Annotated in this window: 45 protein-coding genes and 2 pseudogenes; 14 read left to right on the top strand and 33 right to left on the bottom strand. The window is 64.6% G+C overall.

Going from position 1 to position 53,354, the window contains the following annotated elements; translation table 11 throughout:
* Positions 1–486 (bottom strand): annotated as a pseudogene (locus A9W95_RS12935) (hypothetical protein); the annotation flags it as partial.
* 191 nt (positions 487–677) lie between these two features.
* On the opposite strand from A9W95_RS12935, the gene A9W95_RS12940 reads away from it, so the two are divergent.
* Together A9W95_RS12940 and A9W95_RS12945 are read left to right on the top strand one after the other, a co-directional pair.
* Positions 678–1,805 (top strand): acyl-CoA dehydrogenase family protein, encoded by a 1,128-nt coding sequence (locus A9W95_RS12940; RefSeq protein WP_082983074.1) that lies wholly within the window; start codon positions 678–680, stop codon positions 1,803–1,805.
* Complete coding sequence (locus A9W95_RS12945) at positions 1,802–3,031, top strand: acyl-CoA dehydrogenase family protein (RefSeq protein ID WP_067413001.1); 1,230 nt, start codon at positions 1,802–1,804, stop codon at positions 3,029–3,031. Before A9W95_RS12940 ends, A9W95_RS12945 begins: the two co-directional genes overlap by 4 nt.
* 3 nt (positions 3,032–3,034) lie before the next feature.
* On the opposite strand, the gene A9W95_RS12950 is transcribed toward A9W95_RS12945, so the two are convergent.
* The 6 genes from A9W95_RS12950 to A9W95_RS12975 all read right to left on the bottom strand — a co-directional run bounded on the left by A9W95_RS12950 (position 3,035) and on the right by A9W95_RS12975 (position 9,723).
* Positions 3,035–4,999 carry a SpoIIE family protein phosphatase gene (locus A9W95_RS12950; RefSeq protein ID WP_067413003.1) on the bottom strand — a complete coding sequence of 655 codons (1,965 nt, stop codon included), beginning with the start codon at positions 4,997–4,999 and terminating at the stop codon, positions 3,035–3,037.
* Positions 5,000–5,142: 143 nt separating this feature from the next.
* Positions 5,143–5,568: an anti-sigma factor antagonist gene (locus tag A9W95_RS12955; RefSeq protein WP_067413005.1), complete on the bottom strand. Its 426-nt coding sequence runs from the start codon at positions 5,566–5,568 to the stop codon at positions 5,143–5,145.
* A 148-nt stretch (positions 5,569–5,716) separates the two neighbouring features.
* The gene (locus A9W95_RS12960) at positions 5,717–6,613 is read right to left on the bottom strand and encodes a hypothetical protein (RefSeq protein WP_067413007.1); all 897 of its coding nucleotides are present in this window, start codon (positions 6,611–6,613) and stop codon (positions 5,717–5,719) included.
* Positions 6,614–6,766: 153 nt separating this feature from the next.
* Entirely contained in the window at positions 6,767–7,975 is a 1,209-nt protein-coding gene (locus A9W95_RS12965; RefSeq protein ID WP_067413009.1) for an amidohydrolase family protein, read from the bottom strand.
* Positions 7,976–8,059: 84 nt separating this feature from the next.
* Complete coding sequence (locus A9W95_RS12970) at positions 8,060–9,091, bottom strand: hotdog fold thioesterase (protein ID WP_067413012.1); 1,032 nt, start codon at positions 9,089–9,091, stop codon at positions 8,060–8,062.
* 74 nt (positions 9,092–9,165) lie between these two features.
* Complete coding sequence (locus A9W95_RS12975; RefSeq protein WP_067413015.1) at positions 9,166–9,723, bottom strand: hypothetical protein; 558 nt, start codon at positions 9,721–9,723, stop codon at positions 9,166–9,168.
* Positions 9,724–9,827: 104 nt separating this feature from the next.
* On the opposite strand from A9W95_RS12975, the gene A9W95_RS12980 reads away from it, so the two are divergent.
* The 3 genes from A9W95_RS12980 to A9W95_RS12990 are packed head-to-tail and all read left to right on the top strand — an operon-like array spanning position 9,828 to position 12,628.
* Positions 9,828–10,625: a hypothetical protein gene (locus A9W95_RS12980; protein ID WP_067413017.1), complete on the top strand. Its 798-nt coding sequence runs from the start codon at positions 9,828–9,830 to the stop codon at positions 10,623–10,625.
* Positions 10,612–11,088 carry a hypothetical protein gene (locus A9W95_RS12985; protein WP_156746179.1) on the top strand — a complete coding sequence of 159 codons (477 nt, stop codon included), beginning with the start codon at positions 10,612–10,614 and terminating at the stop codon, positions 11,086–11,088. The genes A9W95_RS12980 and A9W95_RS12985 overlap by 14 nt, the downstream gene beginning before the upstream one ends.
* Positions 11,089–11,128: 40 nt before the next feature.
* A complete protein-coding gene (locus tag A9W95_RS12990) occupies positions 11,129–12,628 on the top strand; it encodes a hypothetical protein (RefSeq protein ID WP_067413021.1) in 1,500 nt (499 codons plus the stop codon).
* A gap of 14 nt (positions 12,629–12,642) precedes the next feature.
* Here A9W95_RS12990 and A9W95_RS12995 read toward each other — a convergent pair whose 3' ends face one another.
* From A9W95_RS12995 to A9W95_RS28400, 9 genes and pseudogenes are all read right to left on the bottom strand, one after another.
* On the bottom strand, positions 12,643–13,410 hold the full coding sequence (locus tag A9W95_RS12995; protein ID WP_067413023.1) for a hypothetical protein: 768 nt from the start codon (positions 13,408–13,410) through the stop codon (positions 12,643–12,645).
* Between the two features lie 17 nt (positions 13,411–13,427).
* Positions 13,428–14,822, bottom strand: a complete 1,395-nt coding sequence (locus tag A9W95_RS13000) for a hypothetical protein (RefSeq protein ID WP_067413026.1) — start codon at positions 14,820–14,822, stop codon at positions 13,428–13,430.
* Between the two features lie 35 nt (positions 14,823–14,857).
* A complete protein-coding gene (locus A9W95_RS13005) occupies positions 14,858–15,217 on the bottom strand; it encodes a hypothetical protein (protein ID WP_067413028.1) in 360 nt (119 codons plus the stop codon).
* A 128-nt stretch (positions 15,218–15,345) separates the two neighbouring features.
* Entirely contained in the window at positions 15,346–15,687 is a 342-nt protein-coding gene (locus tag A9W95_RS13010; protein WP_067413031.1) for a hypothetical protein, read from the bottom strand.
* Positions 15,684–17,207, bottom strand: a complete 1,524-nt coding sequence (locus A9W95_RS27940; RefSeq protein ID WP_067413033.1) for a hypothetical protein — start codon at positions 17,205–17,207, stop codon at positions 15,684–15,686. The genes A9W95_RS13010 and A9W95_RS27940 overlap by 4 nt, the downstream gene beginning before the upstream one ends.
* A gap of 48 nt (positions 17,208–17,255) precedes the next feature.
* Complete coding sequence (locus tag A9W95_RS13020; protein WP_082983069.1) at positions 17,256–17,738, bottom strand: hypothetical protein; 483 nt, start codon at positions 17,736–17,738, stop codon at positions 17,256–17,258.
* Positions 17,735–20,158, bottom strand: a complete 2,424-nt coding sequence (locus tag A9W95_RS27945; protein WP_253851644.1) for a glycohydrolase toxin TNT-related protein — start codon at positions 20,156–20,158, stop codon at positions 17,735–17,737. The genes A9W95_RS13020 and A9W95_RS27945 overlap by 4 nt, the downstream gene beginning before the upstream one ends.
* Positions 20,128–20,655, bottom strand: a complete 528-nt coding sequence (locus A9W95_RS27950; RefSeq protein ID WP_067413039.1) for a hypothetical protein — start codon at positions 20,653–20,655, stop codon at positions 20,128–20,130. The genes A9W95_RS27945 and A9W95_RS27950 overlap by 31 nt, the downstream gene beginning before the upstream one ends.
* A 127-nt stretch (positions 20,656–20,782) precedes the next feature.
* A pseudogene (locus A9W95_RS28400) lies at positions 20,783–22,570 on the bottom strand (toxin glutamine deamidase domain-containing protein); the annotation flags it as partial.
* Here A9W95_RS28400 and A9W95_RS27955 point away from each other — a divergent pair.
* Positions 22,487–23,062 carry a hypothetical protein gene (locus tag A9W95_RS27955; protein WP_253851645.1) on the top strand — a complete coding sequence of 192 codons (576 nt, stop codon included), beginning with the start codon at positions 22,487–22,489 and terminating at the stop codon, positions 23,060–23,062. The pseudogene A9W95_RS28400 and the gene A9W95_RS27955 overlap by 84 nt on opposite strands.
* A 284-nt stretch (positions 23,063–23,346) precedes the next feature.
* Here the strand turns inward: A9W95_RS27955 and A9W95_RS13050 are convergent, their stop codons facing one another.
* The 3 genes from A9W95_RS13050 to A9W95_RS26275 form a co-directional block, all read right to left on the bottom strand.
* Positions 23,347–23,640: a hypothetical protein gene (locus tag A9W95_RS13050; RefSeq protein WP_067413050.1), complete on the bottom strand. Its 294-nt coding sequence runs from the start codon at positions 23,638–23,640 to the stop codon at positions 23,347–23,349.
* A 40-nt stretch (positions 23,641–23,680) separates the two neighbouring features.
* Positions 23,681–24,193, bottom strand: coding sequence for a YbaB/EbfC family nucleoid-associated protein (locus A9W95_RS26270; protein WP_216638167.1), 513 nt, complete (start codon positions 24,191–24,193; stop codon positions 23,681–23,683).
* A 70-nt stretch (positions 24,194–24,263) separates the two neighbouring features.
* Positions 24,264–24,581 carry a WhiB family transcriptional regulator gene (locus A9W95_RS26275; RefSeq protein ID WP_082983072.1) on the bottom strand — a complete coding sequence of 106 codons (318 nt, stop codon included), beginning with the start codon at positions 24,579–24,581 and terminating at the stop codon, positions 24,264–24,266.
* A gap of 368 nt (positions 24,582–24,949) precedes the next feature.
* Between A9W95_RS26275 and A9W95_RS13060 the strand changes: the two genes are divergently transcribed.
* The gene (locus A9W95_RS13060) at positions 24,950–26,086 is read left to right on the top strand and encodes an FHA domain-containing protein (protein WP_082983073.1); all 1,137 of its coding nucleotides are present in this window, start codon (positions 24,950–24,952) and stop codon (positions 26,084–26,086) included.
* Here the strand turns inward: A9W95_RS13060 and A9W95_RS13065 are convergent.
* Together A9W95_RS13065 and eccE are read right to left on the bottom strand one after the other, a co-directional pair.
* The gene (locus tag A9W95_RS13065; protein ID WP_067413056.1) at positions 26,079–26,867 is read right to left on the bottom strand and encodes a DUF5336 domain-containing protein; all 789 of its coding nucleotides are present in this window, start codon (positions 26,865–26,867) and stop codon (positions 26,079–26,081) included. The genes A9W95_RS13060 and A9W95_RS13065 overlap by 8 nt on opposite strands.
* An 84-nt stretch (positions 26,868–26,951) precedes the next feature.
* A complete protein-coding gene (eccE, locus tag A9W95_RS13070; protein ID WP_067413059.1) occupies positions 26,952–28,619 on the bottom strand; it encodes a type VII secretion protein EccE in 1,668 nt (555 codons plus the stop codon).
* A 153-nt stretch (positions 28,620–28,772) separates the two neighbouring features.
* Between eccE and eccB the strand changes: the two genes are divergently transcribed.
* Positions 28,773–30,290, top strand: a complete 1,518-nt coding sequence (gene eccB, locus A9W95_RS13075) for a type VII secretion protein EccB (RefSeq protein WP_253851646.1) — start codon at positions 28,773–28,775, stop codon at positions 30,288–30,290.
* 11 nt (positions 30,291–30,301) lie between these two features.
* On the opposite strand, the gene eccD (A9W95_RS13080) is transcribed toward eccB, so the two are convergent.
* A complete protein-coding gene (gene eccD, locus A9W95_RS13080) occupies positions 30,302–31,807 on the bottom strand; it encodes a type VII secretion integral membrane protein EccD (RefSeq protein ID WP_067413065.1) in 1,506 nt (501 codons plus the stop codon).
* A 99-nt stretch (positions 31,808–31,906) separates the two neighbouring features.
* Between eccD (A9W95_RS13080) and eccCa the strand changes: the two genes are divergently transcribed.
* Genes eccCa through A9W95_RS13100 form a run of 4 tightly spaced genes read left to right on the top strand, consistent with a single transcriptional unit; the run spans position 31,907 to position 42,226 of the window.
* The gene (gene eccCa, locus A9W95_RS13085) at positions 31,907–35,923 is read left to right on the top strand and encodes a type VII secretion protein EccCa (protein WP_067413068.1); all 4,017 of its coding nucleotides are present in this window, start codon (positions 31,907–31,909) and stop codon (positions 35,921–35,923) included.
* On the top strand, positions 35,920–37,407 hold the full coding sequence (gene eccD / locus A9W95_RS13090) for a type VII secretion integral membrane protein EccD (RefSeq protein ID WP_253851647.1): 1,488 nt from the start codon (positions 35,920–35,922) through the stop codon (positions 37,405–37,407). Before eccCa ends, eccD (A9W95_RS13090) begins: the two co-directional genes overlap by 4 nt.
* Positions 37,404–38,837: a type VII secretion-associated serine protease mycosin gene (mycP, locus tag A9W95_RS13095; RefSeq protein WP_067413070.1), complete on the top strand. Its 1,434-nt coding sequence runs from the start codon at positions 37,404–37,406 to the stop codon at positions 38,835–38,837. The genes eccD (A9W95_RS13090) and mycP overlap by 4 nt, the downstream gene beginning before the upstream one ends.
* 47 nt (positions 38,838–38,884) lie before the next feature.
* Positions 38,885–42,226 (top strand): AAA family ATPase, encoded by a 3,342-nt coding sequence (locus tag A9W95_RS13100; RefSeq protein ID WP_067413073.1) that lies wholly within the window; start codon positions 38,885–38,887, stop codon positions 42,224–42,226.
* 81 nt (positions 42,227–42,307) lie between these two features.
* Here the strand turns inward: A9W95_RS13100 and A9W95_RS13105 are convergent, their stop codons facing one another.
* The 9 genes from A9W95_RS13105 to A9W95_RS13145 form a co-directional block, all read right to left on the bottom strand.
* The gene (locus tag A9W95_RS13105; protein ID WP_067413075.1) at positions 42,308–42,601 is read right to left on the bottom strand and encodes a WXG100 family type VII secretion target; all 294 of its coding nucleotides are present in this window, start codon (positions 42,599–42,601) and stop codon (positions 42,308–42,310) included.
* 15 nt (positions 42,602–42,616) lie between these two features.
* Positions 42,617–42,886, bottom strand: coding sequence for a WXG100 family type VII secretion target (locus tag A9W95_RS13110; protein ID WP_172826613.1), 270 nt, complete (start codon positions 42,884–42,886; stop codon positions 42,617–42,619).
* A gap of 82 nt (positions 42,887–42,968) precedes the next feature.
* Positions 42,969–43,781: an ESX secretion-associated protein EspG gene (locus tag A9W95_RS13115; protein WP_067413082.1), complete on the bottom strand. Its 813-nt coding sequence runs from the start codon at positions 43,779–43,781 to the stop codon at positions 42,969–42,971.
* Positions 43,778–44,854: a PPE domain-containing protein gene (locus A9W95_RS13120; RefSeq protein ID WP_067413085.1), complete on the bottom strand. Its 1,077-nt coding sequence runs from the start codon at positions 44,852–44,854 to the stop codon at positions 43,778–43,780. The genes A9W95_RS13115 and A9W95_RS13120 overlap by 4 nt, the downstream gene beginning before the upstream one ends.
* A 67-nt stretch (positions 44,855–44,921) precedes the next feature.
* Positions 44,922–45,212, bottom strand: coding sequence for a PE family protein (locus A9W95_RS13125; protein ID WP_067413088.1), 291 nt, complete (start codon positions 45,210–45,212; stop codon positions 44,922–44,924).
* A gap of 14 nt (positions 45,213–45,226) precedes the next feature.
* Positions 45,227–46,624 (bottom strand): hypothetical protein, encoded by a 1,398-nt coding sequence (locus tag A9W95_RS13130; RefSeq protein ID WP_067413092.1) that lies wholly within the window; start codon positions 46,622–46,624, stop codon positions 45,227–45,229.
* A gap of 9 nt (positions 46,625–46,633) precedes the next feature.
* Positions 46,634–46,924: a hypothetical protein gene (locus A9W95_RS13135; RefSeq protein ID WP_067413094.1), complete on the bottom strand. Its 291-nt coding sequence runs from the start codon at positions 46,922–46,924 to the stop codon at positions 46,634–46,636.
* Between the two features lie 164 nt (positions 46,925–47,088).
* Positions 47,089–47,439: a YbaB/EbfC family nucleoid-associated protein gene (locus A9W95_RS13140; protein ID WP_067413098.1), complete on the bottom strand. Its 351-nt coding sequence runs from the start codon at positions 47,437–47,439 to the stop codon at positions 47,089–47,091.
* Positions 47,436–47,765, bottom strand: coding sequence for a hypothetical protein (locus A9W95_RS13145; RefSeq protein ID WP_067413101.1), 330 nt, complete (start codon positions 47,763–47,765; stop codon positions 47,436–47,438). Before A9W95_RS13145 ends, A9W95_RS13140 begins: the two co-directional genes overlap by 4 nt.
* 239 nt (positions 47,766–48,004) lie before the next feature.
* Here A9W95_RS13145 and eccA point away from each other — a divergent pair, with 239 nt between their 5' ends.
* Both eccA and A9W95_RS13155 read left to right on the top strand, forming a co-directional pair.
* Entirely contained in the window at positions 48,005–49,840 is a 1,836-nt protein-coding gene (gene eccA, locus A9W95_RS13150; RefSeq protein WP_067413104.1) for a type VII secretion AAA-ATPase EccA, read from the top strand.
* On the top strand, positions 49,840–51,324 hold the full coding sequence (locus A9W95_RS13155; protein WP_067413107.1) for a MinD/ParA family protein: 1,485 nt from the start codon (positions 49,840–49,842) through the stop codon (positions 51,322–51,324). The genes eccA and A9W95_RS13155 overlap by 1 nt, the downstream gene beginning before the upstream one ends.
* Before the next feature lie 41 nt (positions 51,325–51,365).
* Here A9W95_RS13155 and A9W95_RS13160 read toward each other — a convergent pair whose 3' ends face one another.
* Complete coding sequence (locus tag A9W95_RS13160) at positions 51,366–52,859, bottom strand: class I adenylate-forming enzyme family protein (RefSeq protein WP_067413109.1); 1,494 nt, start codon at positions 52,857–52,859, stop codon at positions 51,366–51,368.
* Positions 52,856–53,354, bottom strand: a 499-nt coding sequence (locus A9W95_RS13165; RefSeq protein ID WP_216638168.1) for an acyl-CoA dehydrogenase family protein, incomplete at its 5' end; no start/stop codon positions are given. The genes A9W95_RS13165 and A9W95_RS13160, both read right to left, overlap by 4 nt.

Consider the following 53,354-nt stretch of genomic DNA (forward strand, 5'->3'; position numbering starts at 1 on the left):
GAACGCCGCGGCTCGATGTTGGCGGTCATTGGCGTCATCGTGCTTCCAGACGAAGAAACCACTGAGACCGGCGAATCCGAGGATCAGGAACACCGCAGTCACTTGGGCGATGATGGACCAGGGAACGTTGCGCGCTGCGCGGCGAACCCGGCCACCCGATGCGGCATCTTCTGATTCGCCGGCTTCGAAGGCTTCCTGATCCGCGGCGTCTTCGGGATAGTCCTCAGCGTATTCGTCGTAGTAGTCGTCGTACTCGTCGTCGATATCGGCGTCGTCGTAGTAACTCTCGTCGTCGTCGTACGCGTCAATCTCGTCGGAGGCCTCTTCGGACCCTGCAAGCGCTTCCCGTCGCAACCGAGCCGCCCGCGCTTTGGCGCGCGCGGCCGCAGCCAGCGCTTCGGCCTCGGCGGCTTCCGCCTCGGCTTCTTCGGCCAACGCCATCGCGTCGGCTTTCGATTTCACCGAGTCGTCGTTTATCTCAGTCATCGCGCCTTCAGCCCGTCACCATCATTATCGACTGAACTCCGGTATCTCTTACGGTATTGCCCATTGCTAACATCAGAGTCGCCAGCGAACTCCGACGAGGGACCGATCAGGCGGATGATCAGCCAACCACACTTTGCCCCCGACTTCCTTCGCGGCCGCGAAGGATGGCCACGGGACGTCCGGCCGGCATCATGACCGCTGTCGACTCTCCCGAAAAGATACTCTTTACCTCCACTACCCAAGCGTTTCTCCACAAAGAAGCGTCGCTGCGTCACGTCCGGGAGCTGCATGCCGCGGGGGTGTCCTTCGACCCGTCGTGGTGGCGCCGGGCGGCAGAGCTCGGCTGGACAGGTTTGCTCGTGCCAGAAGGGCTGGGTGGCGGCAGCGTGTCGGACAATGGCTTGGCCGACTTGGCCATGGTCGCCGAACAGCTTGGCAGGACGGTTGCGCCGGGACCGTTGTACCCGGTGAGCGCCGTGCTTACGGCGTTGGTGGGCTGTGCCGATCGCGAAGCGCACGGTGCGCTGATCGATGCGCTGATGGCCGGCGAAACGGTGGCATCCTGGGCCGTTTCCGAGCCCGGCCGCGGGTGGGCACCGCTGCAGCCGGAGGTCACCGCGACGGTGACCGATACCGGTTATGTCATCGACGGCACCAAGGACTTCGTCGAGGCGGGTGCCCAGAGTGCGGTGCTGTTGGTCGTGGCACGGTGCGGTGCGGGCGTGCGTCAATTCTTGGTGCCGACCGACGCTCCCGGCGTCTCGGTGGTGCCTCGGCAATCCATCGACTTGGTCAAGCAGTACGCGCGGGTGCAGTTCGACGGTGTGGTGGTGCCGCAATCGGCGGCGGTCGGCACAGAGAGCGAGACGGTCGCCCTCATCGAGCGGCAGAGCCAGATCGCTCAAGTCCTGCAGTGCGCCGAAGTGGTCGGGATCTTGCAGACCGTGTTCGACTTCACCGCGCAATGGGCGCTGGACCGGCACTCCTTCGGCCGGCCGTTGGCGTCCTACCAAGCCCTCAAACACGGGTTCGCCGACATGAAATTGTGGGTTGAGGCGTGCCGCGCCACCACCACCGCGGCGGTCGCCGATATCGCCGCCGGCGCGCCCGACGCCAGCCTGTCAGCCAGCATCGCCAAGTCCTATACCGGTGAACTGGCGGGTCCCATCGTGCAGCGATGTATTCAGATGCACGGCGGCATCGGTGTCACGTGGGAACACGACCTACATCTCTACCTCAGGCGAGTCACCCTGTACCGCGCCATGTTCGGGACTCCGGAGGAACACAACGTGCGGGTATATCAGGCGGTGGCCCGATGACCGAATCCGTCGCTGAATTCGTCGCTCGCGCGCGCGCATGGTTGGCCGACAATATGCCCGGCATCGACCCGGACGCCCCGCCGGCCGCGCCGCGCGACGACGAACGCTCCTGGCAGCGCGCCCGCGAACTGCAAAAGCGTCTGTACGAGGGCGGGTTCGCAGGTATCTGTTTTCCCCGCGAATATGGGGGACTGGGGCTGGACTACGAGTATCAGCGGGCCTTCGACGTCGAGACGATCAACTACGAAATGCCGTTGATCCTCAACACCCCGACCTTCACCATCTGCTGTGCCACGCTGCTGGACACCGGCAGCGAAGAACAGAAAAGGCAACACATCGCCGCAGCGTTGCGCGGTGACGAAGTGCTGGTGCAGCTCTTGAGCGAACCCAGCGGAGGGTCGGATTTAGCGGGCGTCATCAGCCGCGCCGAACGTCGCGGCGATCGCTGGGTGATCAACGGCGCCAAGACATGGAGCACCAGTGCGTTCGCCGCCGACTATGGTCTGTGCCTGGCTCGCACCGATTGGGAGGTGCCCAAACACGACGGGCTGACGATGTTCCTGGTGCCCATCAACCATCCCGGGATCACGTTGCGCCGTATCAGACAAGTCAACGGTTCCAGCGAGTTCTGCGAGGAATTCCTCGACGAGGTGGACGTCGGTGACGACGCCGTGGTCGGTGAGGTGAACAACGGGTGGGCGGTGGCCTCGCGGCAGCTGTATCACGAACGGCGCGCGGTCGGTCAAGGGTCGGAGTTCGCCAGCGGTTCTGGCAGCGAGGGCGGCCACACCATCCCCGTCGACTACGCCGATCTTGCGCTAAAGACCGGTCAGGCGGATAGCGCCCGAGTCAAAGAGATGGCGGGCCGGGCGCTGGTGCACCGTGCGGTCGCCGAGCAGTTGATCGACCACGTGTCGCGCAGCGTTCGCGACGGCGCACTGCCACCGGCCGCCGGAACGCTCATCCGGCTGTTTCACGCCGAGACCGTGATGCTCGAGGTCGACACCGCTCTGGCCATCGCCGGACCGGCCGGCGTCGTGGGTGACTACGGCGAGGGCTTGCAGACCGGCTTCCGCTATCTGTCTCGACAGTCGGTGGCGATCGGCGGCGGCACAACGGAGATGGCCCGCAACGTAATTGGCGAGCGGGTATTGAACTTCCCCAGGGAATACGCCGCCGATCGCGGGGTGCCGTTCAACCAGGTGCGGCACGGCCAGAGACGTTAGTCGTCAGTCCTGGACGAGAATGTCCTGCGCGTCGCCGCCGACCACCGGTATCTGTACCAGCGATAAGACGTGGTGGGCGGCGCTGCCCGGCGGTGCGATCAGGATGCATTCGCCGCCCTGTTTGCGTGCTCGCTCCCGAGCGGCGGCCAATGCGCTGACCCCTGCCGAGCCGAGGTGCGTGACTGCGCTGAGGTCAACAGTCAAAGATGCTATGCCGGAGCGGCTTTCGACGGCGATCTGACGATCCAAGGTGGAGGCGGTGTTGGAATCGACCTCACCACGCACGACGATGTGACCGGGTTCGGTGATCAGAGAGACGAATTGGTTGTCCACCGTTCGCGGATGAATGGTCCGGCTTACCGCTGCGTCGGTGATGAATCGAGCCGGTCGGGAAAGCCGATGCGTGAGGGTGGCGGTTGTCCCGCCGGCGTCGGGGCTGACGTGCGATTCGGTGACCAGGGCTTCGGCCATCGCCAGCCCACGCCCGCGCCCGCGCTCACCTTCTCGATGGTCCTTCCACTGCCCGCGGTCAGTGACCGACGCCCGCAGTTTGCCCTCCCCGGTCAGCGTCGCCTCGACCACGATGCCGTCGGGCACCTCGGTGCGATAACCGTGTTCGACGGCGTTCTCGACGAATTCGGAGATGGCATGAACGATGTCGGAGATGTCTTCATCGTCGGCACCGATCTCGGCCAGCCAGCCGCGGAATTGAGCGCGGACCGTGCGGGCGGCATGAACAGTCGCGTCCACCGTAATGTTCAAAGCCGGTGTCGGTGTGCGTCGCTGCGCGGCGAGCAGCGTGACGTCATCGTTGTATCCGGTGGCCCGCAACAACAATTCGAGCGTCTCCGAACAGAGCCGGTCGATCGGCCGGGCCGGTGCATCGATGACGAATCCGCCGGTGCCCGCAGCGATATTCGCGGTGAGATCAGCGAATTCGGCGGTGCTGGCTCCCAGTGGTCGGCCCGGGCGTTCGATCAGGCCATCGCTGTAGAGCAATACTGCGTCGCCGATGTTCAGCATCTCCAGACCCACCGGAAAACCGGTTCCGCTTCCCAGGGGGCCAGCCCCGGAAGGCGCTACATATCGCGAGCCCGCATCGGCGGTTACCAGCAACGGCGGCGGATGCCCTGCGGTGCAGTACTGGAACTCGCCCGTCGCCAGCTCGAGGGAACCGACACAGATGGTGGCCGACTTGGATCCAGGCACCTGTTCGTGGAAGCGATCCACTGCCTCAAGCGCTTCGCCGATGGTATGACCGGCCGAGATGTGCATCCGAAGAGCAGTGCGCAGCTGGGACATCACCGCGGCGGCTTCCACCCCGTGACCGACCACGTCACCGACGATGAGCACCAAGCGTTCCCCGAGTGCCAGCGCGTCGAACCAATCACCGCCTGCGGCGGTGTCTTCAGCTGCGACAAGGTATTGGGCGGCGATGTCGGCTCCTGGCACGACGGGGACCGATGACGCCAACAGTGCCTGCTGCATGACGGTGGCCGAGTCCCGAACGTTGCGGTAGCGCTCGGAGAGCTCTTTCACCCGGGCTTCGGCGGTCAAACGGGCTTGTACCCGAGTAGTCACGTCATCGAAGATGAGCTGTACACCTTCGATCGACCCGTCGGCGCGGCGGCGGGGGGTGACCAAGAAGTCGAAATAGCGCTCCTGCATGCCGGTGCCGTCATAGTCGGCCTGGATCCGCCACTCGTTTCCCGATTGGGGTTCGCCAGTGTTGTACACCCGGTCGAACATGTCGTATATCTGTTGGCTTTCCAGTTCGGGATAGACCTCCCGGGCGGGTTGTCCGACGTTCTTGAACGTCGCGCTGAAAGCCCGATACGCGGCGTTGGCCGCGATGAAGTGGTGATCGGGTCCCTCCAAGCCGACGACCATGGCAGGGATGTTCTCGAAGATGCGCCGCACGTCTTCGGCCGCACCCACCTCGCTGTCCCAGTCCATCTCGGCCGCCATCTGGCCGCACCTCCTGCGGACCGATGAACAATCTGGCCGGGTGCGCCAACGCGCACGCAACGACGGCCAGATAGTCAACGCGCAGTATTAGCGTGCCCCACGGGACTGCGTTTAGAAAAGAGCGCGTCTTACCCGGGTGCGAGTTAAGCCGCTGAGAGCGCCGACTCGGTGGTGGAATGAACGGGCAGGATGTCGTCGAGCGCACATGCTTCGATGATCCGGGTGACGCCGGGGTTCCGGCTGACCAGTCGCAACTGGATGCCGCGCTGCTGGCACCGTTCGGCCTCGTCGGCCAGGGCGGCCAGCGCGCAGCACCCCATGAAGTCGACACCATTGACGTCAATGACCAAGGGTCCGGGCGCACTCGCGACCGCGGCGGTCTCGGTAAGCAGGCTCTGCCAAATGATTTCGTTAGCAGCGTCGATCTCGCCGTCCGCGCGAATGACCACTGCCGACCCGCTGCGTTCGGTCCTTGCCCGCAGGGCGCCGCGAGGTTCGTCGAGTTCCGATGTGAGCTGGCTGCTCAACGAGAGCGAGGCGGCAAAGGCTTCTGCTGGACCAAGGTTCATGGTGCAACCCCCAACTGACTGCGGTGGAGATCCATGGATGGTTGATCTCAGCGCGCCGGTAGACAAATCGTCGCCCTCTGTATAGCAGATCAAGGTCGGCAATTATGGGAAATCTACAAATCGGCGCGACGTTTCCAAGAGCCGCGAATCAGTCTCTGATGCGGGTGAAGACCTGGTCGTAGGGGCCGCCCTTGCACACGCTGCCCGAAGCGTCCTCCATCCCGTGGCCAGACAGTGACGTTATGGGATCCTGCGCGGGTTTGGGTAGGGGGAACACGCCGGTCATGCGAACGTGGCTGGTTCCACCGGCTGGACACGGGACGTCTTCTTCGGAATTTTCGGTCCATGCGCCGTTGGAGAATATGAACAATTGATGGTCGGTGAAATCGGTGAGGACGAAACGGCTTAAGCAGCGGTCGCCGGCCCGCAGGCAGAACGTGTCCACGCTGAAGTCTTGGTCGCCGAGCTTTGGCTGGCCGGCCGCCGTGGTGACTCTTGATCGATAGAACCCTCGTAGGGCCAGGGCCGGGGAAGCGACCCGAGCCGGCAGGCTGGCCGGGTCAGGAACGCTCGCAATGTCAGCGTCACCGGTGCGGGTGAACGTCACACTGCGTTTGCTGTAGCACTCGACGGAATCATAGATCCACTCGCCGGCCAGGCTGCCGTCGGGGCGAGGAAGCAAGTAAACCCAATGCCATTCCTCGATTTCGCGGCCGTTGCATTTCTCGGTGTCCAAAGCGACCGCGATCCAGCGACCGCTGATGTCGTCGAAGATCAAATTGGTTGAGTGAGCATAAGTCCCGGTACTTCGTGCCGCGGAAGCCACACACCCTCTCGGGCCGCACATCGACCGCAGCTTCCACGTCTCTTTTCCGGCCGGCTCGGTGCCAGGTTGCTGCCTGCCCGAGATGTCGATGCTGGGCCCGAAGGCGGCGGTATAGGTGCCGGTGATGGGACCGGTGTTTGCCAGCGTGGCGGCCGTACGGTTGGTCGGTTCGGTCTTGTTCAACGCGAACGCCGCGACCAGACCGGCCACCAAGATCACCGCTGCGATGCTGCTGGCCAGAATGACGCGGCGGCGCTTGGGATTTCGACCCGTTGCCGTATGTGGTGGAGGGCCAGCGGCAGGCGGTTGAGCCGGGCCGCGCGGTACGGGAGGTGATGGGTCCGGACCGGTCGGCGGGCCGTCCGAGTCGGTTCAGGCAGATACCGGCTTCTTCGACGCGGGTGCCTCGACTTTCATGAGCTTCATCAGGTTGCCGCCCATGATCTTTGCGACGTCCTCCTGCTCGAAGTCGGAGAGCTCGTCGACGAAGGAGATCGGGTCCTTTAGGCCCTCGGGGTGCGGCCAGTCGGAGCCGAAGACGACGCGATCGGTGCCGACCATCTTGACGATGTCGGTGAATTGGTCTTCCCAGAATGGGCTGACGTAGATGCACCGTTTGAACGTCTCGATGGGGTCTTCGCTGAACGCCTGCGGCATCTTCTTATAGACGCCCTTGAGTCCCTTGAACAGATGCGGCACCCAGTCGGCGCCGTTCTCGATCGACAGGATCCGCAGATCGGGGTTGCGCGACAGTGCCCCGTGGCAGATCAACGCGCCGAAGGCGTCTTCGATGGGCCGGTGGCCCATCGCCAGGCTGCGGAACGCCGTCGGCTTGAACGGGAGAAATTCGTCACCGGGTTCCCACACGTTGATCAGCTCGGAGTAGCCGCTGTCGGAGGCGTGCATCGACACCGGTATTTCGGCGCGAACGCAGGCCTGCCAGAACGGATCGAATTCCTCGAGACCGAACGACCTGCTGCCGCGGTAACCGGGTACTGGGGCCGGGCGCACCAGCACCGTGCGGGCGCCGCGCTCCAGGCACCATTCGAGTTCTTCGAGAGCGCGCTCGACGATCGGCAAGGTGATCACCGGCGTGGCGAAGATGCGCCCTTCGTAGTTGAACGACCATTGCTCATGCATCCACTCGTTGAGCGCGTGGATGACGTCATGCGTCATCTCCGGGTCGTCTTTCATGCGCTCCTCGACCAGGCTGGCCAGCGTGGGGAACATCAACGCGTAGTCGATGCCGAGTTCGTCCATCACCTCGAGGCGGGCGGCCGGTTCACGGAAGGCGGGGATGGCTTTCATCGGCTCGCCCAATATTTCGCGGTAGCTTTTACCCTGCGAACCGTGGCGGAAGTAGTCCTCTTGAGCACCGGGGCGGGCCACCACTTCGAACGTCGGGTTGGGGATGTATTCGCTGATGTGGCCGCGCACGACGATCTTGGTGCGACCGCGCACCTGTACGTAGTCGATCACGTTCTTGCGCTTGTCCGGCAGGAACTTGGTCAGCGCTTCCTGCGGTTCGTACATGTGGTTGTCGGCGTCAAATACGGGAAACGGAAGCTCGCGAGACGGCATGGCGATCTCCTTGCAAAGTCTGGATTCTCGATAGGCGGTAATGACATTACCACTTCGCGGGAGGCGGGTGTACTGCCCGACCGGTCACGCCTTGGGCCAGTCGGGAAGTTGCGGAGTGGGCCCGTTGATCACCGCGAAGTTCACCGTGGCAGTTGCGAGCAACTCCTTGTCCGCGTCACCGTAGATGTCGACTTGCATGACCATCGCGCGTCGACCGGAACGCAGCATCCGGGGCACCGCGAACGCCGAACCCTGCCGAATTGGCCGCAGGTAGCGAACGAAGAGGTCGGCCGTCGTCATGGTGGTGCCCGGCTGCAGGTGCTCGAGCCCGAACTGCCCACCCGCCACATCGACGAGCGTGGCGATCAGGCCACCTTGCAAGGCGCCGGAAGTGTTGACCACTTGCGGACTGACCGGCAGTGTCATCGCGAACTCGCCGTCGCGGGTGCCCGGGCGCAAGCCGATCTGCGCGAACAGTTCGGCCAGCGAAGGCGCGTCGATCACTTCGTCGCTGTCTTGGATGCCGAGGGCCCGGCTGCAGAAGTCGTACAGTTGTCCGGCGTCGATCGGTGTGCCGTTCAATTCGCTTCCGAGCCAATGCAATCGCTGTGCCCCGACGATGGTTTGCATGACAATCGCGGCGGCCGCACCGACATCGAGCCCCGGCCGGAAGACTCCTTCGGTGATGCCCTGTCCCACGATGTCGCGAATCAACTGGTGCAGGGGTGAGAGCACCCTGGCGTACTCGCGCGGCCGGGTCTCGGCGAGATGTTGGTTGTAGAGGCTCAAGGCCCGATTGAGGCTGTCCTGGGTACTGGATTCGGGCTGTTGACTGACGCGGTCGATGACGAGTTTGAGGGCGGCAGTGCTGTCGAGCCCGTGCGTCTCGGCCCGCCACATCTGAGCCGAATGCGCGATGGTCCGGTCGAAAAGCGCCAGCAGCAGCTCGTCCTTGCTGGTGAAATGCTGATAGAATGCGCGCAGCGACGTCTTGGAGCGCGCGACGACTTCCTGCACCGTGAAATCAGTGCGCCCGGTCTCGCCAAGGATCTCCACCGCCGTCTTGATGAAACGGTCAGCACGGGTGATTTCTGGTTCGTCGCTCGAGACGGCCATCGCGGTTTCTCCTCTTCTGGTGCGCCGCGACAGCGCCCCGAGAACGAGATTACCGCCGTCCGTGTTCCCGCCGCCTAGCCATGCTGGAAGCCTGTTCCGGCGCGGTCGAGCGGATCCGGTGCCAGTCCGAGAAACGTGGCTCGCAGCCGGTCCCACAGCTCCAGCTGCTCCCACGCGGGCTGCTCGCGCAGTTGCTGCACATTGGTCAGGAACGGGTTGGGCAGCAAGATGGTCATCATCTGTTCGCCGCGGCCGTTGTGTAGCCGTGCACCCCAGGAAGTCGGATGACCGTCTCCACCGAACCGGCGGTACAGCTCGGCGCTAGCGCACCTGCGGATCCGGCCGAGAACGGGTCCGCTTTCCCGATGCTCGCCGATGCACAGGTGGAAATGCCAGCGGCCGAAGTCTACGGTGGCGTATCCGTCGTAGGTGGAGATGCGCTTCGGCGGGTTGGGCGCCGCGACCTCCCAGGCGGCGCCCTCGATGAGGACGCCGAACCAAATTTCATCCCAGTATTCGGCGAAGCACATATGGATCAGGTCGAGCAAGCTGCGTTCGTCGACGGGTAGCGGCCAACGATGTTCTTGCCCACCGTCTTCGGTCGCGATCAGGTCAGGGCTGGGGTCGGTCATGCTGCGAGCCTATGTCGTTTGACTGAGGACTCTGTGCGTTCGATCTTGGCGCCGATATGCGCGGCGGGCATACGCCAGGCCGGCGGTTCGATAGGGTCAATTCGGTGAGATCCGAAGCCGCCGGTGATCGTCACTTGATCGAAGAGGCTGTGACCGCACTGCTCGCCGAGGTGCCATCGAATTGGCAGCGGCTGCATGTGGAGTTCGAGCCGGGGGTATCGAGAGTCGCAGCTTCGGTAAAGGCAGCCGAGGGCGAATTGACGCCGTTATCGTCGCCGGCGGGTGTGGTGGAGGCGCTCGGCGAGTACCACCGCCGGGCGGTAACCAACGGGGCGCAGTGGTGTCGGCTGGTAATTGACTGCAACGCCGACGGAACACTGTCGGCACGCACCGAGCCTGCTTTCGCGCAGCCGCATCGCCGGTGGCCGCAGTTTGTGTTGGCGGCCGTCACGGTCGGCTGTTTGGCCGCTGCCGCAACGATATTCGCGGTGGATTGGCGGTGGTCGGACCCGCCGCGGCTCACCGCAGTGGCAGCTCCGGCTCCGGCGAAAGCGCAGAGTGCTTACGACGTGGTCGAGCAATGGTATCGGGCGGAGGACGCCGGTGACGCCGCGCGGATGCGAGAGCTAGCTTGCGCTCACCCCAGCCAGTCACTTATCGATTGGATCAACACGATTGCCTACTACGGGCAGGACCAGGGTTTGGTTTTTCCAGATGCGTTGACGCAGTACCGCGACGACGGCTCGACCATATGGTTGAAGGTGGCGGTGCGAATTCGCCCGATCGATGAACATATGAAGCAAGAAGTCGAACAAGCCCAGGGCCGAGGCGGGTTCTTCTTCGAGACCATGACGTTAGCCAACGAAGACGATCGTCTGAAGGTGTGTGATGGCCAACGCTGACGGTCGCGCTCGTCGTCGAATCTCGCTGCCACTGTCGGCTTTAGCGGCATGCCTTTCGATTGCGGCGTTGGTGGTGGCGGTGCTCGGCCGAGACCGCGGAGACGGACCGAGCTTTCGGCCCATGGCGGTCACCGACTCCATGACCGATGCGCAGGCGTACGAAGCCGCCAATACGACGGTGCGAGCATGGGTTCGCGAACGCAACGCCCGGCATTTGGCGAACCTCGAGGCACTGACGTGTCCGGACAACGTGGGCACGGTGACCGCCGAAGTGAACGCCGTCAAGAACCATGAGCCAGTCGGGAAGGACATGCACGTCGTCTCCACCGGCGCGTTCGACCGCCATGACTCGCTGTGGACTTTGAACACGCACTTTATCAATGACGTGGGTGTGCAGTTCGTACTGGGAGTGCGGCACGGTGAGTTGCTGGTCTGTCGGATCGCTGCGGCACCGGTGCCCTGACTAACGTGGTGAAAGTGCTAGCGCAGTTGGGTGGAAGGTGATGGCCTCCGGCTCGTCGTTGCCGCCGCACGGATTCCGATGGGTGGAGCACGATGACCAGTCGGAGGCGCCGCCGCGTCAGTCACGGCGACGTTGGTGGTGGGTCGCTGCGGCAGCGCTCGGCGTGATCGCCGTGGTCGCCGGAGGGATTGTCGCGGCGTTATGGGAGCGCTCCGACACAACCCGTCACGGCGCCTATGCGCCGTCCGCGCCGCCACCTATCGGCACTCCCAAAGACCTACTTGTGTCGATTCCGCTGAGTCGCCAGCCGGTTCCGGGCTGGCGACTGTCGGCCAAGGACATCGGATTGCCGCCAGGGGTCAAAGTCGGCAATCTGTTCGCGCGTGTCGGAAAGAAGGCCTACTTCGTCACCGTGGAAGGGTGTGACAGGAAGTGCCAAAAGCCGACCGGCTGGGTGTACGGGCTTGATGCGGACACCGGCGCAAAATTGTTCTCCCCGTTGGCCTTACCGGGGTTCTCCGGAACAGACGCAGACTGCCATAGCAACGGCCCGGCAGTGGCCATTTGCACCAGCCGAGTCTTTGGCGAAACCGACGATGCTCCACCGCCCGGCGCTTGGGTGATCGACTTGGACCGCGGTGTCGTGACCTACCACGGTCCGAATACCTTGAATCCCAACCTCAAAGACGTCGGCGGCATGCGACTCGAGGTGGTGGGTTATGAGTATGGGCCGGCCTATCTGGTGGCAGCAAAGCGGGGAGACGGGATTCATGGTATCGGGCCGCACGCCGAACTCACCTGGTTTCTTCCTGGCAGTGGCGAGCTTCGTGCCCCAGCGTTGTATGACCCGGACGTCCCATCGCTGACCCTGGCGGTGCAACCCTCAACGCCGTCCGACGACAGGCGCGGAGATCGGGTGTTTTCGGTCGTCGACGGAAGAGACCTGACACCCCATCCGCCGTCGGGCACCCGACTGGAAGAGGTGGAGATTTACAACGGCGGGTTCGCTTACCAATTCGACGCAGGCAAGGTGACCGGCACCCTGATGTACGACACCGCCGGCCACCAGGTCGGACGTCAAGAACCCGAACGCAGTTACCCGCGACCCAACGCCGCGATGTTGACCCTGGTCGTGGGAGACCACTTTCAAATCTATGACGCCGCAGGCAAACCCATCGCTACCATACCTTCACGAGGTCTGGTCGACGACTTCAAGACGATCGGCACCAAGCTCTACGTCAGGACCCAAGGCAGCGATTACGGCGTCGAGCAGGGATGGCAGCAATGGGACCTGCTCACCGCTCAACCTGGGTCCACATGCACGATGAACCTCGGCCCTAACTATGTCGGCTCCGATGGCATCGTCGTCATGACGATGGGGGGTGCGGGCGACCAGCCGAACGTCTCAGCCATTGACACGACAACCTGCCGAACGCTCTGGGAAATGCCGGGAAAGATCCGGATTCACAAAGTGAGCACCGGGCTAATCGAGATCGACCATGAACATGACGCCGTCATGTCGTTGCGCCCGTCGAATTGAAAGTCACTGCGCTGCTAAGCATCTCGCGAGTGGCGTAGCCGGGTGACATCCTCGGCGATTAGTTCATCAACCCGGTTATGCAGACCGGACAAGGTCATCGGTGTCAGGTAGTCGAAGCCCGGCGCATAGATGTAGTCGCCGTCATCCTTGATACAGACGTATCCAACGGTCTTCTTGCTGCGGTCAAATCCCCACTCCCGGGCCGGCTGCCAGCGGCTTTGGATCCGGGTGTAACGCACCACGTGTGACCGGGGTATCGACACGGATCCGGCGTTCCTTTCGCGGCGCAGCACCGCGAAATCGTCCGCGGCACTGGCACCATGCGGTGGGCGCACCAAATCAGGAATGATAATCCTTGAATGTGTCCCCGGATTGGTGAGTGCGATCGAACCGGCGATCGCCAGACCAAGGTCGTAGGCGGACACCGTGTACACCTCGACCACGTGATCCTTGGAATCCTGTACGGCTAGAAATCCCAACGGTCCGCGACGATGCGCCAGCAGGCGCCCCCTTGGGGCGCCGACCATGCTCACGACGCATTCCACTCGGATCTCGGCGTGCAGGTAGGAAGTAATCCACTGATCGAAGGCGGACAGATCACCGCGGGCGAGTCGTTCGGGGATGGCCGCCAGGTAATTCTCGTACTCCTGGTAGCTGTCGAAGGGTGACGGTTGCGACACCACGAACGGGTGGGGGATGAAGTCGCGGCCCAAGTTGTCGCTGATCGCCTGCACGTCGACGAGGTCAATTCGCCCGACTCGACTCAGCGCCGCTCGTTTCATAACGCGATGTCGTCTAGTCAGCTTGAACGGTTCGGTGGGTGGCCTTCCCTGAGTTCATCGCCGACCACCGGGACGACGCCCTCGGTTTCACCAATGACCTCTTGGCCATGCTTGGTGTTGCGCAACGCCTTGCCTGCTTTGTGTTCTTTGTCTGCGCCTTGGGCACCCCGCTGCCCGGCCACCGGCGCGCCGGCGCCCGAGCCTCCTGAGCCGGTTGAGACACCCGAACGCGACACCGGGGCAGCGGTGACCGCTTTGCTCGGCTGCATTGCGGGAGCGGACGGCTTGCTGACGACGGGCGACCGTGCACCGGTACCGCCCGCGCCGCCACCTCGCGCTCCCGACCCCGACGGACTGCTTGCCCCCTTGAGGCCCTGGGGTCCCAAACCCAGCACCCCTTCAGGAATACCGCCCGCTCCGTTCTGTCCCCCCTTCGGAAGCTGCCCCAACGCTTGGTTCGCCGCGTTTCCGGCCTGGCCCGCCGCATTCTGAGCCTGCTGGCCGGCCTTGTTGGCCGCATCTCCGGCGCCCTTTGCGGCATCGCCGAGACCTTGCAGCGCGTTGGCCGGCGACGTAGGCGTAGCAGGTTGAGCCGCAGCGGGATTCATGGCGCCCAGGGCAAGGGGAGATGGCATATCGGGTGCCCCTAAGCCGCCCGGCTTCGGTCCTCCTGGGGGAGCGCCACCACCGGCCGATGGCGACCCAGACCGTCCGGGACCCCCGGCTATTTGCGGCGGGCCTGCGGACATGTCGGGATGCCGTTGGCTGATCCACTCGATGGGCGGGTTGTAGAAGGTATGGATTGTCCGCTGGGCCTCACGGTCATAAGTCGCGGCCAGTAGGTCTTTACGAGCTTCGTCCTCCGTTGTGCCCATATAAGCGGCCCTGGCCTTGGCGTCATTATCCAACTGTGCCTTGGTCGAGACGAACCAGTCCTTCGTTTCTTTTATGTCGCGCGAGAATGTATCGACAAGGGGATCCATCCGCTCGGCCGCGTCCGCCAGCGACCCGAGATAGTTCAGCGATTCTTGTGCTTTCCGGAACATTGCCGAGGCGGTGGCCCCAGACAAGTCTCTTTGAGCCGCAAGAATCGCGTTTCTGAAAGCGTCATGTGCGGCGCGCAAAGCGGCGTTTATATTCTTCCAGTGAGTGTGGTGTTCGACCGCGACATCGTCCCCAGCGTCCTTTATCCCGTTATAGCCTTCGAAGAAGGTGTTGATGTGCTCAAGCGGTGCGGCCTTGGTGGTTTGCCCTGCTAGTCGCGTGCTCTCGAGGTTACTCAGATCGTGGAAGAGATTGGTGCCGATGTACGAGTTGATGAGGTGGGGAAGCTCATGGTTATCCGGACCGAGGTCGCCGAAATATTGATCATCGTGCACCGTCCACTCTAGGTTGGGCGGATCATTCGACATGCTTCACCGCTGCATCGAAGGTCGGGAGACCCGTACTATCGGTCGGCATTTTGTATGGCGTTATAGGCTGCACCGGAAAACTCGTGAAGAGCCGTAGCGAAGGCGGCGTACTCGGCGAGTCTTTGTCTTATCGCGTCAGCGGATTCATTCAGATTGCGGGCCGTTACTCGTGCAGATTGGAAATTGCCGACAACGCCCTCGTTGATTCGCAGATTGCTCGCTGCGGCCACTTGCATGTTTACCGCGTCCACTAATTGTCCCGCAGCGGCGAACCAGCGGTTCAAGGCCCCCCGGTCGACTTTCAGAACGTCTTCGGGTACGTCTCGGCCCCACCGTTGCAATTGCTGCGTCGAATCGTTCAACGACCCCAACGACGGCGGTTCATCGACAGACATCGCACTTCCCTCCCGTTCATGCCGTCGGCTTCTGGGCCCCTCCGTGTGAGCCAACGGTACGTTCCTGCCAGGATAAAGCAGCTCACCAGCACTAAAACGCGGGAATTTCCGACGAAGTTGCACCCGGCCTACCGGCGTCGCCGGTACCACGCGGTGAGGCCGAGGATGGCCGCGTACCAGGCCGCGAACCCCAGCACCAAGGCGATCAGCGGGTAATAGAACGTGACGCCGGAGGTCAGCCATGCCATGGCCAAGGCCAACACGTAGACTCCGGCGAGCACGATCGGCGGGATGGCGAGTGCGGTAACGCGTATGACGGACGACGATCGCTGAGGTGGCGGTTGACTCTGGGTTTCGTCGGCCACTGAGACCCCCGCCATGTACAGCCCCCACGGAATCAGGAAGACGAAGACGGCTCCGCTGACGATGAACCCACCGATGGTGAGCGCGCTGTCGAGTGCGGGGCTCATGGGGTCAAGCCGGCCACGCGAAGTTGGTTGAGCGCCGTGCCGAGGTCTGGGTCAGCGAAGTGGCTGAGTGTTGCGGCGAGGTCCTCACCCGTTGCGGTGTGCTGTTCGGCCGCCAGAAGCAGTCGCTCGCAAGCTTGTTCGAGCCCAGGGCCCACGACAGCAGTCATAGCATCGACGGTTTCCTCGAGTGTCCAGATCACCGGTAAAGCTTCATCGAGCTCGTCGAAGGTGTCGGTTGCGCCGCGCCACCAACGGCCGTCGCTCCACCAGTAGCAGAAGCTGAGTAGGCCGTTGCGGTACCGGCTGTTGAGCACTGTGTCGTTCACCCACTCCGGCGCACCGCAATACAGATCAGGTAGGGGTTGGCCGTCTTGGTACGCGGCGGCCAACAGGGCGGAGTTCCATTGGCCGCCCGAGAGTACCGCGCGGTCGTGGGACAAGATGTACAGGCTTGACCCGCTACGTGCGTCGGATTCGAACCACGCCAGCCCAGGAGAAATGCGCGGACCCCATTCCGATCGCGCTCCGGTGTAGACGGCGGCCAAGACCGCCCAGCGCGCCCAAGTGTCGGGTAGCGGCTCGATGTCGTCGGTGGCAGTGGGCCGACGGCCGGCGGCGTAGTCGGTTGTGACTGCTGCGGATGCCTGCGCCGGCGTGCGGCCTTGAGCGGCGGGTCCGGCCAGGTAACCCGCCAACCAGATCGGTAGCCGCGGCCGGGGGTAGGCGGCGATGTCGTCGCGGTAGTGCTCCGCTGGTTGCAGCTGGTCGGCGGGAAACGGCTGATCGCCATAGTCGTAGTCGGCACGCAGGTGGCCTTGATCGGTGACAGTCAGCATCAGCCGCCACCACGGTCCGGCCGACATCTGAGCGCTCTTTTCCCGTTGCGCGCGAACCAGTTCCACAATCGATTCGGGCACGGTGATCGGCTGCCAGCCGGCATCAGTGGCGAAGGCGCACTGCGCGCTTCCGGCCCGCACCGTAAGCGCGAAGACCGCTTCGAACTGATGCCAACCCGGCGGGCCCAGCTTCGCCAGTTCCTGGGCGATCCGGTCGAGCATTGCCGAAGCTTGCTCCGCGATCTGTTCATCGCGGCCCACTGACTGCGGATCGGGTCGGACGGGATCGTCGAGCAGCGTGAAGTCGGCGGCAGCGGGCTGATCCCCGGTTGCGGCCTTGGCGAACGCGTCGGCGAATTCCGCCATGAACACGCTGGAACCCGGCAACGCTGCAGGGTGATTCATGGCGTGCTCACGCGCAGCGAACCGCTGGCGCGCGAGTTGTGGCGGCGTGGACGATGATGTCTGCTCGATGCGCCCGCTGTCACCAACCAGGAACACCGCTCGGCCCACCGGCATGTCCAAGAACGCCGTCGGATCACTGCTGTCGACCTGCGCCGGCGCGTATACGGACCAGCCCGCCTCGAAGCGTTCCGCGATCAATCCCGTTACCGGGTAATCGATTCCCGTTCGCCGAACGTAATCGCTCACTGCGGCGACGGCGTCAGCGGCGGTGATGTTCACGCGAATGCCCCGACATCTTTTGTTGCACCGCACAACTCAGATGGCGCATTAGGTGAGGCCATCGCGCACCATGAGTTCCAGGTCGGCTAATGGTTTGGCCATGAGGTGACTGAAGATTACTGAATACGGTTCGGCGAGAATGGCGCTTCCTGCAGACGATTTGACCTCTGTCTTGAATTCGCTATCGGTGGATGCCAATGTGACGTCGGTGCTGTACCCACGCTTATAGAGGTGCGGGCCCAATGGTCGCAGGCCGCGAACAGTGCGTGCGGTCGTGGACCATCTCCAGATCAGAAACTTCTCGGCAAGCTCGTAGGTGGAGAACTGCGCTGTGCGGAAATACTTTTTCCCGCGGTCATCGACTTCGTCGAGCACCCACCAGTTGCCGTCCTGTCGTAGATCGAAAGCTTCCTCGGGTGAGCTGAAGAGGACATGTTCGTCGTCGCCGTCGACAGATACGGACGCGTCGGGGATTCCGGCGGCGCCCGTCCATTCCCGCCACGCGGATGACAACCTGGTGAAGTCGGTCATTGTGTTCCTCCCGGCTTGAGGAAACCACAGTCGATCAAGACCTGGACTGACGGCCTTTGTCCGTCGGGTGCAATGATCCGGTATTGCGTACCGCCGCCCGGTTGATGGAACCATGGAGCCGCACGCGACTGCTCTATCTGGTAGCCCGGCGGAAGTGCGTCCGGGTCATCCACCACGTATCGGAAATAGGGCTTCGTCGCACTGTCCGGGGGGAGGGCGCGTTCGGAGAACAGGACGCCTTCCGGCGAGAGGTAAGCGCCACCGGGCCAGCCGAACCGGTCGAGGGCAGTCCCGGGAGCCAGCTGCGCATTGGGTACCACAGTGCCGGGTATCGCATAAGGCTTCGAAGGCCAGGTGTCATCGGGGTAGACGAGACCGCCATCACTATCGGTGAATTCCAGTCCTGGAGCGGTGGCTTGGTAGCCCTCGAACAACGGTGAATCCGGCGGCAGGGGGTGGGCTAGGAGGCCGGGCGTCGACTGCTCAGAATGGTCACCTCCTGTCACGATTCCGACATCTTCTGCGGCGCGCAACTGCCCGGTGCGCCCATCGAGTGGTTCGAGCGGATGCCCGTGCCGGTCCAGGTAGCCCACCGCTGTCCGGTCGACAGCGCCCTCGCCCCAGTACGGCGGCCACCCCGACCGTTCGAACCGTTCACCGACCCGCTCGTAGAGGTGCACCGACCCGCGTTCGTTGACCGCGACGTAGGCGTGGCCGCCTTGTTGATCCGCCCCGATCCACCGCGACGCGAGAATGGCGGCCGCTCCGTCCCCGTGGCGCAACAAGGTGTCGTGTATTTCGGTGTAACCGGCGAACCGCGCCGTAGACCCCCACGCCTCGAACAAGTTTCGGGCCGGGACGCCGCTCGGACCCGGGTCGGACGCCAAATGCACATCACGGTTGTAGTACTGGGCCAAGAATTCCGTGGCGTCGTGGGCGCACCGCCCATCGTGGTCACCTACGTGTGCGTCGCCTTGATCGGAGTGCCAACGAACATCCCATATTCGACGTTCGACCGAATACGTCTCCCGGTTGGCATCGTCGAGCTGCAGCGGACGGCCCTGGGCCGGTTCATCGGTGCGCCATCCCGGCTTCCACCATGCCCGTTCGGACCGGTGTGCTTCGGTGTGTACCTCGTCGAACCGATCGGCGGCGATACGGCCGAAGTTGGCCAACGATTCGGTGCGTACGCCGAGCTCGCGATCGACGAAGTGGTAGTAGGCGGTGTGCGTGCTGACCGTGCCGAGTCGGTCCATGTGACGGGGAAATTCGGCGGTGACCCGATGTGCCCCGAAAGATTCCATGGCAGGATCGACGCCGAGGCCGCGGCCGAACAGCCTTCCCAGGGAGCCCGGCGTGCGCCCGCCGAGCGCAGTGACGAAGTCCCGAGACGACGAGGCGACGAAAACCCTTTCACCGACGCCGAAGTCACCGGCGTGGTGTTGCGGGCCGGCACCGGGTGACCCCGCCAGGGTGATGCTGCGCACGTGGGTGGCGAGTTGACCATTGCGGCCCGCGTAGCTGGTGGTGGTGGACCCGTAAGAATGGCCGAATATGTGGTTGTTGCTGAAGTGTTCACTCGCACCTGCATGGGGCGCCGCGTTGAACGCCAACACGTCGCTGTGCAGTATGGCGCCGCCTTGCCGCGCCAAGCCGTGAAACATCACCCGCAATGTCCCTCTGCCACTGGGTGCGTCGTAGCCGATCCACGCGATCGACGCGGCCCGGAGATTCGGGTTCTGCATCCGAATCGACGCCAAGTGGTTCAGCGCGTTGTCCAGGTTTCCCTTGAGGCTGTCCATCGTCGTCGTCAGCCCGGGTACGTGCCAAGACACCGAGTCGGCGCTGAAGGGGTCATCGCCAACGCTGACCACGATGCGCCCTTCGCCGCGGAAAGCGAGCGGGTCGAACGCCAGGATGTGCATCTCACCGCCGAGGCGGGCGGCCTCCATCTTGGCGTTGTCAACTGCCGCAAGTACATCGGTGTATCGCCTGAGCTCCTTGCGCTCGTGTCGGCTGAGATGTTCACCCGCTTCATGACGGGACTGCAGCTCGTCGTGTAACCGGGTGATCTCCTGCGCGTTCGCTTCCGTGCGCGCCGATGCCGGGAGGCCCTCGGCGTTGCCGATTTCGCTGGGGTAGGAGTCGATCAACGCCCGTTGCTGATCGGCGCTGAGTTCCCGCCACCATGCGGCGTTGTCGCGGGCGCGCTGTTCCCCGAAGGTGCTGTCGGCAAGATGATGTCGCAGCTCGTCGGGACGCACCGGCGGGACGCGGCGCCACAAGGCTTCATTGGCGATCCCTCGCGCCTGGTCGCTGTCGGCGTGGGACGCGGCCTCACGCCAGCGTTCAGCAGGGTCGACGTTGAGCCCATGTGGCCGACTATGGTCTAAAACTCCGTGGTGGTCTCCTGCGGCCACGCGCCCTGGTTCTGCTGAGCCAGCTGCACCGCGTGGGCCCTCGCCACGCTCGACAGCGTGTCCGGCGGGTCGTTCAACAAGGTCCGCTTGTCTATGGTCACCGGGTGGTCCTGAGCGGGTTCCGGCGGGTTGTTCAGTGAGACCGCGGTCATCCGATACATGATGCTCTGCGGGTCTTCTCGAATGCGCTGCATCGTGATTCTCCATTGGTGCGGCCATATCTGGCGTGCCGGCGGTGGCCGGCCGGTCCGTTTCGCCTCGAGGTAGTCCTCCGCCACCATCTCGGTCGACCAGCTCGGGAACTCCATCACGACTCCGGTCTGTGAATCGATCACCAGCTTCGTCGAACCGACCGCCTCGCTGCCCACGGCTTCCTCCGGTGTCAGGATCGGCGAACAGATCCAGCCCATCTCGAATGGCAGGACTTCGTAGGCGGTGTTCGGGTCGATCTCCGCCAGGTACGCCAGCGCTTGGTCCGGGGTGTCCAGTTGCGTCATGGGTGCCTCCTTGCGGTGGGGTTACCGGCCCGAAGTGGTCGGAAGCGATAGTCGTGAAGTGCAGATACGCGGACCTGTCCACCAACCGCAGGGGCGGGCGATCCGACGTTGCGCTGCGCTGCGGATCCCACCACACCGGGCCGGAGGCATCTCGGGGGTAGACGACGACAGTCGCGTGGGCGCCATCGAGTTCTGGTGTCCCGTCTGGCTTGAACAAGGGTTTGCCTGTGCTGTCGAACTTCTGCCAACCATTTACCACCAGCGCCGACGACCCGGGACCCATTCGCGTGATGAGTCGGTGCAGAGCTTCGAACTGTTCGGCTATCGGAATCCCCTGGTATCGATGCAGCCCGTCGCCCAGCCAAGCCTTCGCCCGAGCCAGTCCACTGGCCTCACCGAGACGGTTGATTTCGTATCGTGGCGCCGAGACGGTCGGGTGGCCGTGGAACGACGCCAACGCCGCTAGCGCGTTATCCAGGCAATTGTTAGAGCGCCCGGCGACACTGGGGCCGCCATCGTTGATGAGCTGACCATACCCATGGGTGCGGGGGTCTGCCCACACCGCGTAGCTGCCGTCGGGCTGCATGAGCGACACACGAACGGCCGTTTGGTGCGTCGGGTCTTCTACTGGCGCAAGCTCTTTCGGTCCGTAGACGCGGTGATTCGCCGGGTTGTCGAAGCCGGTGGGATCGATCGGGGTAGGGCCCGGTGGCGACGGTATATCGCCGCCGTCATGATGTTCGTCGGCACTCGGCCGCCGGAGGTTCGCGTCGTGCGGCGGGGTGTGCCGGTCCGAAGCGCCGGCACGGCCGATTTCCTGGTTCGTCGGGCGCGCGCCGTGATTAGCGTCAGGTGACATGTGAGTGACAACCGGTGACACGAGCCCTGGGTCAGGCGAGCCGGAAGCCTCCGCAGGCGCGGGCGAATCGCGCTCGCTGCCGGAGTGTTCGGTGCGGTTCGGGACGGCGTCGGTTCGCCTGGTCCGATCTTGCGCAATGGGTGACTCGTCGCGCCTGGCCGGCTGTTGCCCGTCACGCGCTGGCGGATTATCCCGCGGTGGCGGCTGGCCGTCCCGCGGCGCCTGCGCATCGCGTACGGTCTGCGGATCACGCAAAACCGTTGATTCTCTGGCCGATTGAGGGTCACGTGGTGATACGCCTTCTCGGGCTGGGCTTCCCGCGTCGCGCGCCGTGTGTGTGACAGGGTCGTTCGACGCGCGCATGGTGTCCAGGACGTCCTTGACACCGGCACCGGTCGGCGCGAAAGAATCTGCGATTCGCGCCGCTGGGGCACCCGCGGGTTGCCCGGGTGGGGCGGCGGCAGACTCCGCGACACCGGCCCGCGCGGCCGGCGCTTGCGGACTACTCGCGGCGACCGAACCATGACCCGTGGGTGTAGCAGGCGCGTGTCCTGCCGGAGCGGCAGTCGCGCCCCCCGAGGGTGATCCGGTAGCAGGTGCTTCGAGAACATGGGCATGGGCGCCCGCCGGCGCAGCGGTATGCGGGGCGACACCGGCATCGGTGCCGATGAGTGCGCTCGGCCCCAGGGGCGCGGCGTCCTGGCCGTGAGTCCCTAGATTGAGTGGAACATCCGCTTTGGGCGAGGGTGGTCCGGCGGTCTCGGATGTGCTGCCTGCCGGACTTGGAGCGGCCTCAACAGGGTGCGCATGTGAAAGCTCCTCCGACACAGGAGGAGCCACTAATGGCGTACCAGGACGGTCGCCGGTCAGCGCGGCCAATTCCGGGATGCCGCTGGGGTGCACGGCCGGACGCTGCAATCCGTCGACACCGCCAAACACCAAGCCGGCGCCGGCCGCGTCCGCAAAGTTCATGTGCCCGGTCAACGCCTGTTGCGCGGCCAGCGTCCCACCGGCGTTACCGACGAACGAGGCGCCGAAGTTCTTTGCGCGATTCATCGCAGCCGAGCCCGCGTCGACATCGTGAGCGCCGCGCAGAACGGGACCCATCACTGCACCCGAAATGGCGCCTCCTGCAACGTCGTTCCAGAACGACTCCGAGTCGAATTTGCCTCGGTTGCCTTGCAGCATCTGCTGGCCTTGAATTCCCGCGTTCAGCCCGGCCGAGACGCCGGCGTTGATCGCCGCGCCCATCAGGGCCCGGGTGACGATCTGGGCGATGACGCGGGCTACTGCCTCTTCGGCCACTTTGGCGACCGCGGCGCGGATGATTTGGCTGATCGCCGCTTCGGCCACCGCGACGGCCGCCGCGGCTTCGACCGGCGCACCCCAGTTGATCCATGCCGATGCAATGAGCGCGGTCAACGTTGCAGCCAACGCAACGAGATTCGCGATGAACATTTCCTTCGCGAACTCGATCTCCGTGGCCACGTTGTCGACGGCTTCGGCCAACTGGCGCAGCTGTCCGGCGATGGTGTCGATGGATCCTGAACCCTCTGTGAAGGGTCTCAGTCGTTCGTCGAGGGTTTTATGGATCTCGCCGGCGATGAACCCTTCCAGGGTGGTCCGCGTAGCGGCAGTCAGGCCGTCCTTGTGCCGCTCCAACTGGTCGGCGTAGTGCCGCCACCGGTCGGCTTGGCGCCGACACGCGGTTTCGTCACCTTCGGGAAATGGCTCACCGATCAGGTCACCGACCCACCGCAACCAGCCGGGGATTTCAATGCCCACTGGTCATGCACCCCCACCCACGGTGGATGACGCCGACGCAGGCGCGGCTAGCCAGCGACGCCGCCGTCCTGAGCGATGATGCTGTTGGACGCGTCGGTCAGCGCCGGTGCGACGCTATCCACGGCTTTCGCGTAATCGCCTGCGTTGGTGATGACTTGAGAACGATCCGGGTCGAACTTGGCGGCGAAACTTGATCCAATCTTGTCGTGCGACCAGGGCGAGTCGCCGGACAGTTCTCCGTGGAGACCGTTGACCAACGATGTAAGAGAATTTGCGAGTTCCTCGAACTGGGCTGCGGCCGCTCGTGCGGTGCCGTCGTCGTATTCGAATTGTCCTGCCATGGCGTTCTCCTCAGCTGCCGGGACCAGCGGTGTTGGCGCGTCAGTCCTTATCGCGAATCGTCAGTTGCCAATCCTGCGCGTCCTCGGCGAAGTCAGCGCCGGATTGGGTGTCCAAAGCCGCTGCGACCACTCGTCTTTCGCGCGAGTCAGGCGCCGACAAAGGCACCTCCGGTTGGAGATCTTCGAACTCCGCGGCATCTTGCAGTGGCGAGACCCCAAGCTGAGCAACCCTCTGCCATAAGCCCGCCTGAAAAGAATCCGTCTTCGCGCGCATCTTCGCCGCCGCTGCCTGGGCGGCCTCCACGACCGCGGCGCCGACCGTCGGACCGGTCGCCTCCGCCAGGAGAGCGTCATCGAACTCGACTTGCACTACAACACCGCGTGCGTTGACCCAGACATGGACCAGTCGATCTTTCGAGCACGCATCGGCTGTCTGAATCGCCATTTGCTGAGCGGAGCGAGCAGCGGCACTCCGGAAATCTTGGAAACCTGTCAACAATTGGTCGATGTCGACGTCATCGGAGTCGCCGGACAAACCGCCGAATCCGCTCACGACTTCCCCCACTGACAATTCCCCGTAGCTGTCCGGATAGTTTACGGCGTCTCGGCCAGTCAAATATGCACTAATTGCGGCTGCCGCGAGGCCGACCGCGACGACGTGGAGCTACCGGGTAACCGCCGCGCTCGGCTAGTGCCCGCAGTCGGCGTAATGCGAAGTCGCGTGCGCGCCCCGACTCGGGGATCACGACTCCGGCCCACAACCCTTCTACATTCGGATCTTGGTACGCCTCGCGTGCGCACAACGCGCGGCGGGGGCACATCTGGCAGAGCGCCTTTGCTTCGTCGTCAGGCTCGGTGGTCGTCCACCGCTCTGGGTCAACGGTGCACATCGGAACGTATTCGTCCAGCGGCCTGGACAACGGCAGTAGTGCTGCAGTCATCGCTTTTCCCTCCTCGTCGGGCGCGTTTGCGCCGCCGATGCGACGACATAACCACAAAACTCGGGCATATGCAACAACTAAGGCGTAGCCGCTACAACTTTTGCCGATTTGCCTCAGTGTTAAACACATGTACTACAAGAGAGTTGTGGCGGATGTCTGCCCGGATTATTACTCTTCGAGGGGCTCTATGGGGGAAAAACCCGTATTAGCCGGTCCGGTGGGTCTCGATTTTGCACCGGTGAACGCGCGACGGGCGTCTCCATCTGGGAGTGGAGCGGGAAAGATGTAGCATCGACGGACGCAGTGCGGGAGGAAGGCTGTAGCGACGTGCCCGATCGTTTCGGGGTCCAAGCCGGGGGAGAAGCGCGGTGACGTCCGACCAGGGCGTGTCGACTGCGCTTCCCAAGCTGGTGGTTCGACTCGGCGATGAGTTTCACACCTTGGACCCGCAAGCCGGTGTGGCGGTCATCGGTCGAGATGCCTCGGCGACCGTCCGGCTCAGTGATGAACGCGTATCACGCTGGCACGTGCGCCTCGAGCCACACCGGGGTGGTTGGCAGGCCGTCGACACCAGCACCAACGGTATGTATGTCGACGGAGTGCGGCGCAGATCAGTGGTGATCTCGGACGCGACCACCGTCCATCTAGCCAACCCCGAAGGCTTCCCGGTCACGCTCACGCCAAGCGCCGCACCGGACAACTCCGGGGACGTCACCGGCGTCATCGACTTACCCGAGTCTGACGAGGACGAGTGGTGGGACAACGACGTCGACCCGGGCGTAGCTCGGGCCGGGCAAGCCGTCGCAGCCCGTCGCAACGAACTCGAGATCACTCAACGCGGCTTGGCCAAAGACAAGGTCATCAACGCCGGCACCCTGATCGCCTTCGAGAAGGGGCGCAGCTGGCCGCGCCGCGGCACCCTGGCCAAACTGGAGAAAGCTCTGCAGTGGTCTCCCGGCACCATCGCCCGCATTCGCAGCGGATCGACCGTAGCTCCCATAACGGCACCGGGCGCTACCGCCCAGATTCCCGCGGTCGACGAGGCCACCGAGGTGCTCACCGACACCGTTAGTGCCCCGCTCATGGCCGAGGCCGTCGAAGTCGCCATGCACACCATCAACGCGGCCACCGCAGATCTACCCGAGCCCTCCGACCCAGCGTTCACACCGAAAGTCACGGCGATCCTTGCCGACCTACGCAAACTGGAGAACGTGGCGGCCAGCGCGGCCCGCAACGCCAAGGGCACGCCGTCGGTGGTGTTGGCGCTGAGCGCCGTGCGCCGCGCCTACAACGACGTGATGAAGCAGGCCGCCCGTTCACCGAACGCCACGTTGGGTCAGCGGCTCTATGGCGCACGACACCGCGCCGAACTCAGCGTCGAGGAAGCCGCCGCCGCGGCGGGCTTACCGCCTGCCGCGCTGGCCGACGCGGAGGCCGAACGCCCTATTCCCGACGATGTGGCCGCTGCGATTACGACGTTGATCGAGCAGCTGTCGGTTAGCTAGACGGCCGGTATTCAGGCTGGCCGGCTGCAGTCTGTTGCGGTGCGGGAACGGCCGACTGGCCGACATTGGGCAGGCCTGCCGGCGGTGCGCTAGGGGGTTGGGAAGCGTGGCCGAGGGGATGCGCGGATTCCTGGCCGGCGACGAATTCGGCGTAACTGGCTTCTTGAGTAGCCGCCGTTCGCCGCGGCTCGGGCGCCGTCGCGTGCCCTACCTGCGGGGCGTCTGCCTGAGCATTCTGGTATTCGCTCTCCGGAGCGGCCTCGTTGTACTGGCCGTAGTAGTGCGCCGCGGCCTGCGCGTACTGCTCGGCATATGCCGCATACCACGCCTTTTGCTCGTCGACGATCGATGGTTGCGCCCGCAGCGCCCCGGCCGCAATGAGCGCCTGCAGGCCGTTGAGCACCACAACCACCCACAGCGCCCAACCGGGCCGGATTCCCTCTGGGGCGGTGATGAGACTGGCCAGGGCATCCAGGAATCCCAGCGCGGCCAACGCGGCGACGACCACTCCGGCAGGTGTTTGCTTAGCCCAAAGGGCCAGTGCGGCAATCAGACTCGCCAGAACGGCGAATCGAACCGGCCAGGCTAGCCCCGGCACATTCAACATCGGCCCGAAACTGATCAAATAAGAACACACGCCCAGCAGCACGACGGCCAGTGTCAGGTGGCGATGCGACAGACGTGAGTGGTCTTCGGCGTCAGAGGACCACTGCGAATAGCTGCCATAGCCGCTGGGCTGTTCGGCCGGTAAGCTGCCCGGAAAGCTCGACGGGTAGGACATGAGCACTCCTTTGAACCGCCCCAAAACGGGGTGACCTGGGTTTACGCTAGCGCACCCCAACACGGCAAATGCTCACCCGGACTTTCAATCTTCCGCCGCGAACGAGGCTTTCAGGTAACGCATCTCCTCGTCGGTGGCGACCATGGTGACCACCGACGAACCCGCGCGGGTGCTCACTTTGACGGTGTCGGTGTCGAGGTCAAGCAACTCCAGCGCGACATCGGCGTTGGCTGTGACGGGCGAGTTCGGCGGCATCACGATGATCGCCGTGACGCCGACCCGCACCGATTGCTCGGCGACCCCGTCGAACATCTCGACCGAATAGTTGCGATCAGATCCGGCCTGCATGGACCCGCGGTTGAAGTCGCTGACCCATAACAAGTCGTGGTCCTCGACCTCATCGACCATGGTGCGCCACATATTCGGTCGGCGACTGTGCACGAGCACATGGGCTCCCAATGCCAGGGACCGCAACACCACCTGTTGGGCCAGGTGCAAGGTGCCCGCGATCTCCACCCGGCGAATCTGCGGACCGAACAGCGATAGAGCCACTGCGCGCCCATGGTCGTCGGCGCCGACGACCTGACCGCAACCCGACGCCGGTACATCGAGATGCCGCAAAGCCTTGTCGCCGTCGGCATCTGCGGTCGTGTATGCCCAATTGTCGACTTGCCGTGGCGGAGGCGGCACGGGCAGAGTCGCGGCCAGCGCAGAGTACTGATGACCACGTAGGTGGGTCAGCCCGCGCAAATGAATCCGGGCGCGCCCGTGTGTGTCGAAGCGGGCCAAGCCGCGGATGTGCACCGGCCCGCGGGGACGCTGGCGGCACAACGTCAAGCACATGGTGGTGGAGTAGCTGGGAACGGTCCACAGCAGACCCAATCCCGCGGTGGTCAACATGTCCGGTTTGATGGCAAAGCTGCGCAGCCGGAAGCGGCCTTCGCGGCAGGTTCGCCACGTCTCCTCCACGGTGCCGAAGTCCACGCCGTCGGTCAACTGGTTGGTCGCCTGCCCGATCTCGCCCGCCGTCAGTATCCGGGCGCGCAGACCCCCCTCGGTCAGCCGGTTGGCCACCCGGCGAGTGGCGGTCGTTGCCGTGCGCAGGATGCCCTCGCGCCCGCCGCCGCGACGACGCACCGCGTCCGCGCAGCGGGACGGGTCGAAGCGGATGGCGATCCACACGTTGCGCTGCGCGATTGCGGGAAGCGGGCCCAGCACAGCGTCGTACACCGCAGCGACTTGACTGTGACCTTGCGACCGGGCTCCTTGGCTCAGGACATCGATGGAATCCAGAGTGATGTCGAACTGCTGCAGGCATTCCACCAGCGCCTGCACCGGCACGGTCTCCCCGGACACCGTCACACCGGGCTCCATGATGGTCATCGCTTGCGGATTCTCCTCGATCTGCAGCAATGACATCAGAGTTCTTCCATCCCAACGGAATCCGATGAGGGCGCCGTCGGCCATGGGTACGTCGAACGGTTCGGCGGGAACTTTCCGAGCGCCCTTCCGGTTCCTTCTCCGGCGTTGGATCCAGAAGCCGGTCCGCGCAACAACCAACCGCGGCAATGTCATACCGCGTACGCGGATCACCACGATCAGTGCCAGCGCCAGCCCGGCGACGCTGCCCTGCCAGCCAGGAAACCCCAAAAGCGGCGCGATGACGGTTCCTGCTGCCACCAGCAATTGCAGGACCAGCAGGTCGACAAGCGGAAGCAGGCGCTGAGCGCTGATGTCGGTGGTGGACCTCAAGCCACTGGGCTCCGAAGGCTTGCCCGAAGTTTGGGTCGTCGCTGAGCGGCGCGGCACAGTCCGATTCCTACCACAGCGGCAAGGACAAATTGGTGCGCCTTTAGCCGCAGACGCCGTTATACGCTACCGAAGCCTGGTACTTGCCTGACGCTGATGGGGGTGGTTATGCCCGCGCAAGTAACCACGCGCGCGCAAGTCAATGGCTATCGGTTTCTGATCCGGCGGCTAGAACACGCGTTGATTCGCGCCGACTCCCGAATGATCCACGACCCGATGCGTGGGCAGATCCGATCGTTGATGGTCGGCTTGGTAATTGCCCTGCTGATCACCGGCGCCTGTGGCGTATTGGCCTTCTTCAAGCCGACGCCCAACATCGGCAACGCTCAAATCCTGCTGAGCAGTTCCAACGGCGGCCTGTACGTGCGGATCGGCGATCAGTTGCATCCAGTGCTGAATCTAGCGTCGGCCCGAATGATCACCGGCAAGCCCGACATGCCGAAGTCGGTCAGCGACAAATGGCTCAATCAGATCCCTCGCGGGCCCATGGTGGGAATTATCGGTGCGCCGACCAGCATTCGAGGTGGCGCCGACATGCGCAAGTCGGGCTGGACCCTGTGTGACTCGGTCGCGACGCCTGATGTCACCAAGAGCATCGGCGTGGCCAGCGTGCAGACCACGGTGATAGCCGGTGATCTCTTTTTGAACGACGACATCCGCGCCGCCAGAGCGGAGCAGATGTTGCTGGTCAGGTCGGGTGACACCAGTTATCTGATTTACGACGGGAAACGGGCACTGATCGATCCAGCTGACTCTGCAGTTATCGACGCACTGCATTTGCAGAATGCGCAGACGCGCCCAATCTCGGCCGCCCTTCTCAATGCGCTGCCCTCAGTTCCGCCTATCCGCGCGGTGACAATAGACGCTGCCGGAGCCGTCAACCCGATCTTTGCCGCATATCCCGTCGGCTCGATCATCAAGACCGTCGACTCGAGGGGCGAGCAGCTCTATGTCGTGCTCCCCAACGGGCTGCAACCGGTGACCTCCGCGGCGGCTGACATCATCCGGTACAGCAACCCCAACGACGTTGCGGCACAGGGAACTCGCGAAGTTTCGCCGTCACTGGTCAGCCGTGTTCCCATTGTGCACAGCTTGCCGGTCGACCACTACCCGAGCTCGTCGCCACAAGTGGTCAACGACGAACCGGATCGGGTGGTGTGCATGGCCTGGGAACGCGCTAACAGCGCCGCGCAGGCAACGATCAGATTGCTAGTGGGGCACCGGCTTCCGCTACCGGACGGGGCGCAGCCGGTCGATCTGGCTACCGGTGACGGCAATGGGCCCGGAGTCGACTCGGTCTACCTCAGACCGGGTACCGGTGAGTATGTGCAAGCCACCGGAGGCGACGCGGACAGCCGCGCCATGGGACAGCTGTTCTACGTCTCCGACACCGGGGTGCGCTACCACATCAAGGACCTGCCCACCGCCGCGGCGCTGGGCGTCACCGGCGTGCACGATCCGCGGCTCGACGCAGACGTCCCACAGTTCGCGCCCTGGCCGGTGCTGTCGCTGTTGCCCGCCGGCCCGGAGTTGTCCCAGGAAGCGGCTCTGGTCGCCCACGACGGAATGGGCGCGGACCCGCGTGGGTCCAAGGTGGAACCACCCAAGTCCTGAGTGCTCGCCTATTACAGCCGCAGCTCGCGGAAGATCGCGTAGAGACGGACGATCCAGCAGCACAGCGGAAACACCATCACGATGGCGAGGTACTCCAGGATTTCGACCTGCCGGCGCATCACAGGGGAGAATTCCATCCGCGTTGCAACGACTCCGCACGCGACCGCCAGCACCATCAGCACCACCAGCGCCAGTGCGGCCCGGAATTCCCAATCGTCGAGGCTTACAGCCAGTTTGACGATCGACAGCAGTGCGATGGTCATCCCGGCCGCGATCAGCGTTGCGGACTGCGCCAGATCGTGATGGCTACGCCCGCGCAAGCACAACACCGTCGCCACCACGATCGCGAAAGCCGCTCCCTGCCAGTAGAAGCCGTCGCTCACATCGACGGCGAGATAGCAGCCGACAGTCGCAGCGATCGCAGCTGCCACCAGCATGCCGCTCAGGTACTGACTGGCGCGTCGAACCCGTACGGTCATGCCTTCTTCGGTGGGAACGACCTGCTTGCCAACCGCGTTGACGCCCTCGACGGTCGTCCCGCCTTGGGTTTCGATGTCGTCGAGAGGTTCTCCGGCCGTCGGTACGCGCGGTACGGGCAGCTTCGCCAGCAGGATCGTCACTCGGGGCGAGAGATACACGATCGTCACGGACACGGTGGCCAGTACCGCTCCGACGGCGCGTTGCGGCGGGCTCCACAACAACTCGACCGTCGCGGCGATCCCCCCGAACACCGCCAGCGCCAGCACGGCCGCGTGCAGGGCTCGGCCGCGACCGGTGATCAGCAAGACCAGCAACGAGCTCAGCCCGGTCAAGGCAAACGCCATCGGCAGCGACTTCACGCCAAAAGCGTCCGGCACGACATACAGTGAGCCGCCGAAGATCAGCGGCAGAGCCATCGCCGCCACCCATTCCGAGCGGCGCGCACCCCCAGTCCGGTGAGCCAGCACGCACGCGACGATCACCCCAATGATTCCCAGGCCCAGCGCGGTCACGGGGACGTAGAATTCGGTCGCGTGACGGGGCAGTAGAAATGCGGCGATGACGGTCGCCACCAATCCCACCGCGAAGCAGGTAGTCAGCCGCGAGTTCAAACCCCAACGCGTGGGCAATTTTTCGCTCGGACGGGTCTGTTCTGAGACGTCGACCGGCAGGTCGTCGAACAGCATCGGGCGTAACGGCTGGTCGATCTCGCGGATGGTCAGCAACTCACCGTCGTAGACGCCTGCCTCTGTCAACGATCGGCTCGGGTCGATCGGCTCGTCGCCGAGCCGAGCCAGGGTCCATTTGCCTTCAGTGGTGTCGAATACGACGCCATCGAGGCCTGGGTCGACTCTTGTATGGGCAGCCAACTGCTCATTGGCGAGGTCGATCACGTCATCGATGAACGCGGCGATGTTGGTGTGGGCCGGCAAACCGACGTCGAGCCGCAGACCACCGACGACCAAGGTGACGCGGCTGAGTCCCGGTTCGGCCTCAGATTCTGCGTCTAATTCGGACAGCGACGGCGGTAGAGTCAACGCTATCGGCCTCCTGCAGGTTGTGTTACTTCGCTGGTGACATTACCGAGGCATTTAGGCCCAATTAGTCGCCTGTTGGGAGTTGCGGGGAATGACCGGTTGAGTACACAGGGTTTCGTGCGCCGTCTGCGGGTGTCGCCGCCGCGCATGCCGGGCGGTGAAGTCAACCTGCAGCCGCCGCCCGAGGTGCCGAGAGTCATCCCCGGCAACCTCCTGATGAAGTTGCTGCCATTCGTGATGATCGTCGCGGTCATCGGGATGATCGCGCTGATGGTGACGGTCGGGGGGCGCGATCTGACCCGCAACCCGATGTTCCTGATCTTCCCGATGATGATGGTCATGTCGATGGCGGGCATGTTCATGGGCGGTGGCGGCCGTTCCGGCAAGGCCGCTGCCGAGCTCAACGAGGAACGCAAGGACTATTTCAGCTACCTGGCCAACCTGCGCGACGACGCGGACATGACCGGCGAAGGACAGCGGACGGCGCTGGAGTGGAGCCACCCCGATCCGCGAGCCTTGGCCGACGTGGTCGGGACCCGACGGATGTGGGAACGGCGCCCGACCGACTCCGACTTCTGCCATGTCCGGGTGGGTATCGGCACCCACCGGTTGGCGACTCGGCTGCTGGCGCCCGAGACCGGCCCGCCGGAGGATCTGGAACCGGTTTCGACGGTAGCTTTGCGCCGCTTCGTCAAGACGCATTCCGTGGTGCATGCATTGCCTACTGCGGTGTCGCTGCGGGCGTTTCCCGCCATCACCTTCGAGGGGGACCGCAGATTGGCGCGCCAATTGGTGCGGTCGATGGTGCTTGAGCTGTGCACGTTCCACGGTCCCGACCATGTGCAGGTCGCGGTGGTGACCGCTAACCCCGACGGGGAGAACTGGAGCTGGGTCAAGTGGTTGCCGCAAGCGCAGCACCCCACCGCCCGTGACGGCATGGGATCCATGCGGCTGCTCTTCCCCACCTTGGAGTTGCTGGAGCGGTCACTGGCCACCGACTTGGGCGAGCGGGGCCGCTTCAGCCGGAATGCCGAGCCGATAAAGGGTCTCAAGCAGTTGGTGGTGGTGATCGACGACGGCTACGTCAGCGGCGTCGAGCGATTGGTCACCGATGCCGGACTGGACAGCTTGACGCTGTTGGACCTGACTGGATCCGACGCGGCGGCAACTCGACGCGGCCTGCGCCTGGTGGTGGAGGGCGACGACGTGGGCGCGCGTACCGCAGTCGGCGTCGAGCGGTTCGCGACCCCGGACACGGTCACCGTCGCTGAGGCCGAGGCGACGGCTCGCCGCATCGGCCGGTACCGCCTGGCCAGCGCCGCTCACATCGTCAGCTTGGAAGCCGACTCACGCGCTACCGACCCGGGACTGATGGCGTTGTTGAAGATTCCTGACGCGGCCGAGATCGTTCCCGAGCAGGTGTGGCGCAAGAGATCTCCGCGGGAACGGCTGCGGGTACCGATCGGATACACACCCAACGGTCAACCACTCGAGCTGGATATCAAAGAATCCGCTGAGTCCGGGATGGGTCCGCATGGTTTGTGCATCGGCGCCACCGGTTCGGGTAAGTCGGAGTTCTTGCGGACTCTGGTGCTGTCGATGGTGACATCGCACTCGCCTGATGTTTTGAACATGGTGCTGGTCGACTTCAAAGGCGGCGCAACCTTTCTGGGCTTGGAAGGGGTTCCGCACATTGCGGCCATCATCACGAACCTCGAAGACGAGCTGATTCTGGTCGACCGGATGCGCGACGCTTTGGCCGGTGAGCTCAACCGGCGTCAGGAACTGCTGCGCGCGGCGGGTAACTTCCCGAATGTCAACGAGTACGAGCGGGCCCGCGCCAATGGCGCCGAACTCGACCCCCTTCCGGCGCTGTTCATCATCGTCGATGAATTCTCGGAACTGCTCTCGCAGAAGCCTGATTTTGCCGAGCTGTTCGTGATGATCGGTCGGCTGGGCCGATCGCTGCACGTGCACTTGCTGCTCGCGTCGCAACGGTTGGAGGAAGGCAAGTTACGCGGGCTGGACTCTCACCTGTCGTACCGCATCGGGCTCAAGACGTTCTCGGCCGGTGAGTCGCGCAGCGTGCTCGGTGTACCCGACGCCTATCACCTGCCCAGTGTGCCCGGCTCGGCTTTCCTCAAATGTGATGCCAGCGAACCGATCCGGTTCAACACCTCCTATGTGTCCGGAGAATATGTGCGACCGCGGCGGGCCGCACAGGGCAGCAGAAACAAACAACTGGGCGCACTGGCGCCCAAGCTTTTCACCGCCACGCCGGTGAAAAAGGACGAGGCGCCGGCGGCCAAAGCCACCGAAGATGTTGTGGCCGCGAGTGGTTCGTCGCCGACCAAGATGACCTTGCTCGATGTGGTGGTATCGCGGTTGAGGGGTCACGGCCGGCCGGCTCACGAGGTGTGGCTGCCGCCATTGGACAAAAGCCCGGCGATCAACCAGTTGTTACCTGATCCGAAATGGGATGCGCGGGAGAACCTTGACGGGCGACTGCTGTTGCCGATGGGTGTGGTAGACCGACCCTACGACCAGCGACGCGACGTGTTGATGGTCGATTTGTCCGGCGCGCAAGGCAATGTCGCCGTGGTTGGGGGGCCGCAGTCCGGCAAGTCGACGGCGCTGCGGACGCTGATCATGGCGGCGGCTGCCACCCACACCCCCGAGCAGGTGCAGTTCTTTTGTCTCGATTTCGGCGGCGGCACGCTGGCCAGTCTCGCCAATCTGCCCCACGTCGGTGGAGTCGCCGGCCGGATGGACGCCGACGCTATCCGGCGCACGGTGGCCGAAGTGTCTGGTGTGCTGCGCGCGCGCGAGCTGCGGTTCCGCGATCTTGGCATCGAGTCGATGCGCGACTTTCGCCAGCGGAAGGCACATCTGGCCACCCTGCCGCCCGAGGTCGCCGCGAAGGATCCGTTGAGCCGAGACAAGTTCGGTGATGTGTTTCTCGTCGTCGACGGCTGGGCCTCCATCAGAAGTGATTTCGAGGTCCTGGAGCAAACGTTGAACGCGCTTGCGATCCAAGGACTTTCCTACGGTGTGCACCTTGTGGTCTCGGCCTCGCGCTGGATGGAGATGCGCCCCGCGGTCAAGGACATGCTTGGCACCCGGATCGAGTTGAAATTGGGTGATTCGCTGGACAGCGACGTGGGTCGCAAATTCGCCGAACTGGTGCCGGTGGGTCGGCCCGGCCGAGGCATGACGCACCAGCGTCTGCACTTACTGATCGCCTTGCCGCGGTTGGACTCGAGTTCCGGCGTCGAAAATCTGTCCGAGGGCGTGGCCGCGTCGGTGGAAGCGGTGCGCGCCCATTACGGCAAGCGGCAAGCACCCCGGGTGCGCATGTTGCCGCACAGTCTGGACCGCGCCGCGGTGATTCGGGCGGCACGGTCGGCCGGCATGCTGACCAAGTCACGGTTTGTGATCGGTATCAACGAAGCCGAATTGATGCCGGTCGTGCTGGATTTCGACGCGCAACCGCATCTGCTGGCGATAGGTGAGGCGGAGTGCGGCAAGACCTCGCTATTGCGCAATATCGCTGCGGGGCTGATGGAGAACGCCACGCCCGAGGAGTGCAAGATCATCCTCGTGGACTTTCGCCGGTCCATGCTCGGCGTCGTGGCGAATGAGTACCTGGGTGGTTATGCCACCGGATCGCAGTCCTGCACGGAATTGATGACGGCGCTCGCCGCGTCTTTGCGGGACCGATTGCCGCCCAGCGACATAACTCAGCAACAGCTCAAGGACCGATCGTGGTGGTCGGGACCCGACCTCTTCGTCATGATCGACGACTACGACCTCATCGGCGGTGGGTCGTTGTCGCATCCCCTCGGGCCCTTGGTCGAATACTTGCCGCAGGCCCGCGATATCGGCCTGCGCGTCATCCTTACGCGTCGCATTGGCGGTGCTCAACGAGCCATGATGGACCAGTTCATGGGTCGCCTCAAGGATCTGTCGTGCAATGCGCTCGTGATGAGCGGAACCAAGGATGAAGGCGCGTTCTTCGGTTACAAAGCGACCGAGATGCCCCCTGGGCGCGGCATGTTGATCTCGCGCACAACCAAAAGCGGAGTGATCCAGCTGTCGAAGATGGCGGACCTGTGACCGGAGTCAGTGAACTTCGGCACACGCACGTGGTATCGCCTGCGCCCGAACAGATTCGGGTGTCTGTTTACGGCGGACGAACGCAATTGGACATCGCCCTGCCGTTGGATGTGCCGATATCGGGCTTTGTGTCAGACCTGGCGCGGTTGGTCCGATCGAGAGACACCGGCGCAGACGATGACCCTGCTACCAAAGACGAACGGCGCAGCTTCTGGGTGCTCAGCCGGTTCGACACCGGCGCGGTGCTGCGACCTGATCGAACGCTGCGCGAGGCCGGAGTAGCCAGTGGTGAACTGCTGCGACTGTCAGCCGAACGGGCCCTGTCGCCACCGACGTTGTACGACGACGTGGTGGACGCCGTCGGGCGGCTCAACAAAGCGGCCTACGCCGCCTGGGGCGCGGTGTCTGCACGCTGGATGGCTTTCGTCGCAATCCACCTGGCGGCCATCGGAATCGTCTACTGCCTCGTTGGCCGGGTCGACGCGGTCAATCACTGGGCGATCGTCGGGCTGTCCGGGGTGGTGGCGTTGACGCTTGTCGGCGGGGCGGCGATGGCTCACCGTTCTTATCGGCTCGATGATGTCGCTGCTGGGCTCGGATGGGCGGCGATTCCGATAACCGCCGGAATCGCCTGGACCGTACTGGCCCGGTACGGCGAGTACGGTCTGGCTGCCGCGTGTGGTGCCGTGGTGGTCCTGTGCGTCGTCTACGACCGGGTGATTGGAACCGGGCATTGGGCGTATCTGGCCGGCGCGCTGCTGTTCGGTGTGGTCGGCGTCGCCCTGCTATGCCGTGCGTTGCACCTGCGCGCCGACGTGGTTTTTGTGAGTCTCGCGCTGTGCGGAACCCTGCTGTGCCTTCTGGTGCCGAGATTGACCGCTCGGCTGGGGCGATTCAAGACACCGACCGTTGAGGCCGAACCCAAACGCGAAGCGTGGGACTTCGAAAACCCGTTCGAGCCCACTGCGGCGAGCCGGCAGCGAGACGACGATTCCGGCGTGGCACTGCCGACCGCGGAAGCTGTGTGGGCCAAGGCCGAATCGGCGGCCATCACGCGGGCGGCCGTGCTGTTCGGCTTGGCTGCGGCAGTGGCGGTAAGCCTGACCCTGCTCTTGAGCGACGGCGCCGGCGTGCGTTGGCCGACGTTCGCCTTGGCGTTGGGCTGCGCTGCGGTGTTGGGTTTGCGGAGCCGGATTTTCGACACGTGGTTCGAGCGTGCCGCTGTGGCCGCTCCGGCCCTCGCCATCGTCGCTGGTGCGTGTGTGCTGGCTCAGCGCGGGGTGCAGCCGATGCCGGTGGTAGCTGTAGCGGTGTTGCTCGCCATCGCGGTAAGCGCTGCGCTAGCCGGTTTGTCCCGGCCGGTTGATCGAGAGTCTGGGCGGCTTTCGACGCTGGCCGCTTACTGCGAATACGTGGCGGTGGGTTCGTTGCTTCCGTTGGGACTGTGGGTCGTCGGCGTCTATCAGCGGTTGGGACTGCGATGAGGGGTGGCCGGCGGGTTGCTGCCGTGGTGGCCGCGGTCCTGTTTGCAGTGGTGTTGCAGCCCGCGCCGGCCTGGGCGATTCGTCCGCCGGTCGTCGAACCCGGCCCTCCGCCGAACGGCCCGCTGGGCCCGATCGAGCCGACAGATCTCAAGGCGATCTGCGGAGTGCCGACCGGAGTTTTGCCGCAGACCGACTTCACGTTGCAGACGAGCGCGGAAGCGATGCTCGGATACTTGAACGCCTGGCGCTTTTCCCGCGGGGCCGGACAGAAGGTCGCGGTCATCGACACCGGAGTCAACCGCAACCCCCGGCTGCCGGCGTTGGAAGGCGGCGGCGACTATGTGTCGAACGGCGACGGTCTGCAGGACTGTGACGCCCATGGAACGCTGGTCGCCGGCATCATCGCCGGCACGCCCAGCCCGAACGACGGTTTCGCCGGCGTCGCGCCCGAGGCGTCGATTCTCTCGATTCGGCAAAACAGCACCGTATACGGCGTCAAAGAGGGTGGTTCCGCGCAAACCAACGACCCCAATGCGACGTCGCCCGGCTATGGCAACACGTTGACGTTGGCTTACGCCGTCACTCGCGCGGTCGGCCTGGGCGCCACAGTCATCAACCTCTCCGAGGTGGCATGCAGTCCGGTCGGCGCCGGACTCGACGATGCCCCGCTGGGGCGGGCGGTGCGCTATGCCTTCGAACACAACGTCGTGGTGGTGGCGGCGGCGGGCAACTTCAACAACCAGGGCCTGTGCAAGACCCAGAACGCCATGCCTGATCCGAACATGCCGCTGCGCAGCGGATGGGAGTCGGTACGCACCGTCGCCAGCCCGGCCTGGTTCGACGACTACGTGTTGACAGTCGGCGCGCTGACCACCGCTGGAGAGCCCGCCGACTTCAGTCTGCGCGGCCCGTGGGTTGGTGTTGCCGCGCCGGGGGAGCGGATCGCTTCACTCGACTCGAATGGCCCGGGTTTGATCAACGCCGTCATGAGCCAACAGGGGCTGGCGCCCATCAACGGCACGAGTTTTGCGGCGCCGTTCGTTTCCGGTGTGGTGGCGCTGATCCGATCTCGATACCCGGAATTGACCGCCGGTCAGGTCATCGATCTGATCAAGAGGACCGCTCACACTCCGGGCGCGGGCCCGAACGAAGCCACCGGTTTCGGCGTGATCGACCCGGTCGCCGCATTGACCTATCGCCTGCCGCCGGCCAACCAGGTACCCAACCCCGATACCGCGGCTCCGATCGCGGGACGGCCGCATCAGGACCCGCGCAGTCAGCGTGCTCGCATCATCGTGCTGTCGGTGACCGGCGGTGCCATCGCGCTGGGCGCGGTGGCCTGTGCCTATGCAGTAGCCAGACGTCGGCGGGAGGCGCGCACGGTCGATGCTGCCACCGACGGTTGGAAGCAAACTCGAACTGAAAATTAAGCGTTTCGCGCTACGTACCATTGAAGACGGCGTTGAGGAACTCTGCGATGGAAGGGGGGACTTTGCCGAAGCACACACCTGCCGAGGGTGAGCGCGGCTCGTTGGCGCGTCCCCCCTGGCTGCCCGACGAAAAGAAGCGGCGGCGCGTCCACCTCGGCCGAGGTAAACGGCACGACGACGCGGCACCGGTTCCCGACGAAGACGTGGAGCAAGACGCCAACGCTTCCCATCCACGGCCGCAGCCCGACGTCGCGAAGGGTGGCTTCACCGAATCCCGCGCCGAGCACCAGCGCACCGGAGAGCCACGCGACGAATCGCACGACGCCCCCGAACCCGCGCCGCAGGCCACCGACGATGCTCGACCCCGGCGAGTGGCGGTGGGGTATGACCGCATCAAGCGTCTGCAGAACATGGAGTCGTCCTCGCCGCGAGTGGCCGGGCCTCCTGGCGGTCCACCGCGAGTCCCACTCCCAGCGCGCCACCGGGTGGCTGCCCTTGCGCGCGACAACGCACCGCCTCCCGAGCAACCCATGAAGGCCGAACGGGACGAGTCGTCGCGGCAGCACGATGCTGCACCGACAGGGCGCTACGACGCGGATTCGCTTTCCTCCGCCAGTTGGACAGCACCGGAGATCGCGCCGGTTGCGTCCTCCGATCCCGCAGGGGACGACGCCTTGCCCATCGACCAAGGACAGCCGCGTCATTCGGCCCCTGACCCGGAAGATGACTCCCAGGTACCAGAATCCGCCGAGCCTGCGTTGCCGTTCGAGGAACCGGCACGCGCCTCGGATCAGGAGCTAGAGCTTGCTCAGACCGAGCCTGCGGATACGGAATCGACTGCCACACAAGCTATTTCATCCGGCCTTGAGCCAACGGCGGGGGCGACGGTTGAGCCGGAGTCGAGCTACGAGCCGGCGCCTGAGCCGGAGCGGCGGTCTGAGCCTGACCCGGTAGCCGAAGACGACTTGCCGGTCGAGGCGACGGTGGTGCCGGAGCCTGCTCCGGTGCCGGAGTGGCTGGCTGAGCCTGAGCCGGTAGCGGAGAACGAGTTGCCGGTCGATCGGGCGGTCGAGCCAGACCCTAGCCCCGAGCCGGTGGTCGAGCATGGGTGGCGGTACAAGCCTGCACCGGAGCCTGAGCCGGTAGTCGAGGGCGAGTTGCCGGTCGAGGCGACGGTGTCGTCGGAGCCTGCTCCGGTGCCGGAGTGGTTGGCTGAGCCTGAGCCGGTAGCGGAGAACGAGTTGCCGGTCGAAACGGCGGTCGAGCCAGACCCTAGCCCCGAGCCGGTAGTCGAGCCCGAGTGGCGGTACGAGCCTGAGCCGATGGCCGAGGTCGACTTGCCGGCCGAAGGGACGGTCGAGTCGCAGTCGCCAGAGCCGTTTGAAACGTATTCGGGGACGCAGGAGTCCGGTGCGGTTGCGGAGCAATTCGAGCCGGAAGTACTCGTGTCGGCGACTCCCGAATCCTCATACGAGACGTCGACTCCGGATTGGTTTGCAGCACCCATGGAAATCTCGGAGCCACCGTCGCCTACACCCCAGCCGGCCGCAGCGGACACCACGCTGCTGGATGAGCCTGCGATCGATGACGACTCGCATGATGAGGAATTGGCGCAGCCGGAGGCGAGTCAAACAGGCGAGCTCGACGAAATCGAGTTGCGCGCCGCGGCCCTACTCGAGCAGATGGCGGCTAAGCGTGCGCAAGCCGCAGCAGAAACCGACGTCGCACCCGACGAGCCAGAGGATTTCGCCGAGTGGATGCCGGAATCGTCAGCGCCGTTGATGGATTCCGCCGATCCTGAGTTGGCGTCAGAGAAGGTTGAGCCTGCGGCCGGCTGGGCGGCGGAAACCGATCCGGAACCTGTTGGTTCACCGGATGGCTTATCAGCCGAGGAATTGGTGTCCGAGCCGGTTGATGCCGCAGGGGAGTCGGACCGGGAAACATCGGTGCCGGTTGTTGAGACGCCGCCGACGCTACCCGTGGCAGACCCCGCGCCGGATCCAGGCGAAAATGCGCCCGCCGCAACGCAAACAGTGGAGACCGCATCGCCGCCCGAGCAACGGTCTAAGGGATCGGCCACCCGCCGTCCGGTTCTCCCGCCATGGCAGATGGCGGGCTCAATGATTAGCGCGCAGTTCGAACATGTTGCGGCACATGACCCGCCGCCCCCGCAAGCATCGTCACCGCGGCAACAAGAAGCGCCGACCGCGCAGTACCCGCCGCCGCCCGTACCCGACAGCGGAATAGCGCCTCAGCCGCCCCGCCCACGACCACGGCCCGGCGCAATACCGCCGCTGCCGCCACCGTTGCCTCCCGCCCCGTTTCCGCCACCGCCGTGGTGGCCAGCACCCGGTCAGCGCGCCGCGCCGCCACGAGCACCGCACCCCGTAGCGCCGCCGAATCCCGCGCAGCCGCCGGCCAGCGGTCGGCCCCAGCAGTACCAGCCGTTCCGGGTGCCGCCACCGATCGACGAGGCCGAGATCGCCCATCCCGATCGGTTCGCGCCGCCCTCAGGCTGGCGCCGTGCGGTGCACAAAGTGACGTCGGGACATGTGAACCCGGGTGCATCGCGCAAGGAACGACGACAAGAACATCTCCTCGCCGAGATCCGGCAGCCAATCGTCGGTGACTTCCGTATCGCGGTGCTGTCGATCAAGGGTGGCGTCGGAAAGACGACGACCACCTTCGGATTGGGCTCGGCGCTGGCAACTGTTCGACACGATCGGGTGATCGCGGTCGATGCCAACCCCGACCGTGGCACCCTGGGGGAGCGAGCCGGTGACCTGTCGACCCGCTCCACCGTGCGTGATCTGTTATCCGATCCGAACATCAACCGCTACGCCGACGTCCGCAACCACACGTTGATGGCCACCAGCCGACTGGAAGTCCTTGCCAGCGAGCAAGATCCAGCCGTTTCAGAGATTTTCGGCGCCGACGACTATCGGCGCACCGTAGACATCTTGCGGCACTTCTACAACATCATCCTGACCGACTGCGGCACCGGGATCATGCACTCGGCGATGTCAGCCATCTTGGACTTGGCGCACACCATCGTGCTGGTCAGTTCACCCGCCATCGATGCCGCACGCAGCGCCTCGGCGACGTTGGATTGGCTTATGCAGCACGGGCATTCGGGCCTGGTTCGGGAAGCGCACGTGGTATTGAGCGCCTCGCGTCCCGGCTCGGCGGCGCTGAAGTTGGACAAAGTCTACGAACACTTCCAACCTCGCTGCCGCTCAATCCATCTGATCCCCTTCGATCCCCATCTCGCCGAGGGCGCCGATGTTGATTTCGGCCGCCTCAACCCCGCGACGCGGCAGGCCTACCTCGAACTCGCGGGATCGGTAGCGCAGAACTTTGGACGACTGCGTCCGCGTGAACAGTCCTGAGGCTAATCAGCCCCGATAACAGCGAAGGCCCGAACTTCCGGAATCGGTGAGTTCGGACCTTCGCCCGGGTGCGTCAGCGGATCAGAAACCACCCGCGAGACTCGAGTCCAACGCCTGCATTTCATCCTGCTGGTCGCTGGCGCTCGCCCCAGTGGCCTGGACGGCATGCAAGAAGTCTTCGAGTTTCTGATTGATACGCAGGTGAGCGGCCTGCAGAGCTTCAGGCGTCGCACCTTCCCACAAGTCCGAGATGCCTTGGAAGACCCTACGGACATCATCAGCGATGGTGTGGATGTCAGTAACGACTCGCTGAATGTGGTCCAAACCGTCGTGGTTTTCGGCGAAGTTGTACAAGATGTCGCTGGTATTGGCCATGTTAGTTCCTCCTCCTCACATCGCCTGTTGTTCGATTTGCTTGGCCTTGTCGCGAGCCTCGGCGACGACATGGTCCAACTCATTGCTGACCGCCGTCAGGTCTTCATCGTGGGCTTGCATGGCCTCACCGAAACGCCTGGCTTGCCCGCCGTGCCAGGAGCTTTGGATCATCTCCTCGGCGCGCAGCCGCATGTCTTGCTGTCGCGACTTCACCTGGCGGACCTGCTCTTCGATATTGCTCAGTGTCTGTTGTGCCTGTTCTGGTGACAGGGCAACTTGACCCATCTTCATCTCCTGTCTGTAGTTCTCCGGAATCCATTCGGAGAGCGCCTATGTGGAATGCGTGGCTGGTTCGTCAACTGTGTCCCTAGAGCCTCTCCCATCGTTCCGCGGATAACTCGACGAGCTGACTGACCGCCTGGCCTAGGGCATGGTCAGATCCTGGCTTGAGCGTGGTCCACAGCTGCCCACTGGGAGAAGCGCTGGGTGCACCCACAATTCGGCCGTGTTTGGTGTAAAACACACCGACCGCGGCGGGCTGACGGGTGATGCGGTCCTCGTCGCTCAGCAGGGTGTAGTAGACGATTTCGGCGAACGCGGCGCGGGATGCCAGCGCCGCGCCCAGCGTCATGGCGGTGCGGGGCTCGGCGCCCAGAGCCCTCACCCGGTCGGCCAACTGCGCCGCGTCGTGGGTGCCCACCAGGTAGCGACTGACCGCCTCCAACGGTGCCGGCACCGGGGTGAATTGGGCGGCCTGGGCGCGCGGAAGTTCACCGACCAGCGCGCGGGTGGCCGCGATGAGGTCGGCCGGACCATCGAGGACCCGCAGCGTAATCTCGTTACCCACCCGGCGCGCGATTACCTGGAAATCACCGCGCCGCACAATGGTCAACCGCGCCATCCCGTCGGGCGTGACAAGCCGCATGGCCAGCTCCCGGTTGGGACGCTGCAAGGACTGCAGCAGCGGGACCAGGTCGGGATCAATCGCACCGTCGGTGATCAGTCCCCGCGCAATCAATCCACGGGTCGCCGCGTCGATTGCGGTGGTGAACGCGTCGACGGTGGCATAGCGGGGCTTCACGGCCAACACGACGGGGAAACCTTGGACGCCTACCCGTGCGGCGATGACCTGGAGCTCGTCATCGGTTAGCGTGAAACCCGTTGTCAGAGCAGTGGTCACAGCGACACCTCCTGGTCGGCGCCAATCACCGGTGGCGAGACCCAACGATCGGAGACATGCTGCAGTGTGCGCTCCGGTTCCTCGGCAAATCCGTCGATGTGCTGCGGCTCGGGTCTGGCCAGGTCGTCGAATATCGCTGTGTTGGGGCCCCAGCTCACGTTTGAGACCACGAACGGCGCATCACTCTGCTGCGCAGCGGGCAACCAGGAGTGCCCTGCGTCGGACAAGCCGGCGCCTGCTTCGCCGCCGCCTTCCAGCGTCTCGGCCTCGCGGAACGACTCGTACGCGCGGCTGCCCTCGTCGCGCCGATGCCCGGCCATAGGAGCGTAACCACCAGCGCCGCGACCAAATCCGTTACCACCGGACGCGTCGCTGGCAAACCTGGTGTTCTTCAACGGTTTTGCCTCGGCACTCGATTTCACCGGCGTTGCCATCATCGGCGAGAGTTGACGCGGCGCACCGCCCCCGCCGCCGCCGCCATGGGACCCCCCGCCGCCTTTGCCGTCCTTCTCGGTCTTGAGCGCGCCACCGTTGGTTACTTGCGGAGGAACAGGCTGTTCCCAGGGCTGGGCCAGTTCGGTGACGGCGTCCTCATAGCGGTGCATCACCGCCGCGGCGTCTGCCTGCTGGGCGGAAGCGGCTTCGTCAAACTCGGCGAAACTGCCTTGCAGGATCGCACCGTTGTAGGCCGACAGCGAGGCCATCATGTCTTGGGCCGCTTTGGCTTCGATCGCTTCGGACACGCTGGGCATCGATAGGATCGCCACCGTGTTGGCGACGGCGGCCTCTTCGGCACGGCGTCCGTTCGCGGCCGCGCTGAGGCTGGCCGCCTGCAGCCACTTGCCGAATGCCTCGAGTTTGCGCACCACAGCTTCAGAAGTGCCGCTCTGCCATGACACGCGTAAGCGCTCGATGATCTGGTTGTAGTCTTGGGAGATCTTGGCGAATTCGTTGGCCACTCGAATCCACGCTGCGCCGGCTTCGCCCACCGAAGAAGGGCCGGGGCCCTCGGTCAAATCACGCGCAAGCTGCTCGGTGCTGCGCGATTCCCACATCACATTGGTGAATCCCATGCCTTGGCCCCCCTTCTGTCAGCTCGCACGAACGTCGCCCCCATGCGACTGTTCCGATCGATATGTGTCAGTTCGCCAGGTCGGCTTCCACGATGCGACCAGAGTGCGAACGCAAGGTGGCCGACACCTCCTGAATTTCATTGGCGCCCTGATCGGATGCCTTCGTGAAGGAGCCATGCACCTCGTTGAGGGTGTGCGCGACCCGTTGCGACACCTCGTCGTGGCCCGATGCGATCACGTTGAGGTTGGGTGCCTCGGTCTCCATCACGCGGTGCATGCGGTTAGCGAGTTCATCGAGCTGCCTGGTGACTTCGGTGACTTCGTCGGGCTGAATGGACAGTCGGTTGTTGTCGGTCATCGCGGTGCTTCCTTCTAGATCCGAAGTTTGATGTCGGGGTCGTCGTCAGGGTTGGGCGCGGCTTCACCGATCACCGGTGGGGTTGCGGTTCCGAGATCGCCCACAATCTCGCCGCCTTGGTCGGTGGTGTGCAAGAACGACGCTGAGGTGTGGCTGCCGCTGGCACCCGCTTTGCCGCCGTGTGCCCCGTAGCCGGCCGCGCCGGGAGCCATCATTCCCGCGCCGCCTATTCCGGCCGCGCCGATGGACGGACGTGCGGCGGCGGCCCGGGCCACGGCCGCACCGGCGTTGCTCTCGTTTTGCACCATTGGCGAGGACGGGGTCGCTCGGGCCGGCGTCGTGGCACCCGGCCCGCCACCGCCACCGTGTCCGCCGCCGCCGGGATGCGCGGCGCTGACCATGCGCCCCGTGTGTCCCAGAGCGGCTGCGGGTGATGTGGCGCCGGCTGCACCTTGCGCGGCCTGGCCGAGGCCCGACGCCAAACTCGTGCCCGCTTGCATGCCGACCTGCAGAGCCTGAGTGCCCGCCTGCACGCCCATGGTCAGCGGCATCATGCCCATCTGCAGCGCGGGACCGATCATGCTCATCCCGACCGACAACATCGGACCGACCATGCCCATGGCCATTTCGGGACCCTGGGCGACCGCGACCGGCGCGCCGGTGGCCGTGGTGGTGGCCGCCTGGCTGGTCAGCGTGCTCTCCAGCTCGGTGATGCACTCGGTGGCCAGTGCACTGGCCCGAGACGCCGACTCGACCATATTGGCGGCAGTCCAGGGCAGACCCGCGGCCAGCGCCTCGAGTTCGTGCTGGCATTGGGTCAGGATCTCGAGCAGCCGCGCCTGACCTTGCGCGACATTGGCGGCCGCTGCGGTGTATTCGCCGCCCAAGGCGGTGCCCTGCGCGCCGACGGCGGCACCGTTGGCCAACGTCTGTCCCGTCTTGGCGGCCGCCGCACCGGCTCCGGCGCCGGCCCAACCCTGACCGCCCATGCCGCCCATCATCTGCCCGAGCGCTTGTTGCAGCCCGCCCGCCGCCGACTGGAAAGCCTGCGAGACACCCTCGAACATCTGCGTCGGATTCATGCCCTGGAAGAGGCCGGGTCCCAGGGTGCCCAGCATGTCGGTGACCGGTTTGAGCAGCCCGCTGGCGAAGTTGCCGCCCATCCCGCCTCCCGGAGCACCGGTCAGCTCGGCAGGTACGCCGTCGCCCGGTAAGCCGGGGAAGGCCATTTCTGGTCCGCCGCTTGGCAATTGGCCCAAGTTGAACTGGTTAAGAATGTCCTGCACCGGCCGATTGAGCCAGGCTTGTAAGTCATTCTCGATTTGATTGACGACCGGCTGATGGTCGAAGTCGGGGACCGGATCAACCTGGCCGGGTAACCCCGCCTGCGGGGCAGGGTCAGCGGTGCCCATCGTCTGGTCCTAGACGTCGGTCGCTGAGTCGGCGGCGATATAGGCAGCTTGCGAGATATGCGTCGCCCCACCCAGCAACGCGTGATTGGCGGCGGTCAGCATTCCGCTGGCGACGTTGTTCGCCGTTGATTCGTACATCGCCGGGATCATGTTCGCGACCGCGATCGGGCCCAACGCCATCGAAAACGAGCTCAGCTGCGCCGGAGTGACCATGCTGAATGCACTGGTGATGGCGGTGGAAGCGGCCTCTTGCGCCGCCGTGAGTCCCTGCATGAACTCGGGTTGCATTTCGAATGTCATGTTTGGTTTCTTCCCCCAGACTTTCCTGCTGAGCTTGCGGCTCGCGCTGTTCGTTCAACCCTAAGTGCCGCCCCCGGCGAAAAACTGCACGAATTTTAAGCAGAGGATTGCGCCGGCCGCGATTCACTCAGGGTTGCGCCGAAGTCGGATCTGCGGGCCGCGGACTACTCCGGTTCGACCGTGGTGCCGTCCGACCGAGTCAGCGGCGCCTTCTGTAACTCGTCCATCCGGGTGGTGAATTCTTGGAGCAGGAAGCTGTAGCGTTCCGCGGCGACGCGCGCCGCGGCATGGGCAGTGTCGACGATCAACTGAGCCAAGGTGTCAGGATCAAGACTGGTCGCGGGCGGCCCCAGCCATAGTCCGGTCAGTCGGCCCAGCCCGTCCACTTCGGCGCTCACCGCCCGGTCGCGGCTGGTCACGCGCGCCGTGATCGTCTTAGACTGCTCGGTCATCGACTGCAGCAGGTCGCGCTGCTTGATTGCCCGAGCGATCACCGACTGGGCGAGACTGGTCATATCGACCGCATCCAGGTCGCGGGAGGTTCTTCGTCCTCATCGTCGCCGAACAAGTCTCTCTCGGCCTTGGCAAGGTCCTCGTCGGTGGGCAGACCGAGCTCACGGATCACCGAAGGCCCGAAGCCCCTGTCGGCCAAGCTTTTTCGATATGCAACCTGTGCCCGCAGCGCCGAAAGCTGGCACAACGCCAGAATCTCGCCGGCCAATTCCTGCGGAGGTCTGGCCAGCTCACTGCGGTCGATCCGCAATGCCGTCGGTAACCCACGCTCGGTGGTGACAACGGCGATGGTCCCGGTGCGGGACCTCACCGGTTGCTGTTGCGGCACCCGCCCTCACCTCCCCGGCGTCGACTACCGCTTCGACTTTAGTGCCCGGATGAGCGACAAATCGGCCCAGAATTAGGCGGGGAAATGCAACTCACCAGATCGGTACAATACTTTCTACCGCCAGGACGTGGGGGAAAGACGTACGTGCTCGCTTCGCGGGACTCGGGCGCGGTTTCATCGGTGGCGCGACCGTCGCTGACGCACGTGGTGAGGGCACGGGAAGTAGGGACACCAATTCGATGAGCGGCACCAGGGATGCGCAGCGGGTCTTCGACGCCGGTGTGTTGTCACTGGGCATCCCCATCGACGGGCTGGAAACCGACCGCGACGTGCAATACGCGGCGCTGGCCTTCAAACGCGCGACCGAGCACGACCCCAACATGAGCGATGCCTGGCTGGGGCGGGCGGCCGCCGGTGACACCAGCAGCGAGGTGCTCTACCACCTCTGGCGGACCAGCAAGGAGAACCTGAACCGCGAACAGCGGCGGCTCGGACTGCCTCGACACGCGCTCAGCGGTCGGTTCCAGACCGGTTTGTACCTCGACTACGCGCTGAGCACGATGACAGAGGTCTGGCTGGCGTATGCGGCCAGCCTGATCGAGGGCAAAGACTTCGACGAAGCCGAGCGGATCCTCGACGAGCTGGACATCATGCGACGGTCCATGCCAGACGGTGACGCGGGCTCCAGGGAAATCTGCGCCTACATCCGGGCGGTGCTGCACTTCACCACGCAGCGCTGGCCGGACGTGCTGACCGCGTTGGCCGAATCCGCGTCATTCACCGATGAATACATTGCGGCTGGGGCGCATCTGATGGTGGGATCTGCGTGCGCGCAGATGGGCTTGTTCGGCGAAGGCATCCGCCGCCTTGACCAGGCGATCGAAGGGCCCATCCCGGCGGCACGCCGGGCGGCCGAATTCTGCAAGGGTCTGACGCTGCGTGAGATGGGCAAAGAACCCGAAGCGCGAACTATTTTCGAGCGGATTTACAGCGAGGAGCCCGGGTTCGAAGCCAATGCCGCGGCGCTGCACGACCCCAAATACCGGCTCATCATCAGTACCAAAGAAGCCATCGAGTCCCGTACCGACAAGTGGGATCCCAGCACCGCGCGCAACGCCCAGGACCTCGACTCCGACAGTCTGAGTGAGCGGGGTAATGAGTATCTGCGCGCCGCCCAGGTTGAACTGGACCGCCAGATCGGCTTGTCCGAAGTCAAGCTGCAGGTCGCCAAGCTCCGATCGGCGGCGATGTTAGCTAAGGTCCGAGAAGGCAAGGGCCTCAACACCGCATCGCGCAGCCTGCACTTGGCGTTCACCGGCCCGCCCGGAACAGGCAAGACCACCATCGCCCGCGTGGTTGCCCAGGTCTACTGCGGCCTGGGGTTGTTGAAGACGCCCGCCGTAATTGAGGCCAAGCGAAGTGACTTCGTCGGCGAACACCTGGGCAGCACCGCCATCAAGACGTCGGCCCTCATCGATTCGGCGATGGATGGGGTGCTGTTCATCGACGAGGCGTACACGCTGATTCAGAGCGGATTGTCCGGTGGGGACGCCTTCGGGCGTGAGGCGGTCGATACCCTGCTGGCCCGGATGGAGAATGACCGCGACCGGCTGGTGGTCATCATCGCGGGATACGACGCGGAAATCGACCGATTCTTGGCGGCCAACGAAGGTATCGCGTCCCGGTTCACCAAACGGATCCGATTCGCCTCCTACAACCCCACCGAATTGGGTGACATCGGTCGATTGATCGCCAAGACCCGCGACTCGGAGCTGTCCGACGAGGCCTGCGACCAACTGATCGCGGCGTGCACCCGCTTGTACGAGGGGCAGTCGGTCGACGAGTCCGGCACCCTGCGTCGTGACATCGATCTGGTGGGCAACGGGCGCTTTGTCCGTAACGTCATCGAGGCCGCCGAAGAAGAGCGCGAGTATCGGCTCAGCGAGCGCCTCGACATCAACGTCGAGGACCTCGACGAGAAGGAATTGATGCGCATCGAAGCCGGCGACATGCGCGCCGCGCTGAACAGCGTACTGGGCATGTCCACCCGCCAGCTCACCTCGAGAACGCAATAGTGAGCTTCTCCGACGCCCCCAAGCCCGCATCCGGCTTCAAACGCAGCAGCGATGCGGACACCAATCCCATTCCCGTAGCGCAGATTCAAGCAAAGCTCGCGCAAGAAGAACAGGAAGCCGAGGCGGCGCCCCTCGCCGATCAGCCGCCCGATCGGCCGGTGCATTCGGGGCCGATGGCGGCCGGTACCCGGGTCATGGATCTGCCGCCGGTGCTCAACGCCGCTGCCGCGCAACATGTTCCGGGAGTCGAGGAGTCGCCGCCACTCACACCGCCTCCGATGGAGCCACAACCGCCACGTCCCGGACCCATGGCCGCGGGCACGGCGGTGGTGCGTGTTCCGCCGGCGCCGGAGCGTCCCTCGCCGCCTTCGCCGGTGGTTCCAGCGCCACCAGCCACCGGCTGGCAGCCACCCCAGCCGCCGCCCCCGCCACCGCGTAGGCCGGATCCTAGGCTGCAGCACCCCGGCCCGGTATCTGCGCCGGTAGCAACACCCTTCACCAGCGCCACCCCCAGCGCGCCGCCACCGCACCCTGGTGTGCACGAACCACGGATGCCTTCGCATACCGACCTGGGCTTGGTGCGCCGCACCAGGCCGCTGCCACAAAGTGGGTGGCGCAAGGTCGTGCACCGTGTCACGGGCCTGACCCCGAAGGAATCCGAACAAGAAAACACCCGCCAGCGACTTATCGCACGGGTGAGCCAACCGGTCCGCGGTGACTACAGCATCGCCGTTTTGTCGATGAAGGGCGGAGTCGGCAAGACCACGACGACCGTCGGACTGGGTTCGACGTTCGCGGCCATCCGCGGTGATCGCGTGATCGCCGTTGACGCCAATCCCGACTTCGGCACCCTGGCCCAGCGCGGACCCGATCAGAGCCGATCCACCGTGCGAGATCTGCTTCTGGACGACAACATCTTTCGTTATTCCGATATCCGTCGGCACACGTCGCAAAGCTCGAGTCGGCTGGAAATACTGGCCTCCGAACGCGACCCGGCCACCTCGGAGGCTTTCTCCGACGCCGACTATCGCGTGGTCATCCGGTTGCTACAGCGGTTCTACAACCTCATCCTCACCGATTGTGGCACCGGCCTCGTGCACTCGGCGATGGAAAGTGTGTTGGACGAGGCGGACGCGATCGTGCTGGTGGCCTCGCCCGCCATCGACGCCGCCCGCAGCGCCCTGGCAACGCTTGATTGGCTCGAACACCATGGCCGCGCGCATCTGGTACCCAGTGCCACGGTGGTCATCAGCGCCGCGCGGCCTGGTAAGGCGTCGGTGGATATGGACAAGCTGGCCGCGCAGTTCCTCACTCGTATCCGTGCCGTTCACGTCATCCCGTTCGACGACCACCTGGCCCAGGGATCCGAGATCATGCTGGACTTGATGGCCAGCCGAACTCGCCAAGCGTTCCTCGAGTTGGCCGCGTTCATCGCCGACGGCTTCGCGCACACCAAGCGCGCGGACCGGGCCCCGCGCGGCTAAGCGGCGCTCAGACGAAGTCGTCGCTCAATGCGCCCGACCTCTCAGCCGCCGCGCGCGGCAATCATGGCCGAGCGATTGACCTTGGTGGCCGCCGTCCGCGGAATCTGCTCGACGAACTCCACCGTCTTGGGCACCTTATAGGGCGCCAGGCGACCCTTGGCGTACTCGATCACCTGCTGCTCGGTCAGGGGCGCCGCGGTCTGGACGACGGCGTGCACGCGGCGTCCCCAATGCGGATCTGACAGACCGATCACCACCACGTCGGCAATGTCGGGGTGTCCGGCCAGTGCCGACTCCACCTCGGCGGGAAAGACATTCGCGCCGCCGGAGACGATCATGTCCGCGCGGCGATCGGTGATGTAGAGGTAGCCGTCGGCGTCGAGATGGCCGATGTCGCCAGCGGTTCGGAAACCGTCTTCCGTTTCCGGTAGCGGCGGGGCGCCGCCCAGATAGCGGTAGCCGGCGCTCATCGGCGCGCGCAAATAGACGTCGCCTTCCTCACCCGGCCCCAGCGGACGCTTGTCCGCGTCCAGGATCCGGATCTCGGTGTCCCGAAAGCCGCGGCCGACGCTGCCGGGATGGGTCAACCATTCGTCGCCGCGCAGGGCGGTCAAACCGAGGTTCTCGGTCATGCCGTAGGCGGTGACGATCTGTTCCGGACTGAGCAATTCGAACCAGGTCTGCAGCAGTGTCGGCGGCATGACAGCGGCGCCCTGCAGGATGAACACAATGCTGGATAGATCGCGCTGACGGATGTCGGGTAGGGCAGCGATGCGCTTGAGCATCGTGGGCGTGGCCGTGAAATTGGTGATTCGGTATCGCTCGATCGTGTCCACAACCAGAGCGGCGTCGAACTTTTCGAGTACGACGAGGTGGTCCCCACCCAACATGAACGGCAGGGTGGCAAAGCCGTTGGTGTGATACATCGGCGCGGGCACCAAAATGGTCTGCGGTTGCGCCACCGGTGTCCAGTTCGCCAGGAAGGGCTCGCCGTGCTGAGGCGTCCACAGCGACGGCGCCAGGTTCAGTATGACTTTCGGGACACCCGTCGAGCCGCTGCTGCAGATTCCGTTGGCCATGGGGGATATGGCTGCCGGAAGCGGACTTTGGGACTCGGCGGATGCGCGCGCGTCGAGTTCCCATCGGTGTTGTTCGTCGACGACGACGGCGGGGTCGATCACCGCACGTACCCGATCACGTTCCCATTCCGGCAAGTCCCAATGCATCGGGACGGGGATCGCGCCGATCTTCCAGCAGCCCATTGCCGTCAGCACCAGGTGTTCAGAGTTCGGAATCGCGATGGCCACTAGCGACCCGGTTTGTGCACCGTCAGCGGTCAGCGCCCGGCCCCACTGGTTGGCGCGGGCGTCGAGCTCACCGAAGGTCAGGGTGTGATCACTGCCATCGAGCGCGACCGTGGTCAGCGCCGGTTGGTCGCGCCGCTGTTCGGCTAAGTCCTGCAACTTCAGCCCGAACGGGATACCTTCCTCGAGCGGATTAGCCGCCACTTCGGTCGCGATGGGCTTGGTCGTCATGCCGGTACCGGCCCGTTGAACAGCGTCTCGAACTGCCCGTCACGCACATCGGTAATCAGCCTCAAGCTCAGCGCCTCGGCCCCGAGCGGCAACCTGATGAGGGGTTGGGTGTGCCGGTCCAGCACGCTGACATCGGATTCGTCGCAGAAGCCCAGCGCGCCGAGCAACTGGTGTGCGGTGCGCAGCGTCTGGCGCGCAGTCTCGGCGGCTTTCAGTCGTAACACCAGCGCGTCCGCCGAATACGTCTGCGCGGCAACGCTATTGAGACGCGATAGGGTGAACTTCGCGAGTTCCTCGAGGCCTCGTACCGCGACCGAGGCGTCGGCTACGGTGAACCGGACGGCCTGGAAGTCGGCCAGGGGCTTGCCGAACTGTACGCGGGCGAGAACATGCTCGGTCACGATACGCAGTGACTGCTGCACCGCCCCCAGAATCCGCCACGATCCCAGCACGAGATGAAGACTAACGTCGGCGGACGGCACCGTTCCATCAGGT

Source organism: Mycobacterium sp. 1423905.2 (genome assembly GCF_001673155.1).
GTDB lineage: Bacteria > Actinomycetota > Actinomycetes > Mycobacteriales > Mycobacteriaceae > Mycobacterium.

What these genes read in the sequence shown, in the direction of transcription:
- A9W95_RS12995 (WP_067413023.1), bottom strand. Translation starts at nt 13,410, where the DNA reads ATGAAACGAGCGGCGCTGAGTCGAGTCGGGCGAATTGACCTCGTCGAC.
- eccB (WP_253851646.1), top strand. Translation starts at nt 28,773, where the DNA reads ATGGGGGTGGTTATGCCCGCGCAAGTAACCACGCGCGCGCAAGTCAAT.
- A9W95_RS12950 (WP_067413003.1), bottom strand. Translation starts at nt 4,999, where the DNA reads ATGGCGGCCGAGATGGACTGGGACAGCGAGGTGGGTGCGGCCGAAGAC.
- A9W95_RS13105 (WP_067413075.1), bottom strand. Translation starts at nt 42,601, where the DNA reads ATGGCCAATACCAGCGACATCTTGTACAACTTCGCCGAAAACCACGAC.
- A9W95_RS13135 (WP_067413094.1), bottom strand. Translation starts at nt 46,924, where the DNA reads ATGACATTCGAAATGCAACCCGAGTTCATGCAGGGACTCACGGCGGCG.
- mycP (WP_067413070.1), top strand. Translation starts at nt 37,404, where the DNA reads ATGAGGGGTGGCCGGCGGGTTGCTGCCGTGGTGGCCGCGGTCCTGTTT.
- A9W95_RS13160 (WP_067413109.1), bottom strand. Translation starts at nt 52,859, where the DNA reads ATGACGACCAAGCCCATCGCGACCGAAGTGGCGGCTAATCCGCTCGAG.
- A9W95_RS12975 (WP_067413015.1), bottom strand. Translation starts at nt 9,723, where the DNA reads ATGACCGACCCCAGCCCTGACCTGATCGCGACCGAAGACGGTGGGCAA.
- A9W95_RS13140 (WP_067413098.1), bottom strand. Translation starts at nt 47,439, where the DNA reads ATGACCAGTCTCGCCCAGTCGGTGATCGCTCGGGCAATCAAGCAGCGC.
- A9W95_RS27950 (WP_067413039.1), bottom strand. Translation starts at nt 20,655, where the DNA reads ATGACGCAACTGGACACCCCGGACCAAGCGCTGGCGTACCTGGCGGAG.
- A9W95_RS13100 (WP_067413073.1), top strand. Translation starts at nt 38,885, where the DNA reads ATGGAAGGGGGGACTTTGCCGAAGCACACACCTGCCGAGGGTGAGCGC.
- A9W95_RS12970 (WP_067413012.1), bottom strand. Translation starts at nt 9,091, where the DNA reads ATGGCCGTCTCGAGCGACGAACCAGAAATCACCCGTGCTGACCGTTTC.
- A9W95_RS13010 (WP_067413031.1), bottom strand. Translation starts at nt 15,687, where the DNA reads ATGAGCCCCGCACTCGACAGCGCGCTCACCATCGGTGGGTTCATCGTC.
- A9W95_RS13000 (WP_067413026.1), bottom strand. Translation starts at nt 14,822, where the DNA reads ATGTCGAATGATCCGCCCAACCTAGAGTGGACGGTGCACGATGATCAA.
- A9W95_RS12940 (WP_082983074.1), top strand. Translation starts at nt 678, where the DNA reads ATGACCGCTGTCGACTCTCCCGAAAAGATACTCTTTACCTCCACTACC.
- A9W95_RS13120 (WP_067413085.1), bottom strand. Translation starts at nt 44,854, where the DNA reads ATGGGATTCACCAATGTGATGTGGGAATCGCGCAGCACCGAGCAGCTT.
- A9W95_RS13130 (WP_067413092.1), bottom strand. Translation starts at nt 46,624, where the DNA reads ATGGGCACCGCTGACCCTGCCCCGCAGGCGGGGTTACCCGGCCAGGTT.
- A9W95_RS13125 (WP_067413088.1), bottom strand. Translation starts at nt 45,212, where the DNA reads ATGACCGACAACAACCGACTGTCCATTCAGCCCGACGAAGTCACCGAA.
- A9W95_RS12965 (WP_067413009.1), bottom strand. Translation starts at nt 7,975, where the DNA reads ATGCCGTCTCGCGAGCTTCCGTTTCCCGTATTTGACGCCGACAACCAC.
- A9W95_RS12955 (WP_067413005.1), bottom strand. Translation starts at nt 5,568, where the DNA reads ATGAACCTTGGTCCAGCAGAAGCCTTTGCCGCCTCGCTCTCGTTGAGC.
- A9W95_RS13005 (WP_067413028.1), bottom strand. Translation starts at nt 15,217, where the DNA reads ATGTCTGTCGATGAACCGCCGTCGTTGGGGTCGTTGAACGATTCGACG.
- A9W95_RS13110 (WP_172826613.1), bottom strand. Translation starts at nt 42,886, where the DNA reads ATGGGTCAAGTTGCCCTGTCACCAGAACAGGCACAACAGACACTGAGC.
- A9W95_RS13050 (WP_067413050.1), bottom strand. Translation starts at nt 23,640, where the DNA reads ATGGCAGGACAATTCGAATACGACGACGGCACCGCACGAGCGGCCGCA.
- A9W95_RS13020 (WP_082983069.1), bottom strand. Translation starts at nt 17,738, where the DNA reads ATGACCGACTTCACCAGGTTGTCATCCGCGTGGCGGGAATGGACGGGC.
- A9W95_RS12990 (WP_067413021.1), top strand. Translation starts at nt 11,129, where the DNA reads ATGGCCTCCGGCTCGTCGTTGCCGCCGCACGGATTCCGATGGGTGGAG.
- A9W95_RS12985 (WP_156746179.1), top strand. Translation starts at nt 10,612, where the DNA reads ATGGCCAACGCTGACGGTCGCGCTCGTCGTCGAATCTCGCTGCCACTG.
- A9W95_RS12945 (WP_067413001.1), top strand. Translation starts at nt 1,802, where the DNA reads ATGACCGAATCCGTCGCTGAATTCGTCGCTCGCGCGCGCGCATGGTTG.
- eccA (WP_067413104.1), top strand. Translation starts at nt 48,005, where the DNA reads ATGAGCGGCACCAGGGATGCGCAGCGGGTCTTCGACGCCGGTGTGTTG.
- A9W95_RS26275 (WP_082983072.1), bottom strand. Translation starts at nt 24,581, where the DNA reads ATGACTGCAGCACTACTGCCGTTGTCCAGGCCGCTGGACGAATACGTT.
- A9W95_RS13065 (WP_067413056.1), bottom strand. Translation starts at nt 26,867, where the DNA reads ATGTCCTACCCGTCGAGCTTTCCGGGCAGCTTACCGGCCGAACAGCCC.